This is a genomic window from Microbispora sp. CL1-1, assembly GCF_012034195.1.
Classification (GTDB): Bacteria; Actinomycetota; Actinomycetes; order Streptosporangiales; family Streptosporangiaceae; genus Microbispora.
In genome coordinates, this window is record NZ_JAATEK010000046.1 from 1 (window position 1) to 57111 (window position 57111).

53 protein-coding genes (1 of these 53 only partly in view) are annotated in these 57111 nt (G+C 71.3%); 26 read left to right on the forward strand and 27 right to left on the reverse strand.

Features of this window, described 5'->3' with window-relative positions:
* The coding region (locus HCK04_RS34350; protein ID WP_185949088.1) for a non-reducing end alpha-L-arabinofuranosidase family hydrolase at window positions 1-805 on the reverse strand (805 nt) is incomplete at its 3' end.
* Window positions 806-1406: 601 nt separating this feature from the next.
* On the opposite strand from HCK04_RS34350, the gene HCK04_RS34355 reads away from it, so the two are divergent.
* Window positions 1407-2276, forward strand: coding sequence for a class I SAM-dependent methyltransferase (locus HCK04_RS34355; protein WP_142651524.1), 870 nt, complete (start codon window positions 1407-1409; stop codon window positions 2274-2276).
* A 371-nt stretch (window positions 2277-2647) separates the two neighbouring features.
* On the opposite strand, the gene HCK04_RS34360 is transcribed toward HCK04_RS34355, so the two are convergent.
* Window positions 2648-3622, reverse strand: coding sequence for a helix-turn-helix domain-containing protein (locus HCK04_RS34360; RefSeq protein ID WP_142651525.1), 975 nt, complete (start codon window positions 3620-3622; stop codon window positions 2648-2650).
* 144 nt (window positions 3623-3766) lie between these two features.
* Here HCK04_RS34360 and HCK04_RS34365 point away from each other — a divergent pair, with 144 nt between their 5' ends.
* Window positions 3767-4555, forward strand: a complete 789-nt coding sequence (locus tag HCK04_RS34365) for an MBL fold metallo-hydrolase (RefSeq protein WP_142651526.1) — start codon at window positions 3767-3769, stop codon at window positions 4553-4555.
* 161 nt (window positions 4556-4716) lie between these two features.
* Here HCK04_RS34365 and HCK04_RS34370 read toward each other — a convergent pair whose 3' ends face one another.
* Window positions 4717-5361, reverse strand: a complete 645-nt coding sequence (locus tag HCK04_RS34370; RefSeq protein WP_142651527.1) for a response regulator transcription factor — start codon at window positions 5359-5361, stop codon at window positions 4717-4719.
* A 438-nt stretch (window positions 5362-5799) separates the two neighbouring features.
* On the opposite strand from HCK04_RS34370, the gene HCK04_RS34375 reads away from it, so the two are divergent.
* The gene (locus HCK04_RS34375) at window positions 5800-6885 is read left to right on the forward strand and encodes a hypothetical protein (RefSeq protein WP_142651528.1); all 1086 of its coding nucleotides are present in this window, start codon (window positions 5800-5802) and stop codon (window positions 6883-6885) included.
* Window positions 6886-7057: 172 nt separating this feature from the next.
* Window positions 7058-8416, forward strand: coding sequence for an MATE family efflux transporter (locus HCK04_RS34380; protein ID WP_185949089.1), 1359 nt, complete (start codon window positions 7058-7060; stop codon window positions 8414-8416).
* Window positions 8417-8648: 232 nt separating this feature from the next.
* On the opposite strand, the gene HCK04_RS34385 is transcribed toward HCK04_RS34380, so the two are convergent.
* The 6 genes from HCK04_RS34385 to HCK04_RS34410 form a co-directional block, all read right to left on the reverse strand.
* Window positions 8649-8966: a hypothetical protein gene (locus HCK04_RS34385; protein ID WP_142651529.1), complete on the reverse strand. Its 318-nt coding sequence runs from the start codon at window positions 8964-8966 to the stop codon at window positions 8649-8651.
* 203 nt (window positions 8967-9169) lie between these two features.
* A complete protein-coding gene (locus tag HCK04_RS34390) occupies window positions 9170-10687 on the reverse strand; it encodes an extracellular solute-binding protein (RefSeq protein ID WP_142651530.1) in 1518 nt (505 codons plus the stop codon).
* On the reverse strand, window positions 10687-12672 hold the full coding sequence (locus tag HCK04_RS34395) for a hypothetical protein (protein WP_142651531.1): 1986 nt from the start codon (window positions 12670-12672) through the stop codon (window positions 10687-10689). The genes HCK04_RS34390 and HCK04_RS34395 overlap by 1 nt, the downstream gene beginning before the upstream one ends.
* A 268-nt stretch (window positions 12673-12940) precedes the next feature.
* The gene (locus HCK04_RS34400) at window positions 12941-13855 is read right to left on the reverse strand and encodes a TIGR03619 family F420-dependent LLM class oxidoreductase (protein ID WP_142651532.1); all 915 of its coding nucleotides are present in this window, start codon (window positions 13853-13855) and stop codon (window positions 12941-12943) included.
* 506 nt (window positions 13856-14361) lie between these two features.
* Entirely contained in the window at window positions 14362-14820 is a 459-nt protein-coding gene (locus HCK04_RS34405) for an Lsr2 family protein (RefSeq protein ID WP_142651533.1), read from the reverse strand.
* Window positions 14821-15229: 409 nt separating this feature from the next.
* On the reverse strand, window positions 15230-15718 hold the full coding sequence (locus HCK04_RS34410) for a nucleoside deaminase (RefSeq protein ID WP_142651534.1): 489 nt from the start codon (window positions 15716-15718) through the stop codon (window positions 15230-15232).
* Window positions 15719-15822: 104 nt separating this feature from the next.
* Here HCK04_RS34410 and HCK04_RS34415 point away from each other — a divergent pair, with 104 nt between their 5' ends.
* Window positions 15823-16161, forward strand: a complete 339-nt coding sequence (locus HCK04_RS34415) for a hypothetical protein (RefSeq protein WP_185949090.1) — start codon at window positions 15823-15825, stop codon at window positions 16159-16161.
* A 38-nt stretch (window positions 16162-16199) separates the two neighbouring features.
* The gene (locus HCK04_RS34420; protein WP_205831076.1) at window positions 16200-17267 is read left to right on the forward strand and encodes a spore photoproduct lyase family protein; all 1068 of its coding nucleotides are present in this window, start codon (window positions 16200-16202) and stop codon (window positions 17265-17267) included.
* Window positions 17268-17287: 20 nt separating this feature from the next.
* On the opposite strand, the gene HCK04_RS34425 is transcribed toward HCK04_RS34420, so the two are convergent.
* On the reverse strand, window positions 17288-18088 hold the full coding sequence (locus HCK04_RS34425; RefSeq protein ID WP_142651536.1) for a class I SAM-dependent methyltransferase: 801 nt from the start codon (window positions 18086-18088) through the stop codon (window positions 17288-17290).
* Window positions 18089-18163: 75 nt separating this feature from the next.
* On the opposite strand from HCK04_RS34425, the gene HCK04_RS34430 reads away from it, so the two are divergent.
* Together HCK04_RS34430 and HCK04_RS34435 are read left to right on the forward strand one after the other, a co-directional pair.
* Window positions 18164-18769 (forward strand): TetR/AcrR family transcriptional regulator, encoded by a 606-nt coding sequence (locus HCK04_RS34430; RefSeq protein WP_142651537.1) that lies wholly within the window; start codon window positions 18164-18166, stop codon window positions 18767-18769.
* A gap of 224 nt (window positions 18770-18993) precedes the next feature.
* Window positions 18994-19668, forward strand: a complete 675-nt coding sequence (locus tag HCK04_RS34435) for an HAD hydrolase-like protein (protein ID WP_142651538.1) — start codon at window positions 18994-18996, stop codon at window positions 19666-19668.
* A 221-nt stretch (window positions 19669-19889) separates the two neighbouring features.
* On the opposite strand, the gene HCK04_RS34440 is transcribed toward HCK04_RS34435, so the two are convergent.
* Window positions 19890-20507, reverse strand: a complete 618-nt coding sequence (locus tag HCK04_RS34440) for an HAD-IA family hydrolase (RefSeq protein ID WP_260617509.1) — start codon at window positions 20505-20507, stop codon at window positions 19890-19892.
* A gap of 50 nt (window positions 20508-20557) precedes the next feature.
* Between HCK04_RS34440 and HCK04_RS34445 the strand changes: the two genes are divergently transcribed.
* Window positions 20558-21844: a hypothetical protein gene (locus tag HCK04_RS34445; protein WP_142651539.1), complete on the forward strand. Its 1287-nt coding sequence runs from the start codon at window positions 20558-20560 to the stop codon at window positions 21842-21844.
* 155 nt (window positions 21845-21999) lie between these two features.
* Here HCK04_RS34445 and HCK04_RS34450 read toward each other — a convergent pair whose 3' ends face one another.
* Entirely contained in the window at window positions 22000-22953 is a 954-nt protein-coding gene (locus HCK04_RS34450; RefSeq protein WP_168066507.1) for a Gfo/Idh/MocA family oxidoreductase, read from the reverse strand.
* Window positions 22954-23133: 180 nt separating this feature from the next.
* Between HCK04_RS34450 and HCK04_RS34455 the strand changes: the two genes are divergently transcribed.
* Window positions 23134-23715 (forward strand): Ohr family peroxiredoxin, encoded by a 582-nt coding sequence (locus HCK04_RS34455; RefSeq protein WP_205831077.1) that lies wholly within the window; start codon window positions 23134-23136, stop codon window positions 23713-23715.
* A gap of 66 nt (window positions 23716-23781) precedes the next feature.
* On the opposite strand, the gene HCK04_RS44460 is transcribed toward HCK04_RS34455, so the two are convergent.
* Window positions 23782-24540 carry a lytic polysaccharide monooxygenase gene (locus HCK04_RS44460; protein WP_142651541.1) on the reverse strand — a complete coding sequence of 253 codons (759 nt, stop codon included), beginning with the start codon at window positions 24538-24540 and terminating at the stop codon, window positions 23782-23784.
* An 803-nt stretch (window positions 24541-25343) separates the two neighbouring features.
* Between HCK04_RS44460 and HCK04_RS34465 the strand changes: the two genes are divergently transcribed.
* The 9 genes from HCK04_RS34465 to HCK04_RS34500 all read left to right on the forward strand — a co-directional run bounded on the left by HCK04_RS34465 (window position 25344) and on the right by HCK04_RS34500 (window position 33804).
* The gene (locus tag HCK04_RS34465) at window positions 25344-26300 is read left to right on the forward strand and encodes a HAMP domain-containing sensor histidine kinase (RefSeq protein ID WP_168066509.1); all 957 of its coding nucleotides are present in this window, start codon (window positions 25344-25346) and stop codon (window positions 26298-26300) included.
* A 231-nt stretch (window positions 26301-26531) separates the two neighbouring features.
* Window positions 26532-26939, forward strand: coding sequence for a metalloregulator ArsR/SmtB family transcription factor (locus tag HCK04_RS34470; RefSeq protein ID WP_260617510.1), 408 nt, complete (start codon window positions 26532-26534; stop codon window positions 26937-26939).
* Window positions 26940-27007: 68 nt separating this feature from the next.
* Window positions 27008-27145: a hypothetical protein gene (locus tag HCK04_RS43070; protein WP_185949094.1), complete on the forward strand. Its 138-nt coding sequence runs from the start codon at window positions 27008-27010 to the stop codon at window positions 27143-27145.
* Window positions 27139-28131 carry a cation diffusion facilitator family transporter gene (locus tag HCK04_RS34475; protein ID WP_185949093.1) on the forward strand — a complete coding sequence of 331 codons (993 nt, stop codon included), beginning with the start codon at window positions 27139-27141 and terminating at the stop codon, window positions 28129-28131. Before HCK04_RS43070 ends, HCK04_RS34475 begins: the two co-directional genes overlap by 7 nt.
* A 528-nt stretch (window positions 28132-28659) precedes the next feature.
* Complete coding sequence (locus HCK04_RS34480) at window positions 28660-29721, forward strand: glycosyltransferase family 9 protein (protein ID WP_142651545.1); 1062 nt, start codon at window positions 28660-28662, stop codon at window positions 29719-29721.
* 154 nt (window positions 29722-29875) lie between these two features.
* Window positions 29876-30067, forward strand: coding sequence for a hypothetical protein (locus tag HCK04_RS34485; RefSeq protein WP_142651546.1), 192 nt, complete (start codon window positions 29876-29878; stop codon window positions 30065-30067).
* A 254-nt stretch (window positions 30068-30321) separates the two neighbouring features.
* Window positions 30322-30777 carry a DUF6220 domain-containing protein gene (locus HCK04_RS34490; protein ID WP_185949091.1) on the forward strand — a complete coding sequence of 152 codons (456 nt, stop codon included), beginning with the start codon at window positions 30322-30324 and terminating at the stop codon, window positions 30775-30777.
* On the forward strand, window positions 30774-32933 hold the full coding sequence (locus HCK04_RS34495) for a multicopper oxidase family protein (protein WP_142651547.1): 2160 nt from the start codon (window positions 30774-30776) through the stop codon (window positions 32931-32933). Before HCK04_RS34490 ends, HCK04_RS34495 begins: the two co-directional genes overlap by 4 nt.
* Before the next feature lie 157 nt (window positions 32934-33090).
* Window positions 33091-33804 (forward strand): SH3 domain-containing protein, encoded by a 714-nt coding sequence (locus HCK04_RS34500; RefSeq protein WP_142651548.1) that lies wholly within the window; start codon window positions 33091-33093, stop codon window positions 33802-33804.
* Window positions 33805-34155: 351 nt separating this feature from the next.
* Here the strand turns inward: HCK04_RS34500 and HCK04_RS34505 are convergent, their stop codons facing one another.
* The 11 genes from HCK04_RS34505 to HCK04_RS34555 form a co-directional block, all read right to left on the reverse strand.
* Entirely contained in the window at window positions 34156-35256 is a 1101-nt protein-coding gene (locus HCK04_RS34505; RefSeq protein ID WP_142651549.1) for a GNAT family N-acetyltransferase, read from the reverse strand.
* A gap of 98 nt (window positions 35257-35354) precedes the next feature.
* Window positions 35355-36212 carry a carbohydrate ABC transporter permease gene (locus HCK04_RS34510; protein ID WP_142651550.1) on the reverse strand — a complete coding sequence of 286 codons (858 nt, stop codon included), beginning with the start codon at window positions 36210-36212 and terminating at the stop codon, window positions 35355-35357.
* The gene (locus tag HCK04_RS34515) at window positions 36209-37135 is read right to left on the reverse strand and encodes a sugar ABC transporter permease (RefSeq protein WP_142651551.1); all 927 of its coding nucleotides are present in this window, start codon (window positions 37133-37135) and stop codon (window positions 36209-36211) included. The genes HCK04_RS34510 and HCK04_RS34515 overlap by 4 nt, the downstream gene beginning before the upstream one ends.
* Window positions 37136-37142: 7 nt before the next feature.
* Entirely contained in the window at window positions 37143-38432 is a 1290-nt protein-coding gene (locus tag HCK04_RS34520; protein WP_142651552.1) for an extracellular solute-binding protein, read from the reverse strand.
* A 361-nt stretch (window positions 38433-38793) separates the two neighbouring features.
* Window positions 38794-39393, reverse strand: a complete 600-nt coding sequence (locus HCK04_RS34525; protein ID WP_142651553.1) for an ATP/GTP-binding protein — start codon at window positions 39391-39393, stop codon at window positions 38794-38796.
* Complete coding sequence (locus HCK04_RS34530; protein WP_142651554.1) at window positions 39374-39748, reverse strand: DUF742 domain-containing protein; 375 nt, start codon at window positions 39746-39748, stop codon at window positions 39374-39376. Before HCK04_RS34530 ends, HCK04_RS34525 begins: the two co-directional genes overlap by 20 nt.
* Window positions 39745-40179, reverse strand: a complete 435-nt coding sequence (locus HCK04_RS34535; RefSeq protein ID WP_142651555.1) for a roadblock/LC7 domain-containing protein — start codon at window positions 40177-40179, stop codon at window positions 39745-39747. Before HCK04_RS34535 ends, HCK04_RS34530 begins: the two co-directional genes overlap by 4 nt.
* The gene (locus HCK04_RS34540) at window positions 40176-42464 is read right to left on the reverse strand and encodes a sensor histidine kinase (RefSeq protein ID WP_260617511.1); all 2289 of its coding nucleotides are present in this window, start codon (window positions 42462-42464) and stop codon (window positions 40176-40178) included. Before HCK04_RS34540 ends, HCK04_RS34535 begins: the two co-directional genes overlap by 4 nt.
* Before the next feature lie 242 nt (window positions 42465-42706).
* On the reverse strand, window positions 42707-44293 hold the full coding sequence (locus tag HCK04_RS34545; RefSeq protein WP_260617512.1) for a prenyltransferase/squalene oxidase repeat-containing protein: 1587 nt from the start codon (window positions 44291-44293) through the stop codon (window positions 42707-42709).
* The gene (locus HCK04_RS34550; RefSeq protein WP_142651557.1) at window positions 44290-45183 is read right to left on the reverse strand and encodes a terpene synthase; all 894 of its coding nucleotides are present in this window, start codon (window positions 45181-45183) and stop codon (window positions 44290-44292) included. The genes HCK04_RS34545 and HCK04_RS34550 overlap by 4 nt, the downstream gene beginning before the upstream one ends.
* 14 nt (window positions 45184-45197) lie before the next feature.
* Window positions 45198-46568 (reverse strand): cytochrome P450, encoded by a 1371-nt coding sequence (locus tag HCK04_RS34555; protein ID WP_142651558.1) that lies wholly within the window; start codon window positions 46566-46568, stop codon window positions 45198-45200.
* Window positions 46569-47167: 599 nt separating this feature from the next.
* On the opposite strand from HCK04_RS34555, the gene HCK04_RS34560 reads away from it, so the two are divergent.
* A complete protein-coding gene (locus HCK04_RS34560) occupies window positions 47168-48337 on the forward strand; it encodes a cellulose binding domain-containing protein (RefSeq protein WP_142651559.1) in 1170 nt (389 codons plus the stop codon).
* A gap of 454 nt (window positions 48338-48791) precedes the next feature.
* Here the strand turns inward: HCK04_RS34560 and HCK04_RS34565 are convergent, their stop codons facing one another.
* Window positions 48792-49706: an SDR family oxidoreductase gene (locus HCK04_RS34565; protein ID WP_142651560.1), complete on the reverse strand. Its 915-nt coding sequence runs from the start codon at window positions 49704-49706 to the stop codon at window positions 48792-48794.
* A gap of 8 nt (window positions 49707-49714) precedes the next feature.
* Here HCK04_RS34565 and HCK04_RS34570 point away from each other — a divergent pair, with 8 nt between their 5' ends.
* Both HCK04_RS34570 and HCK04_RS34575 read left to right on the forward strand, forming a co-directional pair.
* Window positions 49715-50035, forward strand: coding sequence for an EF-hand domain-containing protein (locus HCK04_RS34570; RefSeq protein ID WP_312845788.1), 321 nt, complete (start codon window positions 49715-49717; stop codon window positions 50033-50035).
* Window positions 50036-50191: 156 nt separating this feature from the next.
* Window positions 50192-51349, forward strand: coding sequence for a PucR family transcriptional regulator (locus HCK04_RS34575; protein ID WP_260617513.1), 1158 nt, complete (start codon window positions 50192-50194; stop codon window positions 51347-51349).
* 159 nt (window positions 51350-51508) lie between these two features.
* Here HCK04_RS34575 and HCK04_RS34580 read toward each other — a convergent pair whose 3' ends face one another.
* A complete protein-coding gene (locus HCK04_RS34580) occupies window positions 51509-52633 on the reverse strand; it encodes an FAD-dependent oxidoreductase (RefSeq protein ID WP_142651561.1) in 1125 nt (374 codons plus the stop codon).
* Window positions 52634-52733: 100 nt separating this feature from the next.
* Here HCK04_RS34580 and HCK04_RS34585 point away from each other — a divergent pair, with 100 nt between their 5' ends.
* Window positions 52734-53387, forward strand: a complete 654-nt coding sequence (locus HCK04_RS34585; RefSeq protein WP_240972088.1) for a helix-turn-helix domain-containing protein — start codon at window positions 52734-52736, stop codon at window positions 53385-53387.
* 112 nt (window positions 53388-53499) lie between these two features.
* Here the strand turns inward: HCK04_RS34585 and HCK04_RS34590 are convergent, their stop codons facing one another.
* A complete protein-coding gene (locus HCK04_RS34590; protein ID WP_142651562.1) occupies window positions 53500-54222 on the reverse strand; it encodes a uridine kinase in 723 nt (240 codons plus the stop codon).
* A 92-nt stretch (window positions 54223-54314) separates the two neighbouring features.
* Between HCK04_RS34590 and HCK04_RS43075 the strand changes: the two genes are divergently transcribed.
* The 3 genes in view from HCK04_RS43075 to HCK04_RS34605 are tightly spaced (at most 38 nt apart) and all read left to right on the forward strand, a layout consistent with a single transcriptional unit that may run on beyond the window.
* On the forward strand, window positions 54315-55481 hold the full coding sequence (locus HCK04_RS43075) for a homogentisate 1,2-dioxygenase domain-containing protein (protein ID WP_142651572.1): 1167 nt from the start codon (window positions 54315-54317) through the stop codon (window positions 55479-55481).
* The gene (fahA, locus tag HCK04_RS34600) at window positions 55463-56569 is read left to right on the forward strand and encodes a fumarylacetoacetase (protein ID WP_260617514.1); all 1107 of its coding nucleotides are present in this window, start codon (window positions 55463-55465) and stop codon (window positions 56567-56569) included. The genes HCK04_RS43075 and fahA overlap by 19 nt, the downstream gene beginning before the upstream one ends.
* A 38-nt stretch (window positions 56570-56607) precedes the next feature.
* A protein-coding gene (locus HCK04_RS34605; protein WP_260617515.1) for an Ig-like domain-containing protein crosses the window boundary here: on the forward strand, window positions 56608-57111 show its start. It continues 672 nt past the right edge of the window; the window shows 504 of its 1176 coding nt (coding positions 1-504); the start codon lies at window positions 56608-56610; its stop codon lies off the right edge, out of view.

Below are 57111 nucleotides of genomic sequence, written 5' to 3' on the forward strand. Positions count from 1 at the left end.
CCGAGAAGTTCATCGAGTTCTGGCTGGCCGAGGCCATGTCGGACCAGTTCGTGAACAGGCCGAAGTTCATCGACCCCCAGCTCGATCCGTTGTCGTGCGTCGTCGCGTAGACGAGGTGCTTGCCGTTGTAGACGACGTTGGTGAAGTCCTTCAGCGAGACCCACCCGGACCTCGGCGTCGCCAGCGCACCGGTCGAGCTCCAGCGGTACGTCGACGGGAGATCACAGGTGCCGCCGGGCGGGGGCGTCGGGGAGGCCGTCGGGGAGGGCGTCGAGCCGCCGCCGTGGACGGTCCACTTCTGGTTGGCGCCGCCCCAGCAGCTGTAGAGCTGGATCTGACTGCCGTTGGAGGTGCCGGCGCCGACGACGTCGAGGCACAGCCCCGACTGGACGCCCACGATGGAGCCGTCGGAGTTCTGGCGCCACTTCTGGTTGGTCTGGCCGTTGCAGGACCAGATCACGACCTTGGTGCCGTTGGTGGTGCCCATGTTGTAGGCGTCCACGCACCGGGTGCCGTTGAACGTCCGCAGCTCACCGGAGGAGGTGAACTCGAATGCCTGGTTCGCCTGCCCGTTGCAGTCCCAGATCTGCAGAGCGGTGCCGAGCGCGTCGGTGTTGCCCGACACGTCCAGGCACCGCCCGGACGCCGCGCTCACCAGCGGCGCCGCCGCCGCCGACGCAGGCGCCGACCACGTCACGACGGACGCCAGCACGGTCGTCAGCACTGTGGCCAGGACCGCCACGAGGCGCGTGCGGGCCGGCGAACGACGCCGGCCGCTCGTCACTCGGATGGGGGGTGAATCCATTGTTTCGTTCTCCTTGGGGTGAAGGCGTGGCGGGCCACGCCGGGAAAGCGGAGCCGGGCACGGCCGGGCGGCCCATCGGCTGCACCGCGGTGCCCTCGCGCGCCGTTAGCGCTAACATTCAGCGACTGGTTCGGCTCCTCTCCCTCGATGGCGTGGAGTAGTGGTGCACGTATGACCCGGGCGTGAGCCCGTTAAGAATGCGCTCCTTGTCGGCGCCGGCCACGCCCGGGACGCTCCGGGGTGGCGCGCGGCGGCGGACCGTCTCCGATGATGGAGATCCCTCCTTCCCGAGCCGGGGCGTGTTAGCGCTCACATTTCTTGCCGTACGGGAGGTCGCTCCCGCAGGTGTCGATTCCGGTGGCAATCGCGGAGCAAACCCGCATTCACCGGGTCGCGTCAAGAGGGCGACCGATAGCCCGGGTCCGCAGAGAGCTTCCGTAACGCGTCCACCTGGCGACATCGCCCGCGCCCGCACCGTCGGCAGAGTGCGCGCGATGAAACATTCACGACATCTGGGGAGCGGCGATGGCGGCGGTCGCCCGGCCGAGGGCGAGCGATTCGTTCAAGACCGGGGCGGTCTCGTGGTGCGAGCCTGCCGGACATGACCCGACAGGCGTTCACCCCCGCGCTGGGACGCTTCGCGCCCACGCGTTTCTACGATCCCGTCGTCATGCTGACCAGGGAACGGCTGTGGCGGGCGCTGACCGTCATGCATGCCGCTCCGCGTCCGTACGAGGTCATCGTCGACGTGGGGTGCGGCACCGGGTCCACGGCGCTGCTGCTGCACCGCATCGAGCCACGTGCCCGGGTCGTGGCGGTGGACCCGGACCGGGAGGTGCTGGCGATCGCCCGGCGCAAGGCCGAGGCCGCCGGCGCGACGGTGCGGTGGGAGACCGGCATGGGCGACGCGCTGCCCGAGATCGTGGGCCCCGGCGCGGCGGACACGGTGGTGTCCACCCTGGTGTTGCACCAATGCCCGGTGGCGACGAAGCGGGCCGTCCTCTCCTCGATGCACGCGGTGCTGCGGCCGGGCGGCAGGCTCGTCATCGCCGACTACGGGCTACAGCGCACGCGGCTGATGCGGCTGGGCTTCCGGCTGGTGCAGTTCGCCGACGGCGTCGAGGACACCCGCCCGAACGCCGAGGGCCTGCTGCCCGCGCTGATGACCGAAGCTGGTCGGCGAAGCCGCTCACGGCCGCCGCCTCTGCCGGCGTCCGTCCCGCCCGCAGCTCCTCCACCGTACGGCGAAGCCGGCCCCAGACCCGCCAGCGCGTCAGCGGCATCCCCCAGCTGGTCGCGGGCCAGGCCGCGCAGCCGTTGCGGGGATATGCCCACCCGCGCGGCCAGATCCCGCATCGAGATCGGCCCGGCGGTCAGCGCGTCCATCGCGGCGAGCAGCCGGGGGTCGAGCTCGCCGGACGGTCGCGCACCCGCGAGGCGGACGTCGTCCTCGGCGAGCTCGCGCAGGTGAGGAGCCGCGTTGATCCCGGGCCCGCAGCGCTCACGCAGCCGGTCGGCGAAGGCGCACTGCGGTTCCACGAAGAAGACCCGCAGATCCGTCGTCACCGACATCCGATGCCGCACCATGGGCGGCACCACGAGCGCCACGGCGCGGTGCCGGACCCCGGCCGCGTCCACCAGGGCGGTCTCTCCTTCGAGGGCGACGACGATCTGGAACGCCGCATGACGGTGAAAGCCGCTGTCCCACGACGGTCCCTGATAGAGCGCATAGCCATGGCCGACCTCGAAACGCGGCGTCGCCGCCCGGGCGGAGGCGTCGGCGGCGTTCACGAGGCCGCCCTCTCGTCGTCCGCCTGCGAGCACGGGTCGTACGTCTCCTCGTCAGGCGGTGCGGGCATGGAAGGTGTCGCGGTAGGTCTGCGGGGCCACCCCGAGGATGCGCCGGAAGTGCGGGCGGAGTGCGACGCCGTTGCTGAAGCCGACCCTGCGGGCGATGGCGTCCACGCTGAGGTCGGTGGTCTCCAGCAGCCGCTGGGCCTGCATGATCCGCTGGGCCAGCAGCCATTGGAGCGGGGAGGTGCCGGTGAGCCGGCGGAATCGGCGGTCGAAGCTCCGGCGGCTCATCAGGGCGTGCCTGGCAAGGGCGTCCACGTCCAGGCCGGGGTCGTCGAGGTGGCGGATGGCGTGGCTGAGGATCTCGCCGAGCGGGTCGTCGGTGCCCGGGTCGGGCAAGGGGTGCTCGATGTACTGCGCCTGGCCACCGCTGCGTTGCGGAGGCACGACCATGCGGCGGGCGATGGTGTTGGCGACCTGGGCGCCGAACCTGCACCGCACCAGATGCAGGCAGGCGTCGATGCCGGCGGCGGTTCCGGCCGAGGTGATCAGGTCGCCGTCGTCCACGAACAGCACCGAGGCGTCCACCCGTACGTCGGGGTAGGCGGCGGCGAGGGCGGGCGCGAAGAGCCAGTGGGTGGCCGCGCGGCGGCCGTCCAGCAGCCCGGCGGCGGCCAGCACGAACGCGCCGAGACACAGCCCGACGACGGTCGCTCCGTCGGCGTGCGCGGCGCGCAGGGCGTCGAGCACCGGTTCCGGAGGGCGCTGGGCCGGGCTGCGCCAGCTCGGCACGACGACGACGGCGGCGTCGGCCAGCGCGTCCAGCCCGTACGGCGCGTCCAGCCGGATCCCGCCGGTGGTGGTGAGCGGGCCGGGGTCGCCGCCGACCGCACGCAGGTCGAAACGGGGGACGCCCGTGTCGCTGCGGTCCCCGCCGAACACGCTGATCGGGACGCTGGTCTCGAACAGCGGCGCCCGGTCGAACATCACCACCGCGACGGTCAGCGGGTCACGTCGGCTCATCGGTCCCCCTTCGGCTGGCTTGAACCTATCGGAGGACGGCTTTCACGCCACTCCCTCTCCGAGGGCCGTACGGCCGACGATCGTGCGGAGGCGGTCCGCACCGGAACGGCCGCCGGCACCAACACTCCGCACACGAGGACTGTCATGACCAACGCATCGCAGATCAGCGTCCACGCCCTCGGCGGGCCGACCGCGATCCTGGAGATCGGCGGGCTGCGCCTGCTCACCGACCCGACCTTCGACGCTCCCCGCGAATACGTGGCGGGCCCGGGACGGGTCCTGGTCAAGACCGCGCCCACCGCGCTGACGTCCGCGGAGATCGGCCCCGTCGACGCCGTGCTGCTCTCCCACGACCAGCACGTGGACAACCTCGACATCGGTGGTCGCGCCTACCTCGGCCAGGTGCCGCTCGTGCTCACCACCGCGAGCGCGGCGGGCCGGCTGGGCGGCGCCACCCGCGCCGTGCCCGTCTGGGAGCACGTGGACCTGCCCCGGCCGGACGGCTCGGCGCTGCGCGTCACCCGAGTGCCCGCTCTGCACGGCCCCGAAGGCAGCGAACCCCTCGTCGGGGAGGTCGCCGGATTCGTGCTGTCCGGCCCAGAGGCACCGACCGTGTACGTCAGCGGCGACAACGCCTCCCTCGACCTCGTCGCCCGGATCGCCGAGCGGTTCGCCGTCGACGTCGCCGTCCTGTTCGCCGGAGCGGCGAGGACCCCTCTCGTCGGCGACGCCTACCTGACCCTCACCAGCGCGCAGGCGGCCGAAGCCGCCCGGATCCTCGGCGCGTCGCACGTCGTCCCGCTGCACTTCGACAGCTGGGGCCACTTCACCGAAGGGGCCGACGCGCTCACGAAGGCGTTCGCGCAGGCCGGGCTCACCGACCGGCTCACCCTCCTGCACCCGGGCGAGCGCGCCGCGCTCACGACCACCTGAACGGCAGCGGCGGACCGCGACGGCTCGGGACGGCTCAGGGACGACTCAGGGACGGTTCGGGACGACTCAGGGACGACTCAGGGACGGTTCGGGACGACTCAGGGACGGTTGGGCACGGCCCGGGACGGTTCGGGACGGCTCAGGGACGGTTCGAGGACGCTTCAGGAGCCGAGGCAGCGCAGGATGGCCGGCACCCGGCGGCTGTAGCCGGTCGTGTGCGACAGCGCGAGCTTGTCGAACAGGGCGTTGACGTGCTTTTCCACCGCGCTCTGCGACACGTGCAGCGACTGGGCGATCGAGGCGTTGGTCAGGCCCTGGGCCATGAGTTCGAGCACCTGGCGCTCGCGGGCGGTGAGCCGGGCCAGCGGGTCGGCATGGCTGGTGCGCGCGAGCGGCCGGCGCACCACCTCCGGGTCGAACGCCGTCCCGCCCTCGCCCACCCGCTCCAGCGCGTCCAGTAAGTCGCCGACCTGGGCCACCCGGTCCTTGAGCAGGTAGCCGACCCCGTCGATGCTGCCGCTCATCAGCTCGGTGGCGTACTTCTTCTCGACGTGCTGCGACAGCACCAGCACCTTGACCTCGGGGCGGCGCCGCCGGATCTCCAGCGCGGCGCGCAGGCCCTCGTCGGTGTGGGTGGGCGGCATCCGCACGTCGACCACCACCGCGTCGGGGCTCACGCCGTCCACCGCCTCAAGGAGCGCGTCGGCGTCGCCCACCGCGGCCAGGACGCCGTGGCCCTCCTCCTTGAGCAGCCGCACCAGGCCCTCGCGCAGCAGCGCCGAGTCTTCGGCCAGCATCACGCGCACGGCGACCCCGCCTCGATCACGGCCGGTCCTCTCCTGGCGACATCGCCGTCCTTCACTCGCACGATGCCCACGCTGCCTCCCCGGCGTGCCTGTACGCGTGGCAGCGGCAGATGATGTCCGAATCTCAAATCGATTCGTCCCCTGTGACCTGCTGAAAGCGACCGGGCCATCGTGTGGCCCCGGATTCGCCCGCATGGATTCCCCATATAGGGGGAAGGTCTCCCCAATCCCACGAAAGAGGCACGGTTTGGCAACGAAATCGCCGGTCGCTTCGCGTGGGTGCCGGGGCACCCCGCTCCGGCACGACCGCCGCACCGTTCGGCGGAGACCATCGGATCGAAACGATACGGAGGAACGGTGATGCCGACCAACCCCCACCGCCTGAAAAAGGGACCGATGTCCACACCAGGCGGGCAACGCCGGCGTATCTCCCCACCCATGATCCTCGCGACCACGCTCGTACTGACGGCGTCCGGCGGCATCGGAGCGACGGCCGCGGCCGCCTCCTCCGCTCCCGTCAGCCCGCCCGGCGAGACCGCCGATCCCGTCGTGACGGCCACGGTGACGATCACGCCGCCGGCCGACCAGGCCGAGCCCCCTGCCGACGCTTCCACGGACGCCCCTACGACGGCGCCCACTCCCGAGGTGCCCATGGTGGGCCCGTTCCTCGGCGCGCTGCACGGCGAGGTCGTCGTGCCGACCAAGGACGGGTGCGGCACCGTCACGGTGTTCACCCAGACCGGGCAGGCCGTCGCCGTGACGGACGACTCGATCACTGTCAGGAGCCAGGACGGCTTCGAGCGGTCGTACGCGATCGGCGACTCCACTCGGGTGCTCACCGCCCGCAGGGGTGGCGAGATCCGTCAGGACGCCTGGATCTCGGTGATCGCGACCGTCCAGCCCGGCACGCCGACGCCCACCCCACCGGTCCCGACGCCGGTGCCGTCCGCCCCGCCGTCGGCGCCCGAAGCCACACCACCCGAGGCGACACCACCCGAGGCGACACCGACGGCACCGGAGACCACACCCTCGGCTCCTCAGGACACACCGACGCCTCCCGAGGCCTCGCCGACGCCCCCAGAGGAAGGCACGCCGCCGTCCTCCGAGAGCACGCCGACGCCTGCGGAAAGCACCCCCGCCCCTCCGGCCGAGACCACGACGGCTCCCCCCGGCGAGGCGAGCTCCACTCCCCCGCAAACCGAGGAGACGACACCCGCCGCCCCTCAGGGGGAGACGGCGGCGGCCGCCTACGTCTTCGACCTCTCGCGGCCGAGCAAGCGGCTGTGGTATCTCGGCAAGAGTTCCCCGTACTCGCTGAAGTGGCACTCGGGGAAGCCCACCTGGCGCGCGCCCAAGCCGTGCCCGACGCCGACGTTCGTCCCCACAGAGCCGCCGGCCACGACGCCCACGGAAACCCCCACGGAGACCCCGGCTCCCACCGAAAGCGCGGTCCCCACGGAGAGCGCGACGCCCTCCACCGAGCCCACGCTCACGGACACGCCGGCCCCGGCTCCCAACTCCTGACCACTTCCGACTCCTGACAGTGCGGCCGGCCCCAGCCTCCCGGCGAGGGCCGGCCTCTCACTGCTCGAACCGCGCGTCAGGGAACCGCCGCACGAGGCGAGCGCCGACGGCTTATTGCAAATAATTCGCAATAGCAAGAGGATTGCGTTCCATCCGAAGTCGTGGCGAGCCGATGCCGCTCGCCACGGCGTACGGCCGGTCGGTCTTCCCGGAGGAACGCATGGACGAGCACGCGGGCGCGGCCCCGCTGCGCCGGATACTCGCGCTCGCCGCGCCCGCGCTCGGAGTCCTGGCCGCCGAGCCGCTCTATCTGCTCGTCAACACGGCGATGGTGGGCCATCTCGGCGCGGTGCCGCTCGCGGCACTGTCGGTCGGCGGCATCGTGCTGGCGCAGATCTCCTCGCAGATGACGTTCCTGTCCTTCGGCACGACCGCCCGCGCCGCCCGGCTGCACGGCGCGGGCCGCCGGGCCGACGCCGTGGCCGAGGGGGTGCAGGCGACCTGGCTCGCGGCGGTCGCCGGGCTGGTGATCACCGTGGCGGGACAACTGCTCGCCACGCCGGTCGCCCATCTCCTCACGGGTGACGGCCGGGTCGCCGACGCCGCGGCGAGCTGGCTCAGGATCGCCCTGCTCGGTGCCCCGCTGATCCTGATCACGATGGCCGGGAACGGCTGGATGCGCGGCGTGCAGGACATGCGGCGCCCGCTGCGCTACGTGCTCGTGGGCAACGCGATCTCCACGGCGCTGTGCCCGGCGCTGGTCTATGGGCTCGGCTGGGGCATCGACGGCTCGGCGGTCGCCAACGTGGCCGGGCAGGCTGTCTCCGCGATCCTGTTCGTGCGGGCGCTGCGGACCGAGGGCGTGCCGCTCGCTCCGGCGCCGGCCGCGATGCGGGCCCAGCTCGGTCTGGCACGCGACCTGGTGCTGCTCGGCCTGGCATTCCAGGCGTGCTGGGTGTCGGCGACGGCGGTCGCCGCGCACACCTCCGCCGCGGCGGCCGGTGCGCACCAGGTGGTGTTCCAACTGTGGATGTTCCTGGCCTTCGTCCTCGACGCGCTGGCCATCGCCGCGCAGGCGCTGGTCGGGGCCGCGCTCGGCGCGAACGACGCGGAACGGGCGCGCCGCCTGGCCTGGCAGGTGACCGGCTGCGGGCTGGTCTTCGGCACCCTGCTCGGCGTGGTGTTCGCGGCGCTGGCCGGTCTCCTCCCCCGCGTGTTCACCGGCGACCCGACGGTGCTGGCCGAGATGCCCGGCGCCTGGTGGTTCTTCGTCGCGCTGCAGCCGGTCGGCGGTGTCGTGTTCACGTTGGACGGGGTGCTGCTCGGCGCCGGGGACGCGGCATATCTCCGCACGGCGACGGCGAGCGGGGCGGTGCTGGGGTTCCTGCCGGTGGTGTGGGCCTCGCTGCGATTCGGCTGGGGACTCGTGGGGATCTGGTCGGGGTTGTCGGCCTTCCTGCTGATTCGAATGATCACCGTGCTGGCCAGGCTGCGCTCCGGCCGCTGGGCGGTGCTCGGCGCCGTACGGTGATCCACCCGCCCCGGCGGACGCGGTCTCGGGGGACGCAGGCTCGGCAGACACAGTCCCGGTGGGCACAGGCTCGGCAGACACAGTCTCGGCAACACTGGCTCGACGGACGCGGTTTCGGCGGATACGGGCCGCGGCCCGGGGACGGCCTACGCGCCCCTCCACGCACACCGCGTACGCGCCGTCGTGGAGGGGCAGGTCGTTCCGCAGGCCGTCAGACCGTCTTCTCGCCGACTCAGCCGAACGATGCGGGGAAGGCGCCGCCACAGTGGCCCGCGACGCAGACGTCCCAGAGGATGTCGTCGAGGTCCGCGCTGGAGCAGCCCCGGGAGCAGCCGCTTCCGAAGGAGTCGGTCAGGAAGGGCGCCGTGTGGAAAGCGGAGTTTTCGAAGGTGTTGTTGAACCCGGCGTCGAATTCGTTGGACGGGTTGCTCCAGCCCCAGCCGGTCGGGGTGGTCGAGGCGCTCGCGGCCGTGGCGCCCACGGCGAGGGCACCACCACCGAGCGCGGTGGAAAGGGCGAGTCCGGCGATGACCTTCTTGAGCTTGGGCATTCAGTCCCCCTCTAAAGGATCAACTGCCTAATATATGCGCCATTCCTGAATTAATAGGAATAGCGCTTAATGACCGTTAAGCGGTCATTGCCCCACGGCGTCATTGTTTCCGGACAGAACGGGCGACAAACGGCGATCTACGGTATTTAATGCCTATTGTCCCATTCAGGGCCTTCATGGCGCGCTCATGCCGCATTTGTCCCTTAATGTCCGATTTTGTGAGCAGCCTCCGCCGGAGGATGGCAGGCGTCGTCCGATCGCAGCCTGCCGTTCAGCGCGTCCCTGAGCGCGTCGGAGAAGTAGCGGAAGTCGGGCGCCGCGCCCGACGTGGTCGTCGCCACCGGGAGCAGGCAGGATCGGAACACCTGGCTGAACGTCGCGTAGTAGGCGGACATGGGACGCGGCCTCGCGTGCTCCACCGCCTGGCGGACCTCACCGGCGAACCTCGCGAGTTGACCACCCGTGATCTCGGTGTCCCGCTCGGCCTGGCGGGCCGCGCCGTCACCGCCGTCGGCCGTGAGCTGCCCGCAGGTCCGCGCGGTCCCCGAGCTCTCGTATCGCTCGTACAGCGCCGTGACCACCGGCGGATAGCCGGCGCAGGCGAACAGCCTCTCCTGGACCTCCTCGGAGATCAGGTAGTAGATGAGCTCCCTGGCCTCCTCCTTGTGCGGCGAGTCCTTGGCGATGGCGAGGTCGACGCCGCCCAGCACGCCGGTGCCCGGGAACGAGAGCACCTGGAACTTCAGCGACCCGTCGTCGTCGCGCATCAGCGGGTCGGTGGCCAGCCGGTTGAAGGCGAACGGCCAGTTGCGCATGTAGCCCACGAGGCCCGTACGGAACGCCTGCAGGCTGCTCTCCTCCCGTAAGACGCTCTCGTTGCTCGGCGTCCGCGCACCGTCGCCGGCCGTGAACAGCGCCTCGCGCCAGGCGCGGAGCGCGTCCATCACCTTCTCGCCGTTGCCGTCCTGGTCGAGGACGACGTTTCCCTTGTCGTCGAAGACGACGTCGTCCCGCGACGCCTTCCCGCTCCGGGCCGAGAAGATCGCTTCGAGCAGGTTGACGGTGCCGCCCTCGTAATCGTCGAACTGCGCCGCATAGCCGTGCGCCTTGGCCAGTTCGAGGAACCTCTTCGTGTCCTGCGGCGGCGCCGGCACGTCGGTGCGCCGATAGAGCAGCGGAGCGTCGGCGGCGAACGGCACCGCGAACTGCTCTCCGTCGACCCGGCCGGTCTCCAGCGACTCGCGCAGGAAGTAGCGCTCCGGGAGGGCGCCCAGCTTGCCGGGATCCAGCTCGAACTTCTCGAGATAGCCGTTCCTGGCGAACTCGGTGATGTAGGCGACATCCAGGAGGAGCACGTCATAGGCGCAGCGCTTCGACTGCGCCGCCGCGGCCAGCTCGGAACGCTGCTCGTCGGACGACTCGGAGATCTCGACCAGCGTCGCCTTCAGCGGCTTCGTCTTGAGCTTGCGCTGCTCGTCGTTCCACGCCTTGATCACGTCGTGGCGTACGCCGCCGGCACCGATCTCCGCCCCCGTCCCGATGATCAGGTCGTCGGGGCGCCCGGGGCAGGCGCCCTGCGCGGACGGCGCCCCGGAGTGCTGGCTCACCACGATCACGAACACCGCGCCCGCCAGGAAGCAGGCCGCGGCGAGCCTGAGATGGAACCTCGTGAAGCGTTCGTACCAGCGGCTCCAGAACGACCCGGCGGGACCCGCCGCCATCACGACCACTCCCTGAACTGGAAGATCATCCGTCCGAGCGCTCCCGCGACGTCCGTACCGGCCGTGTCGTCGCACACGACGTGTTTCACGACTGGTTCGGACGGCCCGGAGGTGTCGTTGGACGGCCGCATGGAGCGAGGGGTCTCCAGTCCGTCCGGGCACCTCCCGCCGAACGTGAGGATGTAGAGGTTCGACACGTCCGCGGCCTTCTCCAGTGCGCGCCTGATGGACCGTGCCGCGTTCCCCGGGCCGGGCTCGTCGTTGAACGGGCCGCCGTCGGTGATGACGGCGAGCGAGTTCGCCGGACGGCTCAGCCCGCCGATCAGCGCGGAGATGGGCTCGTCGAAGCCCGACTGCCTGTCGTCCGCGATCCACCGGAGGACCTCGCCGTAGCCCCCCGGGCCCTCCCCGCCGCCGCCGTCGCCCTCCCCCGCCATGGGCGCCTTCGAGGTCCCCTTGTCGTCCGCGAAGAACTTGCCCGCCGAGACCTGGTCGGTGTCCGTCAGGATCTGCCTGACCTCCGCCAGGGCGTCGTGCAGGGCGGAGGCGGACGCCGTGGGAGAGCGGGCCATCGATCCCGATCCGTCGATCATGATCTGGAGATCCACCCGGTGACCCGGCCGGGCGGCGTCCGCGGATATCCGGGCCGGGTACGACGGCTGCGGTCCCTCTCCCGAGGGCTCGAACAGCTTGTTGTGCGCGAGCCACGTGACGAAGGCGTCCAGCGCCGCCCGCCGGGCCGGGTCGTCCGACCAGTTGATCTCCACGAACGGATAGTCGAGCGTGGGCAGGTCCACTGAGGAGACCGCCGTCAGCGCCGCCCGGCCCGCGAGCGGGTTGTGTGCGCATCCCTCGATGCCCATGTCGCCGCCCCGGTTGTATTCGTCGGCGGTGTGCGACGGGACCAGCGCCACCAGCTTCGCCCAGTCGCCGGCCTCCTCCTGGCCGGCCTTCAGATGGCACAGCAGGGCGTTGGCGCTGTTGTCGAACGTCGCGCGCAGTCCGGTGCCGCCGGGCTCGGGTCCGGCCCGGCTCAGCGTCGTGGCCACGATCGCGCCCGAGGTGGAGAACGCGGGCTGCGGATAGACGAGCGACATGCCCTTGCTCCGGGCCCGCTGCACGATCTCGGCGAGCGGATAACCGGCGCTCTCCAGCTCGCCGGTGAGAAGGTCGTTCTTCGCGGCGCCGAAAACGGCGATCGCCATGTGGTCCGTCCCCACCTGCTCGTCCCTCTTGTGCAGGAGAGAACGCAGGCTGCTCGTTTTCCCTGGTACACCGCCGTTTTTCGTCGTTTCCTCGACCGACACGTCCTGGACGACGAGGTCGAACTCCGCGGAACTGGTGGGAATCCACGCGTCCGGAGTCAGGCCGAGCATCCGGCGATAGGGTTCGTCATTCTGCAGCGAATCGTCTCGTAGCCATTCATTGCGAAAGCCGTACCGCATTTCCTCGATCGTGGGCGCGGCGCCGACCGCGATCCGGACCGGTGCGCACCCGTCCGTCCGCTGCTCCTTCGTGTACGCCTCGGCCCTTTCCCGCAGCGCCGTCACGTTCTCCGGAGCGGTGATGACGCGCAGCTCTCGCGGAGGCTCGCACGCGCCGGACGGCGTCACCACCTTGACGACCACCAGCCCCACCAGACCGGTGAACGCGCCCAGGCACGCGGCGATGTAGCCGACCGCGAGGGGCACCAGCAGCCGGCCCGCCCAGCTACGCAGCCCCTGGGGCCACTGGATCCGGTGGAAGGGCCACAGGGCCACCGCGGCGACGGCCGCCGCCCACCGGCCCGGTGTCCTGACCCTGCCCCGCCACAGCGGATAGCAGCAGATGATCACGATCGCCCCGACGGACGCGGGAACGGTGATGAGCGGAGACACCGGCGCCTGCTCGATGAACCTCTGCAGGCTGTTGGAGAAGGGCGCCGCCGCCGTCGCCACCAGCGTCGCCACGGAGGTGACCGCCGCGGTCAGCGCCGTGGTGACCAATCCGGATCGACTGTTGGAGTGCCGATCCTGCTTGTTCCGCTTTTCTTCGTCTATATCCGGACTTTCTCCAGAGGATCGATCCGGAGTTTCTCCTGATGGGGGCACGGGGGCGGACATGAGGACGAGCCTGTTCGACGGGCTGGACGATCCGGCCCGGGCCGGATCACGAAAGATCGACCCCTATTGTGCGCGGCGCTGTCAGGAAATGTAACCCCTTCCTTACAAACAGCCACCGCATCGCTGCTCAGCGTTGTGCGGATCGAGGTCTTCAGCCCGCGCGCAGGAGGGTGACGAGCTCCTGCGCGACATCGAGGAACCGCTGCCGCGAAGAGGTCGTCGTCTGCACGTCGACGAACGCCTCATGGGCCCCGGCCTCGGCCAGGGTGAGCAGATAGTCGGCGACCTGCCGTACGGTGCCCACACGCGGCACCTCGTCGGCGGGCGCCGGGGAGTCGGTGATCTGCGGGTTGACCCGCACCACCATGCGCAGCGCGGACAGGTCGCGGCCCGCGCCGGACGCGGCCCGCAGCGCGATGTCCCACAAGGCGGTCAGGTACGGCATGGGCATGGCCGTGCCCAGCCAGCCGTCGGCCCGGCGGCCGACCCGGTCCAGCGCCGGAGGCGTGAAACCGGCGAGCAGGACCGGCGGACGCGGCCGCTGGCAGGGCTTGAGGTCGATCCGCGACGGCGGCACCGTCCACAGCGCGCCCTTGTGCTCGACCACCTCACCGGTCCAGACGGCCTCCAGCACGTCGAGCGTCTCCTCCAGCCGGGCTCCCCTCCCCCGCCAGGGCACCCCGGCCGCGGCGTACTCGTCACGAAGCCAGCCGAGACCGATGCCGACATCCAGCCGTCCGTGGCTGAGCAGGTCGAGCGAGGTCAGCGTACGGGCGAGCAGGACGGGCGGCTGCCACAGCGCGTTGAGCGTGCTGGTCCCCAGCCGGATCTCGCGCGTGCCGACCGCGGCCAGGGTCAGTGCGGTGAGCGGGTCGAAGAACGTCCCGAACGCCTCGGGGATCGTCCCTCCTCCCGGGTACGGGTCGCTGGGCGCCAGCGGAAGCAGGATGCGGTCGCCCGCCCACAGGCTGTCGTAGCCCATCACTTCGAGTGCCGTGCTCGTCTGCCGGATGAAATCCGGATCGGCGAACGCGCCGTACTGGGGGACCGCGTATCCGAGTCGCATGAGCGCATCCTTCGCATCGCGCCGGTTGAGGTTCGCCCTCGTCGGGCGTCGGCGGAGACGCCGGGAAAGCCCGCCTGCGGAAAACCGGGCAAGACCGGCTTGTGCCCACGAGCGCCCCACGACTGGGGGTTACCTGTGGCCCGTTGCCGAAACCGGCGGGGTGCAGGTTCCTGCCCGCCGCTCCGCGTACCGCTCCGTGGGCCGCTCTGTGCGCCGCTCCGCAGGCCGCTCTGTGGGCCGCCGCGCGTGTCAGTCGTCGACTGTCGCAGCGGTCGGGGCGGCGGGCGTACGCCCGGCCCGGCGGCCTGTCGCGAAAGCCGACCGGGCCGGAGCGAGGCTCGATCTTGAAATATCGCAATAAAACGTCGTGAGCGTTCGCCGGGGCATCCGGCGAGCACGCCGACGGCGGCCTGGAAGACCCATGGCCACGCCGGTCCGCGCTCCAGACGCTCCGGCGAACGCTCCGGATGCTCCGGCGAACGCTTCGTGTGCGCGGCGTGTGCGGCTCAGACGCCGGCGGTCGCCTCCGCGCGCGGGGCGGCCTGCTCCGCGACCTTCTCCGCGGCTTCCGCCACGGCCGCCTCGGCGGCGGCGTCCTCGGCAGCATCCTCGGTGGAGGCATCAGGGTGCGCCGCGATGAACTGCTCGATGACCTCGTCGGCCATCTTCCCCCGCGCGGGCACGTCGAGCCCCTGCTCGCGGGCCCATTCGCGTACGTCCGTCAGGGTGTAGCCGCGCAGCCGCGGGGAGGTGTCGGCGGCCTTCTTGGACCGCGACGCCTGCTTCACCTCACGGGCGTTCTCCAGCACTTCCTCGATGAACGCGAGAGCCTCGCTCAGCCGCTGGTGGTTCGCGTCGGACAGGTCGATGGCGAAGGTCCGGTTCAGCAGCGGGAACTCCCGTCTCGCCACATCGTCGCCCTCGGAGTGGTCGAGGTCGTCAACCAGTATTACCTTCTGCGCCACGTGCAGCCCTTCCAGGGTGGATCTCCGTCTATCTGGACCGTGGCATCCTACTGGTGCTCGCGTCACCGGCCCGCGTTTCCGGCCGCCTCGGCCCCAGCACGAGCGCCACAGCGGCGATGCCATACGCGACGTCGCGAGCACTGCCAAGGGCAGCCATGCGGTCGAGGTCATGGGCGTTCCACTCGGCCACCCAGGTCTCGGCGAAGGCGTGCGCCCGGTCAAGATCCATGACCTGATCCAAGCACATGCCGACGCCTCAGCGTCTGCGCCTCCGCCCGCCCGTGCGGCCCCCGGGCACCGGGTCGCCCTCGGCCACGCGGCGGAGGGTATCCGTAGCTGCGCGAACCGCACGAGGAAAGGCCAAGGCTGTGGATAACCGGCCGAGGAGACGGCGTTCAGGCGACAGCGCTCAGGAGCCGGTATGCAGGCGGCGGTGCAGTGCGCGGACCTCGTCCACCAGCGCGGGCACGGGCCCGGCGACCCGCACGCCGGGCGCGACCTCGTTGACCGGGAGCGTCCGCACCGGCGGGGGCGGCACGTCCCACTCGGCCAGCCATCGGGCGAGCTGCGCCGACGACGCCACGTAGGCGATCCGCCCCAGCCCCACCCACGCGTGCGCCGCCGCGCACATCGGGCAGTGCTCGCCGGAGGTGTAGACGGTGGCCTTCGCGCGTTCCTCCGGCGTCATGTTCGCGGCGGCCCAGCGTGCCAGCTCGAACTCGGGGTGCCGCGTGTGGTCGCCGCCCGCCACCCGGTTGCGGTCTTCGGCCAGCGCCTTCCCGTCCCCGGAGACCAGGACCGAGCCGAACGGCTCGTCGCCGGCCTCCAGCGCCTCCTTCGCCAGCTCGACACAGCGGCGCAGGTGCCGCAGTGCCTCAGAAGTCGGCTCGTACGTCATGATCGAAACGGTAGCTCCGGGCGGAGCGGGTAGGCGAAAGGCATGCCGGAGGGGCATCTGGTCCACCGCTACGCGGACGAGCGCACGAGGCGCTCGCCGGGCGCGTGGTCAGGGCCACGAGCCCGCAGGGCGGGTTCGACGCACGGCCGTACGACGGCAGGGTCGTGGAGGGCGTCGAGGCGCTGCTCTTCCTCACCGGCCTCGATCCCGGCGCCCGCGACATCGGCGCCGAGGCCGCCGGGCGGCTGTGGGACACCGCGGTGCGCCACCTCGCGCTCGGCCGGGACGCGGGGCAGGTGGTCAGCGACCCCGGCGCGCCGGACGAGCGGTGGGTCTACAAACGGGAGCGCTGCCGCCGCTGCGGGGCCGCCGTACGGACCTGGACGCTGGCGTCGAGAACGGCGTACGCGTGCCCGGCCGACCAGCACCTGCATGCCATCTGACCTGGGAAGTCATGCGTTCGACAGGGTGTTATATCCAGGTGAACGAAGGCCGGAGACTGCTGGACATCCGCCGCATCTACGTCGAGCCCGCCGCGGCCGAGCTGCCGCGCGGCAAGGAGATCCTGGAGCGGTTCCCCGAGGCCGAGCGGATCGAGATCGAGGCCCACCACCGCATCCCCGAGCTGTACGGGGACGAGGCGAACGTGGCACGCTGGGTCAGGATCAAGACCGAGGCGCTGGTCCTGGGGGTCAAGAAGTCGCTCACCGCGCGGCCGAACGGCCGGTCGAGCGACTTCATCGCGCCCTCGACGGCCAACGGCTGCGCGATGGCCTGCGCGTACTGCTATGTGCCGCGCCGCAAGGGCTACAGCAACCCGATCACGGTGTTCGCCAACATCGAGCAGATCACGGGCTATCTCGCGCGGCACGCCCGGCGGCAGGGGGTCAAGCCCGAGCCCGACCAGGTGGACCCGCACGCCTGGGTCTACGACATCGGCGAGAACTCCGACTGCTCGGTGGACGCGACCGTCTCCGACAACGTGCGCGATCTCGTCGATCTCTTCCGCGAGCTGCCGAACGCCAAGGCGAGCTTCGCCACCAAATACGTCAACCGCGATCTGCTCGGCTGGGATCCGCGAGGCCGTACGCGTGTCAGGTTCAGCCTGATGCCCGCCGCCGACGCCAGGCTGCTGGACATCCGCACCTCGCCGGTCGCCGACCGCATCGCGGCGGTCGGCGACTTCGTCGAGGCGGGATATGAGGTGCACGTCAACTTCAGCCCGGTGGTCGTCCGCGACGGCTGGCTGGAGGACTGGGCCGAGCTGCTCGGGCAGCTCGACGACGCGCTGAGCCCGGCCGCCCGTGCCCAGCTCGCCGCCGAGGTCATCTTCCTCACGCACAACGACCGGCTGCACGAGGTCAACCTCGGCTGGCATCCCAAGGCCGAGGAGGTGCTGTGGCGTCCCGACCTCCAGCAGCCGAAGCGCTCGCAGACGGGCGGCTGGAACGTCCGCTACAAGACCGGCCACAAGGGCCGCTACGTCACCACGCTCACCAGCCTGATCGCCGAGAAGATCCCGTACTGCCGGGTCCGCTACGCCTTCTGAGCGCGGCCGTCATCCGGGGGTCACCGTCGCGTCGCGGTCAGCACCACCGTGACGTACGACATCGTGAAGCCGCCTCCCATCGCGTCGATCGCGGCCCCGACACCGGCGAGCACCTCGGGCAGCGCGTCGGGCGGAAGCCGCGTGAGGGCGCCGGACGTCGGCATCTGGTCCAGCCACTCGTCACGCGTGTAGTAGCGCTGCCAGTCGTAGCGCCACTCCTCGACGTCGCCGAACGCGCCCGCGTCCCCGATCCCGTCGGCGGCCTTGGTGAACAGCGGCCGGTAGCCGTCGAGGGCCGACTTCACCGGCCGGTCCTGCGACGGGAAGCCGGACATCACCCGCCTGAAGACCTCGGCGTTCGCCTCCGCCACGACCGCCGGGGGCTCGAACACGTGCCAGAACAGCGCCAGCCGGCCGCCGGGACGCAGCACCTCGGCCGCCTTGGCCGCACCGGCGACCGGATCGATCCAGTGCCAGGCCGTCGCGGCGACGACCGCGTCGAACGTACGGGCGGCGGGCTCCCATGCCTCGAAGGTCGCCACCTCGACGTCGAGCCCCCTGCGGCGGGCGAAGTCGGCCATCCGCGCGTCGGGTTCGACGCCGAGCACCGTGCAGCCCGCCGCCTGGAACTGCCGGGCCGCGATGCCGGTGCCGCAGCCGACGTCGAGCACGTCGGGTCCGGGGCTCTCGGCGACGATCCGTTCGATCATCGTGTCGGGATAGGGCGGCCGGGTCCGGTCGTAGCGCTCGGCGTCCACGCCGAACGACTCCGCCATGTCTCTGGCCTTGTGTGATTCGTTCTCGGAAGCTGAAGTGGGCATGCGCCCACTATGAGTGGGCAAGTGCCCACTCGTCAATTCGGATAATCTCGACGCACGGACAGGAGGGATGGAACGGTGCCGACAGGGGTTGCCCTCCGCGACGCGCGGGAGCAGTTGTTCGAGGCCGCGGAGCGCGTCCTGCTCCGCGACGGGGTGAGCGGGCTGACCAGCAGAGCGGTCACCACCGAGGCTGGCTGCGCCAAGGGGGTCCTGCACCGGCACTTCGCCGACTTCGACGCCTTCCTCGCCGAGCTCGTGCTCGACCGCATCGCCAGGCTCGACGCCGAGGCCGACGCCCTTCGCCGCGCCGCCGGGACAGGCACCGTGATCGGCAACCTCACGACCGTGCTGACCGACCTGTTCGGGTCGGTCGCCATGGCGGTCGTCGGCCTGATCATCTCCCGCGACGCCCTGCGCGCCCGGCTGCGTCAGGCCAGGCCGGGCCCCGGCCTCCCGCTCCTGACGGAGGCCGCGGCCATGCTGGCCTCCTACCTCGCCGCCGAGCGCGACCTCGGCCGCATCGCGGCGGACGCCGACGTCGACACGCTCGCCCCCACGCTGCTCGGCGCCTCACACCTGCTGTTCGCCGACCGGGACGGCGGCCCGCCGCAGGCCGACGCCGTACACAAGATGGTCACCACGGTCGTCGCCGGCGTCGTACGGACCGGGTCTCGGGCGTAGGAAGCCACCCCCTTCCCCGACAAGGTCACCGCGAACCGGGCTCGAACTCCCCGGCCCTGACGCCGCCGAGCAACGCGGCCCACCCGGCCGGAGCAGCGGCAACGCCTCCACGCGGACAGCGTCGAACACTTCCGCGGCGGCAACGTCCTCCCGGATCGCTCGTGGTCAGCCCCCCGTACGGCCGTCTCCACGTACGCCGCCTCGGGCGGGTAGCGTGATCAGACGTGACGAGGCTGGCGCTCTTCGATCTGGACAACACACTGGTCGACCACGACGAGGCATTCCGCCGGTGGGCCGAGGAGTTCGCGGACGACCACGGCCTGGACGCCGAGGCGGTCGAGCGGCTCGTCGCCCTCAACGGGCACGGCTACCTGCCACGCGAAGCGCTCTTCGCGCAGGTGAAGGAGGATTTCGGGATCGACGGCCAGGTCGAGGACCTTTACGCCGCGTACCGGCGCCGGATGCCGCGCCTCGCCCGCTGCCCGCAGCAGGTGCGCGACGGCCTGACCCGCCTGCGTACGGCGGGCTGGCGGGTGGCCATCGTGACCAACGGGCGCGCGGACAACCAGCTCGGCAAGATCCGGAGCACCGGCCTCGACGAGGTGGTCGACGCGTGGGCCGTCTCCGGGGCGGAAGGCGTCCGCAAGCCCGAGCGGGGGCTGTTCGAGATCGCCGCGACCCGTGCGGGCGCGAGCCTCGGCGCGGGCGGATGGGTGATCGGTGACCACCCGGTGATGGACGTGGCGGGGGGGCGGGCCATCGGGTTCGCCACGATCTGGATCGACCGGGGCACCTGGGCGGGCCAGGAGCCCGCACCGGACCACACCGTCACCGACGTGACCGAGGCGATCGGCATCCTGCTGTCCGGCGTGGAACACCCGATAGCAGAACGCCGATAGCAGAAGCTCGGCCCTCTGTGACCGGACGCGGCCCCGGCTCTCGGGATCGCCCGGCCTCACCCGGCCAAAGGTCAGCCCAGCAGCGACGCACGCGTGTAACCGGATAAGAGCCCGGCTCCCGGGATCGCCCGGCCTCGCCCGGCCGAGGGCCGGCCCAGCAGCAGGCGCGCGCCGCTTCCTGCGGCCGGACAACGGCCCGGCTGCCGGAATCCGGCTCTGGGTCAGCCCAGCAGCGGTGCGAGGGCCGTCTCCAGGTCGGGCAGGCCGGTGAACAGGACGGCCGTCATGCCGAGCGCCCTGGCCGCTTCGACGTTCTCCGCACGGTCGTCCACGAACAGGCATCGCCCGAGCGGCACACCCGCACGCTCGGCGGCGATCTCGTAGATGCGGGGGTCGGGCTTGACCACGCCGACCCGGGCGCTGCTGACCACCTCGTCGGCGAAGTGGCTCAGGCCCAGCCAGGCGAGATCGTCCTCCAGGTCCAGCGTCGCGTTGGTGACCAGCACGACCGGCACGTGCGCCTGGGCCCGGCGCAGCAGGTCGAGCACGTCCTCGTCCGCCCGGGCGGGCGCCTTGATGAACGCCGTGACCAGCGCGCGGGCCTGTTCCCGCGGCACCTGGAGGGCAAGGGCGGCCTCGGCCGCCTCCGTCCACTGCTCGACGGTGATCTGTCCCAGCAGCGCGGGCCGGTCCACCTCGGGCGCGAAGACGACCTTCGCGGTGGTGCCTTCGGCCAGGCCCATGGCCCGTTCCAGCTCGGTCAGCTCCGACTGGTCGTGGAAGCGGATGACACCGTCGAAGTCACACAGCACCGCGTCGTACGGCCGGGGGTTCGTCACCGCCCATCCATACCACGCGTGGGCCGAACCCCGAATGACATGATCGATGGGTGACGGTCAGACGGCTGCCCCTCCTCGTCCTGTGCGCGGTGCTGTGCGGAGTCCTGTGCACGGCGCTGTCGGCCTGCGGCCTCGTCCACGCCGGCGCGGGCGGCGAGGGCATGCTGGGCGCGGCGGACCTGTACGGCGCGTGGCCCTCCGAGGTGTCCGGCGCGCACCCGCCGCTCGTGCCCGCGCCCTGCCCGGACGAACCGCTCCGCAGCGACGACGACCGCCTGGACACGCGGGCGATCACCGCGAGCATGGCTCCCGGGGGCGGCGACCGCCGCTTCCAGATCTACGAGTACGTGGCCGCCTACCGCCCCGGCGGCGCGCAGACGTACCTCGACGAGCTGGGCGAACGGCTCGGACGCTGCCAGGACGAGGAGGATCATTACTCCCTCGTCGCCAGGGACATCGGCGTGCCCGGCACGATGCTGGTGCAGCACGACCACCTCAATGACGGCACGGAGACGACGGGCGTCTACCTGGTCGGCCGGGCCGGCGACCAGATCGTCTCCGTCCTGGAGAGCACGGGCGGGGACGCCACGCTGGTGAACGAGCTCGGCGTACGGGCGCTGCGCCGCGCTGGCGCGACCGGGGAGGCCACCCCCTCGATCGTCACGCACGAGGACACCACCCGCTGGGTCACCTACGCCGTGTCCACGGTCAACGAGGTACGCGTCTCGCGCGACGGCAGGGTGCTGACGCTCGACGCCCGGGTGCCCGACGGTCCCGACGGCTGCCTGCGGGGGCCGACCGGCAGGCTGGACGGCTTCGAGCCGAAACTGGTCCGCGTCGACATCCGCTTCGAGTCCCGGCTCCTGATGGCCGGGAACGGCTGCCCCGGCGAGCGTACGGTGCCGGTGGAGGTGCCGCTGCCCAAGCCGCTCGGCGAGCGCGACGTGGTCGTCAACCTCGACCAGCTCTACACCCTCGACCGGCCGGGCCTGCTGCGCCGCTGCGGCGAGCCGGGCTGTCACCCGGCGCCGACGGGCTGCACCTCCGACTCCTACTACCGGGCGGCCAGGGACGCGGACGCGCCGGAGCACAGCTATCACCATGAGCGGGGATGCGACGGGAAGTGGCTCGTCATGGACATCTCGATCAGCGGCGGGCCGGTGTGCGAGAGGCCGGGCGAGTGTGCGGGCGCGTCCCGGGCGACCCGGTACTTCTACCGCGCGACGCCCACCGGCCGGCGGGTGATCGCGGGCACGACCAAGCCCGGGTGCGGCGACGTGCTCACCGCGGAGCCGCGCTTCCCGCGCGAGCTCTGCGCGGCGCTCACCGCACCGTGACCTCGGCCGACCCGGGCAGCCCCGGCCTGAGCACCCATGGACCCGGACGCTCCGACCTGGCCATCCTTGACGACCACACGACCACCCCGGCCGCCTCGACCGTCTCGACCACGAGGCCCCGGAGGCCCCCGTAGGCGGCCGGAGGGCAGGCTCCGTCAGCGCAGCATGTCGAGGGACCGGGCGGTGCCGAGGGAGTCATCGGCCGCCGTGTGCCGGGGCTCGGCCTCTCCGCGCAGCACCTCGTGGATGTGGCGGATGCCCCAGGAGAACGCGGTGCCCTCGCCCGGCTCGTGCCGGGCGACCAGACGCCCGTCACGCCACACTTCGAGCCCGTCGTGCGGCCCGGGGTGGAACGGGTTGGTCACCCGGATCTCTCCGCCGGTGCCGACCAGGCGGGTGTACGTCGTGAACGGCAGGGCGAAGCTGCAGCTCATCATCAGCCGGCCGGAGTCGAACTCCAGGACCCCGGCGGTCTCGATGTCCACCCCCGCCTCGCCCTTGACCGAGACGGCGTGCCCGGCCACGGCGTCGCCGCCGAACAGCAGGTGCGCGAGCCGTACGGGATAGCAGCCCACGTCATAGAGCGCACCGCCGCCGAGGGCGGGGTCGAGCCGGATGTCCTCGGTGCCCTCCATCGTGAAGGTGAACGACGACCAGATCTCCCGCAGTTCGCCGATCGCGCCGTCGGCGAGCAGGCCGCGCAGCCGGGCCGTCTGCGGGTGGAACGGGAAGACGAACGCCTCCCAGAGCGGCCGGGCCGAACGGCGCGCCACCTCGATGACGTTCCCGGCCTCTTCGGCCGTGAGGCACAGCGGCTTCTCGCACAGGACCGCCTTGCCCGCTTCCAGGGCGGCGATGGTCCACTGCGCGTGCAGGGCGTTCGGCAGCGGGATGTACACCGCGTCGATCGACGGGTCCTCGATGACGGCCTCGTAGCCGCGTACGGCCCGGGTCACGCCGTTCCGCGCGGCGAACTCCTCGGCCCTGGACAGATCACGGCCCGCCACCACAGCGGCCGTGCCCCCGCCGGCCTCACGCAACGCGGGCAGGAACGCCCGCGCGGCGATGCCCGCCGTCCCGAGGACGCCCCACCGGACAGCCCCACTCATACCGCACCCACTCCTTGCCGCCGTTGCCGACATTTCGCCATTCACCGGGGAATGCCTGCCGGGACCGTAGCACAGCGGTATTGATGGGAACTTTTGCCTCCAAAGTCCGATATCGGGAAGCCTGCCGGGTACGTGACCCGCCGACCGGGACGCCGGCGAGCGGATGAGGGACGCACGAAAATGAGCGAGGAAACACGGCGATTCGCCCATCTGCCAACTGATCGGGCGCCCGGACCCGACTACTCGGGGCCCGGAGTCGAGGCGGAGCTCACCGGCCGGATGCCCGAGGGCCGACCCGCCGAGCGACCCCAGCGGCCAGAACGGCCCGAGCACTTCGAACGGCGCGGCGGATCGTATGACGACCTCTACACGGCCCGGGCCTCGTCCGCGCACGGCACGGTGACGTCGGACGACGGCATGCTCGACGTCCACGTCAAGGCGCCGGGCGAGCTGGGCGGCCCCGGCGGGGCGACCAATCCCGAGCAACTGCTCGCCGCGGCGTACGCCTCCTGTTTCCACAACTCGCTCACGCTGGTCGCCGGGAGGCAGGGCGTCAACACCTCCGGCGCCACCGTGGACACCGCCGTCACGTTGCGCAAGCGCGGCACCGCCGACGACTACACGATCGCCACCGACCTGGCCGTACGCCTGCCGGGGGTCGAGCCCGAGACGGCCCGCAGGCTGGTGGAGCAGGCCCATGACGAGTGCCCGTATTCGCGGGCCTTCACGCAGGGCGCCGAGGTGCACGTCCACCTCGCTTGACCACCCGCTACCCGTCCCGGCCGCGGCCGGGACGGGTGCGGAGAGCGGAACGCGCCGCCCTCTGTCTCAGATCCTCTGCCACAGGGCGGGGACGTTCGGCGGCTCCCAGCCCGCGAGCGCCGTGTGGGCCTGGATGCACCGGTACGTCGCACCGCCGTAGGTGACCTGGTCACCCACCTTGTACGCCGTACCGGCGGCCCAGGCGCCCTTGGGAACGGTCGGCGTGGGCGTGGGCGTGCGCGTCGGCGTGGGAGACGGGGTCGGAGTGCGCGTCGGAGTCGGGCTCGGAGTGGGCGTCGGGCTGGGCGTCCCGCCCCCGCCGACCTGGAGGTCGACACAGGCGTAGAACGCGTTGGCGGTGTCGGCGACGTTCCAGATCGCCAGCACCTTCTGCCGGCCCGTCCGTCCGCCCAGGTTCACGGAGTGGCTGACGGTGGCCGGGGGCTGCGCCCCGTGGTCGTCGAAGACGGCGATCCGGGTGCCTCCGATGTAGTACTCCCACGTGCTGGTCGAGTGGCGGGCGGTCAGCGACCACGTGAAGGTGACGGTGTTGCCGACACTGGTGGCCGGCCAGGGCTTGCTCTCGTCGTCGAGCTGGGCGAAGCGGGCGTTGCCGCCGCTGCAACTGCGCAGCCCCTTCGGTCCTTCCACGCTCTGGGGCTCGTAGATGATGTCGCCGCAATTGGGCACGCGGCCCTGGGCGCACATCGCCTGGCGGCTCGCGGGCGACGAGATGTATCCGTGCGCCTGGGCCGGTGAGGCGATGAACACCGTGGCGCCGATACCGATCGTCGCCGTCGCGAGGAAGGTCAGCGTCCTTCGCATGTGTGCTCCTCACTGCTGGGGGGTGGCGCAAATATAAAAGAAAGTTTCCTAACAGTGAAGGCCCAATGACAACGGGAGTCAGGAAGCGGAGGCGGGCCGGCCCAGCATGACGAGGCGACTTGGCAGGGCCCCGAGCGGCTTCCCGCATGCCCTCGTGGTGCACTGAGTTCAGGGGGATGTGCGCCATGTTCAGGGGGATGTGCGCCATGTTCAGGGGGATGTGCGCCATGTTCAGGGGGATGTGCGCCATGTTCAGGGGGATGTGCGCCATGTTCAGGGGGATGTGCGCCATGCCGCGACGTTCGAGCACGGCCCTGCCGGCACCGGTCAACGGTGTCGCCGCCATGCCGCCGTGTCCGGCGGCGACGTCGATGTGGCTGTTCGCGGATCACCCACTGGCCACCGGCCCGCCCCCGCACAACGACCACACGCCGTGTCCACCCCCACACAAGAGCCGAGCCCCGCACGACGGCCCGCCCCCGCACAAAGGCCGGGCTACGCACAAGCGCCAGGCGCTGTGCCCACCCCCGTACAAGAGCCGAGCCCCGCACAAGCGCCAGGCGCTGTGCCCACCCCCGTACAAGAGCCGAGCCCCGCACGACGGCCCGGCCCCGCACGACGGCCGGGCTACGCACGAGCGCCAGGCGCTGTGTCGGGCCCTGCACAAGGGCTGGGCGCTGTGCAGGACGCCGCACAAGGGGCGGGCGCTGTGCCGGACGCCGTGTCAGCCACCGTGCCTGCCACCGTCTCGTCCACCGCGTCAGACGCTCTGCCGGACGCTGTGTGCGCTCCAACTTGTGCCGGTGCTCCCGGCGTACGGGGACCCGGTGGTGCTCCTGGCGCTGATCTGCGGGGTGCTCCTGCTGGCCGGGACGGTCGCGTATCTCGGCCTCCGCCTGACCGGCCGAATGATCTCGCCGTCACCGGCGCCCCGGACCGAGCCGGACGAGGGTGAGGAGGAGGGCTCGCAGCGGCCGGCCCCGGTGCCCGACGAGGCCGACTGCCTTGCACCCGGCATGAACCGTACGCTCGGGCAACTGGAGGAGGCACTGGAACGGCAGCGCCGTTTCAGCTCCGACGCCTCCCATGAGCTACGCACCCCGATGACCGCCATGCGTACGCAGATCGAGGACGCGCTTCAGGCACCGCAGGAGACCGACGTGACCACCCTGGCCATGGCGCTGCTGCCGAGCCTCGACCGGCTGCAGCGGATCGCGACCGACCTGCTGGCGCTCTCGCAGTTGGAAAGCGACGCGCTGCCCGTCCGGCGGCAGCGGGTGGATCTCGGCAAGCTCGCCGAAGGCGAGCTACAGATGCTGCCCATCACGAAGCGGCTGGTCCCCCTGCTCGACCCGGACGTCGTCGTGCTGGGAGACCCCCACTCGCTCGGCAGCCTCATCAGCAACCTCATCGGCAACGCGCAGCGGCACGCCGCCAGCACGGTCACGGTCACCGTGTGGCGCGAACCACGAGAACCGCGCGAACCCGGGGGATCACCGGACAGATCGCCGGATGCATCACTGAACGGAACGGCCGTGCTCGAAGTGGCCGACGATGGCCCCGGGATCCCCAGCGAGCAGCGGGAGAAGGTCTTCCAGCGGTTCACGCGGCTCGACGCGGCCCGCAGCAGGGACGCGGGAGGAGCCGGGCTGGGGCTGGCCATCGCCCGCCAGGTCGCCCAGAACCACGGCGGCCGGCTGACCATCGAAGACAGCGCCGAGGGGGCGCGCTTCGTGCTGCGGCTGCCGCTCGCCCCCTGAACCCCCGAACCCCCGTATCCCCGCACCCGCCGAACCCCGGAGCCCCAGCACCCGGAATCCCCGAACCGCCGACTTCCGACCCCCGCACCCCATACCCCCGTATTCCCGCACCGCGGAACCCCGGAGCCCCCGAAGCCCCGAACCGCAGAGCTCCGAAGCTCCGTGGCGGGTTCGGCAGAGAACGACCGGGAACGCGTTGACATGACGCGTCCGCGACCTACACTCAAACGAGTGAACGATCGTTCAAGTGTTGTGGATCTCGCGACGGCCGACTCCTGCGCGCTCCCGGTGGTGGACGCCCACCGGGTGGAGACGGTCAGGAGGGCCATGCCGTCCCATGGGACGGTGGAGGACCTGGCACAGGTCTTCGGCCTCCTCGCAGATCCCGGGCGACTGCGGCTGATCGCGGCGCTACTCGAGGGCGGCGAGATGTGCGTCTGCGATCTCGCCGCGGCGACCGGCCACAGCATGTCCGCAGCGTCGCACGCCCTGCGCCTGCTCCGAGTCCACAACGTGGTGAAGGTGCGGCGCGCGGGAAGGATGGCCTATTACCGCCTCGCGGACTCGCACGTGCGGCTGCTGTTCGACCTGGCGATCACGCACATCGGACATGAGGAGAAGGACCGCGACGATGGGTGAAGCCGGTAGGGAGCACGGGCACCACACCGGGACGGGCGACGACCGCGAGCACGGGCACGCGCGCGACCATGACGACGCGCACGGCCGCGGCCGCGGTCGAGACCATGCGCGCGGTGGCGCTCGCGGTGGCGCTCGCGGTCGCGGTCATGGTCATGGACACGGTCACGGGCACGCGGTCAGCGCCGAGGCCGACCGGCGGCTGCTGACCGGCGCGCTGGCGCTCATCCTCGGTTTCATGGCGGTCGAGGTCGTCATCGGCGTCATCGCGCACTCCCTGGCCCTGGTCTCCGACGCCGGGCACATGCTCACCGACGCCATCGCCATCGCCTTCGCGATCATCGCGATGCGGATCGCCGCCCGCCCGCCGCAGGGCGGCTTCACCTACGGCCTGAAACGCGCCGAGATCATCAGTGCCCAGATCAACGGCATCACGCTGCTGCTGCTCAGCGTCTACTTCGTCTATGAGGCCGTATGCAGGCTGATCGAGCCGCCCGAGGTCCACGGCGCGTACGTCGTCGCGACCGGCATCGCCGGAATCGTCGTGAACCTGGCCGCGACCTGGCTGCTGAGCAGAGCCAACCGCGGCAGCCTGAACGTCGAGGGCGCCTTCCAGCACATCCTCAACGACCTGTTCGCCTTCATCGCCACGACCATCGCCGGCGCGGTGATCTGGCTGACCGGCTGGGGCCGGGCCGACGCCCTGGCCGCCCTGGTCGTGGCCGCCCTGATGCTGAAGGCCGGGTGGGATTTGGTGCGCGAGTCCGGCCGGGTCTTCATGGAGGCCGCCCCCGCCGGGATGAACCCCGCGGAGATCGGCCGCAAGGCCGCCGCACTGGAACACGTGGTGGAGGTGCACGACCTGCACATCTGGGAGGTCACCAGCGGCTACCCCGCCATGTCGGCGCACATCCTGGTCGCGCCCGGCGCCGACTGCCACGCCGTACGGCAGGCCGCGCAGCGGATGGTCCACGACGAGTACGGCATCGCACACACCACGCTGCAGGTCGACCACGCCCCGCCCGAGCTTCTCGCGATCGGCGAGACGGCGGCCGGGGCGGCCGAGCCCCACTGTGCGGACGCGCACGGCCCCGCGCACGTCAACGGGCAGACGGCGGCCGGGGAGGGCCGTCCTTCGCAGAGCTGCGCCGCCCGCCGCTACATCAGGTTCCCCAGCGCGAGACGCCTCTCCTGACCCCGGCCCCTCAAGGCTGCCCACCGCCCCGCCGATATATCAGGGTTCCCGAACGCCGGACGCCTCTCCTGACCCCGGCCCCTCAAGGCTGCCCACCGCCCCGCCGATATATCGGGGTTCCCGAACGCCGGACGCCTCTCCTGACGGACCCCCGGCCTCTCCCAGGGCCGCACCGCCGCCACATCAGGTCTCCCAGCGCTGGATGCCTCTCCTGACCGTCGCCCCTTCCGTCCTCGGCGGGTGTGGTGCTCTAGCCAACTGGGGCGAGGGACATGGCGGAATCCGGACGGCAGGCGGAGGCACGGGGAACGGGAGCGCGGACGGTGCGGCCGATTCCCGGACGGCCCTCATCGGGGGGCTGCGCGCGGGCTTCGGCTGACGGGCTCCGTTTGCCAACCGACCTCAGGGGTATCAGGCGCGCATGTTCGCCCCGTCCGACCCGGACGTTCTCGTGCCCACCAGGGGCCTCCCGGGCGCGCCGGCCGTCACGTCGGCCGCCCTCGCGGCGCAGACCGTGTCAGAGACGGCATGGGCGCGCTGATCGAGGGCGTACGCCGCGTCGCGGTGCTGCGGGCCAACGCCCTGGGCGACCTGGTGCTCGCGATGCCCGCCCTGGAGTCGCTCCGCCGGGCCTACCCGGGGGCCCGGCTGACCCTCCTCGGCACCCCCTGGCACGCCCGGTTCCTGGACGGCAGGCCGGGGCCGGTCGACGACGTCATCGCCCTGCCCCCGATCTCCGGGGTGTCGACGACGGACGGCGGCTACCCGGCTCCGGAGACGCTGTTCAAGGAACTGCGCGAGCACCGGTTCGACCTGGCCGTACAGATCCACGACGGCGGGCGCCACTCCAACCCCTTCGTCAAGGCGATCGGCGCCCGCGTCACGGCCGGTCTGTGCACGCCGGACGCCGTACGGCTCGACCGGTGGGTGCCGTACGTCCACTACCAGCACGAGACGCTGCGCTACCTGGAGGTGGCCGCGCTGGTCGGCGGGACGGCCGAGGCGTACGAGCCGAGCATCGCGGTGACCGACGCCGACCACGCCGAGCTCGCCCGCGTGTACGGCGAGCCGCCTCCCGGCCTGGTGGCGCTGCATCCGGGGGCGAGCGACCCCCGGCGGCGCTGGCCGGCGCGGGCCTTCGCGGAGGCGGCCGACCGGCTCGGCCGCCCGGTCGTGATCACGGGCGTCGAGAGCGAGCGGGAGGTGGTCGAGGAGGTCACGGCGGCGATGCGGCGGCCCGCCGTCACGGCGGTCGGCACGCTCGGCATCGGCGGCCTCGCCGCCCTGTACGAGCGCTGCGACCTGGTCATCTCCAACGACACCGGCCCCCGCCACCTCGCCGCGGCGGTCGGCACGCCCACAGTCGGCATCTTCTGGTGCGGCGATCTCATCAACTCCGGGCCCTTCGGCCGGGCTCTCCACCGGCCGCTGGTCTCCTGGACGGAGCGGTGCCCGGTCTGCGGCGTGAACGGCCACGATGCGCGGCCGCCGCGGTGCCCGCACGACGAGTCGTGGGTGGCCGACGTCCCGGTCGACGACGTGGTCGAGCAGGCGGAGGACCTGCTCCGCCACCAGAGCCGGACACCCTGACGACCAGACGACCAGCGGACGCCTCCGCGACCGGCAGGACGCCTCGAATCAGCGGGACCGCCCCGGCAATTCAGCAGGACGCCTCGGGTCAGCGGGACGCCGTGACGACCAGCGGGGCTGCCCCGACAACCAGCGGGACACCGGAGGCTCCCCGGTGGCGAAGACGACCCGCGCCGCGAGGAAGCCGATCCGGCTGTCGTCGGACGGCCGGATCACGCCGGTGGACGTCAATGTCTGCGTGTACGACCGGCCGCACCGCATAACCCTGAATCGGCCGCGCCGTACGACCCTGAACTGTCACGCCGACGCCATCACCCCGGCCATCATCGCCGGCCGGCCGCGGTGACCGTACTCCCCCGGTCGTAGCGGCGTACGCCCCTGATGCGACGGCGGTAGCACCGGGAGCCTCCCGGCGTGCGACGACGCCGAGGCCCGCCGGCGGCACGATCGAGACACCGCCCGGGGGACGGACGGTGCCCGGGTCCCCGTACTCCCCCGGCGGTAGCCGACGTGTCTCTCGACGAGGGACGACACCGCCGGCCGCGTGGGACACGATCCCCGTGACTCCGGAATTCCCCCGCGACCGAAGGGAGCAAAAACATGCGAAAGGTATACACGGCATTAGCGGGGCTGCTACTCGCCGCCGCCGTCCTCCAGATGTACCTCGCGGCCGTCGGCGCGTTCGACAAGCCGCAGGACGACTCCTCGTTCAGCCTGCACAGCATGAACGGCATGATGGTCATCCCGATCCTGTCACTGGTGGCCACCGCCGCCGCGGCGGCCGCCAAGGCGCCGGGACGCCAGATCGGGCTGACCATCCTGCCCGTCGGCCTCGTCATCGTGCAGTCGCTGATCATCGCGCTGGGCGGCCTGTTCGACGACAGCACCGGCAACACGACGCCGGTCTCCCTGGCGATCCTCGGTCTGCACGCCATCAACGGCATGGCCATCCTCGGCGTCTGCGGCATGGTGTTCCGTAACGCACGGCGGCTCATGTCGGCCGGGCCCGCCTCGTCGGAAGCCGCCGCGGAGGGCCGTCCGGCTCGCGCATCATGACGACCGACCTGCTCATGGCGCTCGACCTGCTCGTCTCGGTGCTGACCGCGGCGACGTGGGTGGGCGCGGGCGTGACCGCCGCGGCCCGTCGTCCGAGGACGGCCACGGCCCTGTTCGCGGTCGCTCTTGTCGCGTCCCTGGCCCGGGTCTGGTCCGTCCTCGCCCTGGCCGGGGCCGGCTGGTGGTTCGTGCAGGAGAAGATCACCCTCGCGCTGCCACTTCTCGTCGCGGCGAGTCTCGTGGCCACCGCGCTCGCCGGGCCGCGCCTGCTTCGGGCGGCCCGGCGGGCGGACACGGCGTCGCGCGACGCCGTCAAAGCGCCCGTGGTCGTGGTGCCGCTGCTCGGCGCGGGGTACGCCGCGGCGGCCGGGATCGTGCAGACCTTCCTGATCGGATATCCGGCGGATCCGGGCACCGCTCTCCTTCTCCTGGCCGTAGTCGCGGGGGCCGTCCTGGGGACCTGGAGAGCGATGAGCGCGCGCGTGCCCGGGCTGCGGTCCGCGACGGCGGCAACCGTCGTGGCCGCCGTGCTCGGCGCCGCTCTCGTGTTCCTTCCTTCCGCGCCGGCCACGGCGGAGGGCTCCGCCCCGGAAGGCGGCGCCGCCATGGGTGCGATGGACATGGGGGCCACGGACCTGGGTGCCATGGACATGGGGGCCACGGACCTGGGGGCGCAGCCCGTCTCCCACGGCCACTCCGCCTCGGCAGGATCCGCCACGGGTGGGACGCCTCGTCCGGTGACCGACCTGCGCGGCCCGGCCACGCCTCCACCGGGCGGTGCCGTACGCCACTTCGACCTGACGGCCCGCATGGCGACCGTCACGCTGTCTCCGGGACGGAAGGTGTCGGCGTGGACCTTCAACGGCCAGGTCCCCGGGCCGTCGCTCACCGCCGAGCAGGGCGACCTCATCGAGGTGCGGCTGCGCAACGCGGACATCACGTCCGGCGTGACGCTCCACTGGCACGGCTATGACGTGCCCTCGGGCGAGGACGGCGTGCCCGGCCTCACCCAGGACGCCGTGCCGCCCGGCGGGGAGTTCGTCTACCGCTTCGTCGCCGAGCAGGTGGGGACGTACTGGTATCACACCCATGAGGTCTCCGACATCGGCGTCCGCATGGGGCTCTACGGCACGCTCGTCGTCACGCCGAAGGGAGCCGCGCCCACAGGACTGGACCTCACGCTGCCCGTGCACACGCTCGGGGGCGTGCTGGTGACGGGCGATCGCGACCAGTCCCTGGTCAAGCAGGCCGCGCCCGGCACGCCCGTACGGCTGCGCCTGATCAACACCGACAACACGCCGCATCGGTTCACGCTGGCGGGCACGCCCTACCGGCTGGTGGCGGTGGACGGTACGGACCTGAACGGGCCGGGCACGCTCGCCAAGGTCGGCCTGCGACTCGCGGCGGGCGGCCGGTATGACCTCGCGTTCACGATGCCGCCGGACCCCGTCGTCCTGAAGATCGACGACCGCGCCGACTCCGTACGGCTCGTCCCGGAAGGCACCAGCCCCACAACAGCGCAGGACGCGAGCGCCGCGACGGAGAGCCCGAGCACGACGGCGGCACAGGGCGACAGCCCCACAACAACACAGGGCGACAGCCCCACGACCGCGCTGAGCGCGGCGGCGGGCGCCGGAGCCGTTCCCGCCGCCGACAGTCAGACGGCGGACTGGCCGGAGCTGGACCTCACCCGATATGGCACCCCCGCGCCCACGCCGTACACGTCCCGCAGCCGGTTCGACCGCGACTTCACGCTCGTCCTCGACCGGGGGCTCGCGCTGACGAACGGGAAGCCGGCGTACGCGCACACGGTGAACGGCCTCGCCTTCCCCAACATCCCCACGGAAGTGGTCAGGGATGGCGACCTGGTGCGGCTCACCGTGGTCAACCGCGGCCGGGACACCCACCCCTGGCATCTCCACGGCCATCGGGTGCTCGTGCTCTCGCGGAACGGCCACTCCGTCACCGGCAGTCCCCTGTGGCTCGACACCTTCGACGTACGGCCCGGCGAGGTATGGGAGGTGGCCTTCCGCGCCGACAACCCGGGACTGTGGATGAACCACTGCCACAACCTGAGCCACGCCGACCTGGGCATGATGCTGCACCTGGCCTACCAGGGGGTGACCTCGCCCTTCCACGGCGCGCACGGCGGGTGACTGAATCACCCTTTTTCCCAAGGCGTCGAGTAAAAAATCACAACGGGAATTCCACCGAGGTGTAAACGCACGGTAATCAGATCAGAACTTCGGGTGAGCAGAACAGGCCCGGGTCCCCCCGGCCGGGCGTGGACGATGCCGACCGAAGGGAGAGATCGTGACAGTGGCGAAGAGCATCGTTCCCGCGCTGGTGACGTTGGCCGCCACGGGGTGGCTCGTCGCGGGCCGGCCCGCGCCGGCCCTCGCGGGACCGGCCGGTTCCGACACCGGGGGGCACCTCACACCAAGGATCGCGACCGACCCGGCGTCGGGCGTCCGGGGGCATCCCGGCTCGGGGGCCGCGGCGGTCCGGCCTCCCGGCCCCGGTGATCCCACCGCGTCGGGGCCGTACGGGCAGGTCGTGCACCTGGCCCAGCAGGGGCCCGGTCTCGTGTGCACCTACCGGCTCAGGGGCGTACGCAAGGGAGGCTTCCTCAACGTCCGCGACGGCGCCGGCATCCGCCACACCCCCCTCGCCAAGCTGCGGCCCGGCGACGGAGGATTCTCCGGCGCCTGCACCGCCACCAGCGGCTGGATCGCGGTGAAGACCGCCGACGGGACCTCGGGTTACGCCGCCGCCCGCTACCTCCACCGGCTCGATCTGAGCGGGCGGCCATCGCTCTCGTGCGTCTACCGCCTCCGGCACGTGCGCAAGGGAAGCTTCCTCAACGTCCGCGAGGGTGCCGGCATCCACCATGCCCGTGTCGGCAAACTGCGGCGGGCCGACGGGAACATCCCCGGGGCCTGTGACGCCACCCACGGCTGGGTGGCCGTGGACACCGGCGACGGCATCCCCGGCTGGGCCTCCGCCCGCTACCTCCGCAAGCTGTGACGACAGGGCCGTGAGACCCCGGATGCGCAAATCAGCAGGCCCGAGACGTGCCGCTCGGCACGCCCGGGACGCGCCGCCCGGCAGGCCCGGGATGTCACGGCCAAGCCGACCGACTCAAAATGCGCAGACCGGAAAGCCCGGAACACGCTGACCAGCAAGCCCCGGACGCGCGCCCCGGCAGGCCCGGGATGTCACGGCCAAGCCGACCGACTCGGAATACGCAGTCCGGAAAGCCCGGAACACGCTGACCAGCAAGCCCCGGACGCGCCGGCCGGCACTTGCCGGACGCGGCGAAGCCGCGCTGCCCCCTTCCCCGGTATCCCCCTGGCCGGGGACGGGGGCCGCGGCCTTTCAGCCGAGATCGGGATGCGGGATGTAGCAGTCGAGCCGCATGACGTCCTCGCTGGTCATCAGCGTGTCCATGTCGCCGATGCGCCAGCCGTCCTCCAGCAGCAGGGCGAGCAGCGGATGCGCGCCCGGCACCGCCACGTGGATCGGCATGCGGCCCGGCATGCGGCCCGGCCCGTGGACCGGCCCGTGGACCGGCGCGGGGCCGGGTAGACAGCCCGGCGCATGCACCGGCTCGTGGACCGGCTTGTGGTCCGGCCCATGAACCGGCCCGTGGATCGGTGCGGTGCGGTGGTGGGCGTTCGCCGCCTCCAGCACGATGTCGGCGCAGTCCTGCGGGGTCGCGCCCCCGGCCGGTCCGATGACGACCTGGTCTCCGGCCGTCCTGGCGAACGCGTAACCCGAGTCGCTGACGTGCAGGGTCACCCCGGGCAGCCCGGCGTACCAGGTGAGGGTCGAGGTGCGGTCGCCGCCGGAGACATGGGCGTCCAAGACCGCCGCCGCGTGGACGTCCGCATCTCCCGGCGCCGTCCGCGCATTCGCTACCCCGGGCATCTGAGGGTCCGCATTCCCCGGCACCACCCCGACATCCGCCGCCCCGGGCACCCTAAAGTCCGCACCCCCCGGCGCCACCCCGCCATCCGCCGCCCGCATGTCAGCTACCCCAGACGCCGGAAAGTCTGCATCCTCTGGCGTCTCCTGGTCGCCGGGCGGCCTGCGCGTCAGGTAGAAGAGTGGGCAGCGCGGGCGCATCCCGTGCCTGATGTAGAGGGCGAGCGCCCTCCTGTCGGCCGACGCGAAGGTGACCTTGGGCGTGCCGGCGGGCAGCAGGCGGGACAGGATCGTGCGGCCCAGCCTCGACGACTGGTGGCCGGGCAGGACGAAAAGGTCTCCGAGGTGCGTGACCGTCCCCCGGCGCAGCGTGCCGCCGAACCCCGCGATCGTGCCGTCCACCTCGCCGACGAGCACCTCGCCGAACTCGCGTTCCGCGTCCACGAAGTCCGGCCGCTCCGGCCACAGATCCAGGAGGCCGAAGTGGCCGGCGACGGCACGTACGCCGGCCATGTCGGCTCCGGCGGCGGGGCGGACGATCGGTTCCGCCATCGGTCTCCCCCTGCGGTTTCGCCCTATGTCCCGATCACCATAGGGCGCGTGCAGGGGGATCGCGACGTCCGCCCACCCCGTACGGCTGTCCGCTCGGGTCAGCCCTTGATGGCCCCCGCGGTCAGGCCGCTGACGAGCTGGCGCTCGGCCACGGCGTAGAAGCCGAGGGCGGGCAGCATCGCGACCACGATGTAGGCCATGACCCGTGCGACGTCCGTGGCGTACTGCCCCTGGAACTGCTGGACGCCCAGCGGGATGGTGAACAGGCTGTCGTCGCTGAACACCACGAGCGGCAGCATGAACTGGTTCCAGCTGTTCACGACCGCGAGCACGGAGACCGTGGCGATCGCGGGCCGGGCCATCGGCAGCAGGATCCGCCAGAAGAACCCGAACGGGGAGCACCCGTCGAGGATCGCCGCCTCCTCGATCTCTCCCGGGATGGCCCGGAAGAAGCCGCGCAGGATGATGATCGTCATCGGCATGCCGAAGGCGGCCTGCGGGAGGATCACGCCGAGCGGGTTGTCGAGCAGCCCGAACATCCGCAGCAGCACGAACAGCGGCAGGATCGCCACCGCGAACGGGAACATCAGCCCGGCGGCGAACATCGTGAACAGCGCCTCACGCCCCCGGAAGGCGAAGCGCGCGAACACGAAGGCCGCCAGCGCGGACACCGCGACGACCACGAGCGTGGTCAGCACGGCGATGTAGGTGCTGTTCCAGAGCATCTGCCAGAACGACGACGAGGCGAGCACGCTGGTGTAGTTTTCCGGCACCCAGGGGCTGGGCAGACCGATCGGGTTGCTCGACAACTGGGCGGTGGTCTTGAACCCGCCGAGCACGCCGTACACCAGCGGGATGCCGACGAACAGCGCCGTGATCACGACGATGGTGTGCAGGGACAGGCTGCGCAGCAGACCGCCCGACGTCGGCGACTGCTTGTGACGGTTGGCGCTCATCGCTGGTCCCTCAGCACGGTGCTCGCTCCTTCGAGGTCGCGGCGCATGACGTATCTCTGGTAGAACACCGCGAACACGAGGCTGATGAGGAACATCACCACGCTGATCGCGCTCGCGTAGCCGACCTGGAAGCGTTTGAAGCCGAACTGGAACATCGTGACGGCCATGGTCTCGGAGGAGTGCGAGGGGCCTCCGCCGGTGATGATCCAGACCAGGTCGAAGAGCTGGATCGCACCGATGACCGACAGGAACACACTGATGCGGATCGTGGGCCCGAGCAGCGGCAGCGTGACGTAGCGGAAGACCTTCCACCCCGTCGCGCCGTCGATCTGCGCGGCCTCGGTGAGCTCCCTCGGGATGCCCTGACGGCCGGCGATGTACAAGATCATGTGGAAGCCGAAGTACTTCCAGGTCATGACGATGAACACCGACATCATGACCGACGACGGGTCGGCGAACCAGTCGAGGGGGTCGATGCCGAACCAGCCGAGGATGTAGTTGGCCAGGCCCTCGGTGGGCGACAGGATCATCATGAAGAGGACCGCGGTGATCGCCTCGGACAGCACGTACGGGGCGAAGAACAGCAGGCGGAAGAACGCCCGGCCGCGGATCCTCTGGTTGAGCAGCATGGCGGTGCCCAGCGAGAGGGGAAGCTGGATCACCAGCGACAGGATGATCAGCAGGAGCCCGCGCCACAGGTCCCCGAGGAAGACCTCGTCGGCCAGCAGCTTGGTGAAGTTCGCCAGGCCGATGAAGTCCGTCGGCAGCCCGCGCATGCCGTTCCACTTGAACACGCTCGCGTAGAAGGCGAGCAGGATCGGGGCCACGACGAGCCCGAAGAAGAGCACAAGCGCGGGAAGCAGGAACAGAAGGACAGTGGTGAACCCCCGGAGCCTGAGGCTCCGGGGTCTCGTCGTCTTCACGCGACAGTTACTCCGACTTCGCCGTTTCCGTGATGGCCTGCGCCACCTGCTCCGGCGTCTTGGTGCCGGCGATCAGCTCGGCCACGGAGTCGTTGACCTCCTGGCCGACGGCCGGCGGGAACGCCTGGTCGAGGTAGAGCTGGAAGCCGGTGGCGGTGGCGAGGTTCTTGGCGACCACGCTGAGGTTCGGGTCGGTGACCGCGTCCTCCTCGCCCTTCAGCACCGGGAGCAAGCCGCCGGTCGCGACGGCCTTGCGGTGCTCGGTGCTCTCGGTGAGGAACTTCAGGAACTCGACCGCCTCCGCCGGAGCGTCGGCACCGATCGCGAAGCCGCCGCCGCCGCCGAACGCGTCGGTGACCGCGCCCTGGCCGCCCTCGACCGCCGGGAAGGGGAAGAAGCCGAGGTCGTCGCCCAGGCCCTTGCCGGCGTCGTTCTGGACCGCGGGCGCCCACTGGCCCATCAGCTCCATCGCGGCCTTGCCGTCGCCCATGGTCGCGGCCTGACCGCCCGGGTCGCCGTACGTCGCGCCGAGGTAACCCTTCTGGAACGGCTGGAGGTCGGCCAGTTCCTTGAGCTTCTGCCCCGCCTGCACGAACGCCGGACCCGTGAAGTCCTTGCTGTCACCGGCCTGCTTGAGGGCGTCAAGGCCGCCGATCCGCATTGCGAGGTAGGCCCAGTAGTAGTGACCCGGCCACTTGTCCTTGCCGGCGAGCGCGATCGGGGTGATCCCGGCCGACTTCAGCTTCTTGACGTCCTCGAGGAGCTGCGACCAGGTCGCCGGAGGCTCGGCGATCCCGGCCTTCTTGAAGAGCGCCTTGTTGTACCAGAAGCCCACCATGCCGATGTCGTCGGGGATGGCGTAGGTCTTGCCCTCGACCTGGTAGGCCGACAGCGCGGCGTCCGTGAAGGTGCCGAGCCAGTCACCTGCCTCGGTGCTCAGGTCCCTCACCAGGCCCGCGTCGACCTGCTGGGCGAGCACGCCGCCACCCCAGGTCTGGAAGATGTCCGGCGCCTTGCCCGACTGCGTGAGCGTCGTCAGCTTCGCCTTGAACGCCTCGTTCTCGTAGGGAACGCTCTTGATGGTGATGTTCGGGTGCGAGGCCTGGAAGTCCTTGATCGCCTGAGCGCCGTAGCTCTTCAGGGGATCCGTGGTCCAGATGTTCCAAAACTCGACGGTCACCTTGCCGCCGGCCGAGCTCTTGCCCTCTCCGGCGGCGTCATCCCCCGAACTACCACATCCCCCGAGGACCAGTGCCGACGCCGCCAGGAGCGCCGCACCTCGCCGACTCAACTTCACGGTGGTTTCCCTTCTGGATTCCGACCGAAACTTTCGGCAGTCGCCCGATAGTTTCTGCGATGGGGCAGACGTTACAGCGGGGTTAGGTACATATCAACGGCTGTTGTGCACCTGTTACGCACGGTCGGGGGCGAACGAAAGTACGGCCGATCGACGCAGCCCAAAAGGGATGAATAGGGATCAACCAGGCGGCATTTACGGACAGCCGGAACCCGTCGACCGTCCTGCTCGTACGCGGGACGCGTGAGAACCGTGGTAGGGAAACGTCACCATGCCACGAAACGTAAATCGCATGCAAGGGGTCGAACGCCGCGCATGCCGAAGAACCCGGACGTCCCCGGGTGAGGAGCCGGCGAAAGCGTCAGCGGGCGGCGGCGGTCGGCCGCTTGCCGTACGCGTGCTTGACGAGCTCGATCAGGACTTCCTTGCCCGATTCCCGCTTGCGCGCGTCGCACAGCATGATCGGCACGTCCTGGCTGAGGTTGAGCGCGAGCTTGACCTCGTCCAGCTCGAAGACCGGAGCGCCCTCGAAACAGTTGACCGCGACGACGAACGGCGTGCCGCGGCGCTCGAAGTAGTCCACTGAGGGGAAGCAGTCGGCGAGCCTGCGGGTGTCGGCCAGCACGACCGCGCCGAGCGCCCCCCGGGCGAGCTCGTCCCAGACGAACCAGAACCGCTCCTGGCCGGGGGTGCCGAAGAGATAGAGGACGAAGTCCTGCCCGATGCTGATGCGGCCGAAGTCCATGGCGACCGTCGTGGTCGCCTTCGCCTCGACCCCGGACAGGTCGTCCACGCCGACGCTGCGGTCGGTCAGCGTCTCCTCCGTGCGCAGCGGCCGGATCTCCGACACCGCGCCGACCATCGTGGTCTTGCCCACCCCGAAGCCGCCGGCGATCAGCAGTTTGATCGCCGTGGGCATCTTCGGCGGGGTCGTCCCGGAATCAGAGCGCGCGAAGGCCATCGAGCACCGCCTTGTACATCCGCTCGTCGAGCACGTCCATCTCCGGTTGGGGTTGCTGCACGGCCACGTAGCCCCGGTCGAACAGGTCGCCGAGGAGGACCCGGACGATCCCGGCCGGCAGGTCGAGATGGGCCGCGATCTCCGCGACCGACAGCGGCCTGCGGCACAGCCGCACGATCGCCTGGTGCTCGGGGTCCAGCCCGATCTCGGTCCCCGTGGTGGGACGGACCGTCACGGCGAGCGAGATGAGGTCGAAGCGGTCCTGCGCCTCCGTACGGCCCCGCGCGATCACGTACGGCCGGATGGTCGGCGCGTCGAGTAAACGGTCCTCGTCCGGGCTCCACTCGGAGTTCACAGGCGGACCTCTCTCCCCGTCGTCCGGTCGATCGTCGTCCGCGCGGGCGAGGTGAGGTACTGCCCGACGCGCGCGACGAGCATCGCCATCTCGTACGCGACCAGGCCGACGTCGGCGTCACCCGAGCAGAGCACGGCCAGGCAGGCGCCCTGGCCCGCCACGGTCACGAGCAGGTAGGCCGACTTCATCTCGACGATGGTCTGCCGTACGGATCCGCCCTGGAAGCGCTCGCCGACGCCGCGCGCCAGGCTCTGCAGCCCGGAGGCGACGGCCGACAGGTGCTCGGCGTCCTCCGTGCGAAGCCCCTGCGAGCCGGCCAGCAGCAGCCCGTCGGTGGACAGCACGATGCCGTGCTCGACCTCGCGGACCCGTGCTACAAGATCGTCCAGCAGCCACGCGAGGTCCGCGGAGGCCCCGGTCTTCTGCGTCACAGGTTGTCCTCCTCGTCACCCAGCAGCTTCGCGGCCTCGGATCTGCCGCGCCTCGTTCCCGACTGGAACGAGCCCATGATCTTACGGATGTCCTCCGGCGAGCGATCTTCCTCGTCGTCCGCCTCGTCGCCGTTCCTCGACTCCTCGGCGAGCGCGGGGGCGAGGTTGGCCTGCGGCACCCGGAAGGGCAGGCCCGATGGGGTGAACCCGGCCGAGGGCGCGGGCCTGTCGGGATCCGGATCGGCGTCGCCGGGCGGTGGTGGGACGCTCTGCAGAGGCCTGGGCGGCTCGGGAGCCCTCGGCACGGGAACCACCTCCTGAACTGGTGCGGAGACCGCCTCGGGCGCGCCGACAAGCGCGATCTTCCGGGAGCCGGTCCCGCGGCGCGGGAGGCCGGACTCGGTCTCCTCCTCGGGCAGGTCCTCCCCGCCCTCGATGACGAGGTCCCGCGGCAGCAGCACGACCGCGGTCGTGCCGCCGTAAGGCGACGCCTTGAGCGAGACCTTGATCCCGTGCCGCTCGGCCAGGCGGCTGACGACGTACAGGCCGAGCCGGGCGGTGCTCGAGAGGTTGAACTCGGGCGGGTCGGCGATCCGCTGGTTGGTCGCTTCGAGGTCCTCGGCGCTCATCCCGAGGCCGCGGTCCTCGATCTCGATCGCGTAGCCGCTTGCCACCACCTGGCCGCCCACCTGCACCATCGTGTACGGCGGGGAGAACGACACGGCGTTCTCGATCAGCTCGGCGAGCAGGTGGATGACGTCGCCGACCGCGCGTCCGAGGAGCGCGGTCTCTCCCATCGGCATCACGGTGACGCGGGTGTAGTCCTCGACCTCGGCCAGCGCGCCGCGTACGACGTCGACCATAGGCACCGAGCGCCGCCAGGCGCGGGCGGGAGACGCCCCGGACAGGACGATGAGGTTCTCCGCGTTGCGCCGCATGCGGGTGGCGAGGTGGTCGATGCGGAACAGGTCCTTCAGCTCGGCCGGGTCCGACTCGCGCCGCTCCATCACGTCGAGCAGGGTGAGCTGGCGGTGCACCAGCGACTGCGTACGACGGGCGAGGCTGAGCAGGATGTCGCGGATGCTCTGCCGGAGCTGGGCCTCCTCGACGGCGGTGCGGATGGCCGTCTCCTGCACCGTGTTGAACGCCGCGCCCACCTGGCCGATGACGTCGGGCCCGAATTCGAGCGGCGGCGCCTCGGCCTTGACGTCGACCTTCTCGCCCTGGGCGAGGCGGGCGACCACTCCGGGCAGCCGTTCGTTGGCCAGTTCGAGCGCGGCCTCGCGCAGCTTCTCGAGCTGGCGCACCAGGGCGCGGGCCGTGGTGATGGACAGGATGATCGACGCGATGACCGCCACGAGGCCGAGCACACCGGCCAGCACCAGCCGGGTGATGACGCCGACGGCGACGGGCGTCGCCCGATCGACCATCGTCTCGCCCGCGCCGCTGACGACGTCGTGCAACTGGTTCAGGGCGGCCGAGGACGCGGACTGCCACTGCTCCCCGCCGACGGGCGCGCGCAGACCGGGCCGGCCCTGCTGCGCGACCAGATCCTCCAGGCTGTGGAGCTGGCTGAGCGCGGCGCTCTTCTGCAGACGCTGGTAGACGTCGGGAAGCGGCTCCTCCAGGTCGGACTTCGCCAGGTCCATCACGTTGCGCTCGGCGCCGACGAGCTGGGTGAACTGGGCGACCTCCGCCTGGCCGAACCTGCCCGCCGCGATGACGCCGGTCAAAAGTGCATCTTCGCGCGATATAAGTTCTCGTGCCCAGTTCAGGCTGATAAGTGTCCGCGTGTCTTTCGCGAGCTGGTCGTCGTCCAGCGTGGCGAGCGAATAGTAGGTCTGGAAAAGAGAGTCGATGGGGCCGTTGTAGGCGCTGATGGCCTTGCCGCGGTCCACCTGGCGCGCGTCCACCGCGTGCCGCACCGAACGGAGCTGGTCGAGCTGCCGGAACGTGCGGTCGATCCTTTTCCGCAGCTCGTCGGTCGCCGCGAACCGGAGGGTGTCGCTGCTCGCCAGCCTGCGGAACTCACCGGCCGCGGCGTCCGTACGGGAGCGCTGGGCGGAGAGGTCGGCGGACGAGACCAGCACCGGGCTCACCAGGCGGGACACCGTCAGGCGCCGCTCCTTCTGCAGCTCCACCAGCAGCGACTCGCTCGGCTGAGCGACGTTGCTGTTGTAGACCGCCACCCACGCGAGGTTGAGACCGTCCCGCACGGTCACCCAGGCGGCGAAGATCCACAGTGCCGCAAGCGACACGAGCAGGGCCGTGACTTTGGTCCGCACGCGCGAGTTGCGGAAGCGCATAACACCCACCAAGCGACATATGAAAAGCCGTCATAGCGCGTTTCCCGGCGATTAACCAGAAGCTCATCGCTAGGGCGGCGGACATCGCCCAACATTTATAGCCGCGCCACGCCCCGCCACCTTAGCAATGGACAGAAAATCGCTCAAGGCCGCATTATGTACGCCATTTGGGGCAAATGTACGAATGTATGCCTATATAGCGTGATCAAGCGACCCGATGATCATACTTGACGGTGCCTGTCCACAACAAGTCCACTGGACTGTGCGAGGTGCAGGGCCGCGAGGATCGCGGCTCTGACCACCGCCGCCGGCAGGTAGAGATCCTTATCGTGCCACAACGGCGGGTCGTCGGCCTCGCCCGCCCGGAGCAGGTAGTCGTATCCCCTGGCGGCCGCCTCCGCGACGAGCTCATCCTCCCCCGTGAGCAGCAGCAGTTGCATCGCGTAGGCCGTCTCTTCCCTGGTGCCGCCCCAGCGACCCCAGGATCCGTCGGCCCGCTGGGTCTCCAGCACCCATCGCACGGCCCGCCGTACGGAGGGCGCGCAGCCGGCGCCGCCGAAGGCGTCCAGCGCCAGCGCGCAGGACACGGTCGCGTAGTAGGGCGAGGCGTGCCATCGGTCGTCCCACCACCCCTCCGGCTGCTGGCGCTCGCAGAGCCAGGCCCCGATCGCGTCCATGTCGGGCCGGTAGCGCCCGGCGGCCTCCGGCCGTACCTTCGCGTACTCTCCGAGGGCGTCGAGCACGTGAGCGTTCACACTGACCGACGCCCCCTCCTCCCCCTGCCAGGTGCAGAAATGGGTGTCGGTGCGGAAGGCCCACAGGCTGCCCGGCTCGAACGGCATGCCGAGGAGCGCGAGGGCGTACAGCGCGACCGACGTGGTGTCGGCGTCCGGCGGCAGACCGGCTCCGGCGGGCGTGCCGACCGGCTGGATCGCGGCCCGCAGGTCCGCCAGCATCTCCGGCGGCACGTCGAAGGGGATCCCCGCACGGGCGAGCCAGCTCAGCACCCAGCCGCGCTCGAAGACCGTGATCGGCAGGCCCACGGGGACCGGCCCGCCGTACCGCCGGGCGACCGCCTCCAGGTGCCGCCGGGCCGCGGTGCCGTGATCCGGCAGCGCACGGCCGCCGAGCCAGGCGGCGGTGGCGGCCGGAGATGCGCCGACGGTGCCGATCGAGGTCGGCTGGACGCCCGGGGCCCCATGGGCGGCGGCACCGGCCACCTCCAGCGCGTGCATGAGCTTCTGTGGCAGTTCCGCGCCGGAGCCGACCCTTGACCTGACCGCGGCGAGCACGCGGTCGTTCATGCCCGCGGGCAGCCGCAGCCTCGGACGCCCGGCGAGCCGCGGCACGTCCCGTTCGGCCAGCGTGTCGAGGTGCGCGTTGACCAGCTCGACCAGCGCGGGCACGATCAGCTCGATCGCCGGCATGTCGGGGAACATCGGCGCGGTGCCCTGCGGCGGCCAGCCGAGCAGATAGTCCAGCCCTCGGCCGGCGGCCGTCGCGAGCTTCTCGTCATCGGGCTCTCCCCGCGTCAGCGCGCACAGGAGCGCTTCGGTCGCGCTCAGCGTCGGGACGAGGGAGTATCCCTCCGGCCCGCCCCAGGATCCGTCGGGCCGCTGGCAGTCCACCAGGAACCGCACCCGCTCCGCATGGCCCACCAGCCACGGCGCCAGGCTCACCAGCCGCCCGGTCTCGTACACCGAAGGGGAGACCGTGCCCCATGGCCGGACCATGAGATCGGTTACCAGCTCGGCGGCCGCGGCCGCCACGTCGATCGCCTTGGGATAGGTCAGGCCGCCGACGCTCACAGCCCACCCCAGTAGTCGGTGATCCCGTAGAAGCCCATGCTGTACCCGATCTGCCTTTCCAGATAGACCACCTCGTCCGGGCAGACGTCGCGCAGCGGCTCCAGGAGCTCGCCGCACCCGTCGACCAGGACGCCGACGAGTTCGGCGATCTCCTCCCGGCCCGAGCAGAGCATCCGCGCGTTGAGATCGCCCCAGGCGAGGTCCCGCTCGTACGTGGCGAGGTCGTTGAGCAGGCGGAGAACGCGCTGCACCTGGCCGCTCGCGGCCCTGAGCTCGTCGAGCCGGCCCAGCGCGGCCGGATCCGCGCCCCGGATCCAGTGGGACACGTTGACGAAGGACGAGCCGAAGTTGTCCGCGTTGTCGAGATACTCGTCCAGGGTCGGCAGCGGCGTCCCCTCGCGGGCGGCCGTCTTCCACTCCCACTCCCGGGCCATGGCCGACAGCATCCGCCGCAGTTCCTCCCGCCAGACGGCCTCACGGCCGGCGAACGCGGGCCCCGCCGCGAGCTCGTCCCGGATCTCGGCGAGGAAGCGGCCCAGGGGGAAGTCCTGCGGCGGCGGGGAGCCGTCCGCCACCGCCAGGCAGCCGCGGACGAGAAGGTCCACCTCGTCCCGTGACGTCGCCTTGTAGTCGAGCAGCCAGTCGAGCGCGAAGATCCACAGCGCCGTACGGCTCGCGATGCGCAGCCGGTCGGCGCTCGCCCACGGCGCGCCGAACGCGTTCGCCTGCGCGACCGCGCTGAACAGCGCCGAGTCGAACGGCCGCGCGGGGAAGAGACCGGGGTGGGCGTCCCGGCACTCGCGCAGATCCCGCGTGAGCTCGGCGGACACGGCCGCGGCGGCACCGCACTCCCGTGCCGCCCGGAGCTCGTCTCCTGTCAGCTTCTTCATGTGTGAGGTCCCGATCAGGTGCGAGGAAGGGGGCGCAGGGTGATCTCGACCCGCTGGCGTGGCCGCAGCGAGGCTCCCATCTGGGGCGTGGCCACCTCCGGGGTGCAGGAGAGCAGGTCGAAGCGGCTGAGGATGCCGGCGATGATCAGTTGGGCCTCCAGCATGAAGACGTGCATACCGAGACACTGATGAGGGCCTCCGCCGAACGGGAAGTACGCGTACCTGTGCCGGCCCGATGACCGGCGCCCGGAGAAGCGGCCGGGATCGAACTCCTCCGGCCGCTCCCAGAACGCCTCCATGCGGTGGGTGATGAAGGGGCTGATGACGATCGTCTCGCCCTTCTTGAGCAGCACTCCGCCGAGGACCTCCGGCTCGACGACCATCCGTGGGAACAGCCAGCCCACAGGGAACAACCGCAGCAGTTCCTGCACGACCTGCTTCGTGTACGGCAGGGCCGCCAGGTGGGCGGGCCGTACGGGACCGTCGCCGACCACGTGGCCGATCTCCTGCCGCAAGCTCGCGGCCACCTCGGGATGCGCCTGCAGCAGGGGCCACAGCCAGGTGAGCGCACCCGCCGTGGTCTCGGTGGCGGTGGCCAGCATGGCGACCAGGTTGTCGCGCACCCACCGGGCGGCGTCCGGCCCGCCGCCCGCCGAGCCCGCGGCCCGGCACAGGACGGAGACGATGTCGTCGCCGTCCCCAGGCTTGTCCTTGTGCCGGTCCACGAGCGGGATCACGACGTCGTCGATCGTCCGCACGGCGTTCCCGAAGGCGCGGTCTCCGGGTAGCGGGACGCGATAGGGGACGAACGGCAGCAGGTAGCGGAATATGACGGACGTGCCGACCGCGTCGAACGCCGGGGCGAGCCGCTGGGCGTCCGCCATGCTGATCTTGTCGCCGAAGAAGATCCGCATCACGACCCTGTTGACGATCCGCGCCATCGCCGACGGGACGTCGATCGGCAGGCCCGACCGGGCCGGTGCGGCGAGCTCGTCGATCCCTTCGCCGGCCGCCTCCGCCATGCGGGCGGCGAGCGCCTCGACGTTCTTCGCCGTGAACACGGGCTGCAGAACCCTGCGGCTCTCCTCCCAAGCGGGGCCGTCGGCCATGACGCTCTCCCCGAACAGCCGGTGCAACGGCTTCCAGAGGACGCCGTCACGCCGATAGTTGGCGGAGTTGCCGCGCAGGACGTGCTGCAGGTGATCTGGATGCGTGATCAGGTAAGGCCGGAAGGGGCCGAGGTTCACCCTGACGACGTCGCCGCCGGACTCCCGGCCGATCTGGAGGACAGCGCTCACCGGATCACGGAGGATCGCGGGAAGCACCTGCCGGAGCGGAAGAGTTCTCGGTTGTCGGACCGCGTTCACGTCAACATCGATCGGCATTCCGACTTGCTCCCCACCTGACGATCACACCGCCCGCGAAGTATCACATGATCCACTCCATTTGATCAAGATTGCAGGGGAGTGACACTTTTGTCCTATGGGGCGGGAGATGCGGCGATGGCGCACTTTGCCCCAAAGTGACGTGTGAGAGGTTTTCCGGGGCCTAAATGAGGGAAGGACCGGGCCTTATGGCCCGGCCCTTCTTCAGGACGTGTCGTCAGGCGTGGCTGGTCACCAGCAGCGCGATGCCCACGAGGATGACGATGGGAATCAGCCACACCACGACCTCGCCGAGGAACTCCTTGTACATGGGGACCGAATCCTCTCGGTGACGTGCGAAAAGTAGACCGACGTGCAGCATATTCGGTCGTACGGCGAGGTGGAACCCGGCATCGCCGCAGGCGGTGAAGCCGGGGCGGCTGTGTCTCACGTGCCCGATGGGACCCGGCCGGCCGCCGGGACACGACCGTCTGCGGGCAAGTCATCGGATGAACCGTACATACATAGCCGCTGGTCAGGGCTTTTGCCGCATCTCGCCTCTAGGGCGGGCGACCGAGCGCTTTCTACCATCGCGCCGGACAGGACGAGGGAGAGACGCGATGTCGAAGAGAAATGCGGTGGTGGCGGCCCTGCTCGTGGTGCTCGGGTTGCTCGTCGCCCGGCCCGCCGAGGCGGCGCCGGTGCGGATCATGCCCCTGGGCGACTCGATCACCGGGTCGCCCGGCTGCTGGCGGGCCCTGTTGTGGAACAAGCTGCAGAACGGCGGTTTCACCAACATCGACATGGTCGGGACGCTGCCCGCCCAGGGATGCGGCGTGCCGTACGACGGTGACAACGAGGGCCACGGCGGTGCCCTCGTCACGAACGTCGCCGACCAGAACCAGCTCCCGGGCTGGCTCTCGGCGACCCGTCCCGACATCGTGATGATGCACTTCGGCACGAACGACGTGTGGAGCAACAGGTCCACCGACACGATCCTCGCGGCCTACAGCAAGCTCGTGGACCAGATGCGGGCGAGCAACCCGAACATGAAGATCCTGGTCGCCGAGATCATCCCGATGAACCCGAGCACCTGCCCCGAGTGCGCGCAGCGGACCGTCGCCCTGAACAACGCGATCCCGGGCTGGGCCGCTTCGAAGACCACGGCGGCCTCCCCGATCGTGGTCGTCGACCAGTGGACCGGCTTCAGCACGAGCACGGACACCTATGACGGCGTGCACCCCAACGACAGCGGCAACCAGAAGATGGCGGACACGTGGTATCCGGCGCTGGCGGCACTGCTCAGCGGGGCCACGCCGTCACCCAGCCCCTCGCCGACCCGGTCGCCGTCCCCGTCACCCTCACCGACCCGGTCGCCGTCCCCGTCACCCTCACCGACCCGGTCGCCGTCCCCGTCACCCTCACCGACCCGGTCGCCGTCCCCGTCCCCGTCACCCTCGCCGTCCCCGTCGCCGTCGTCCGGCTCCTCGGGCTGCGGCGCGACCTACAAGATCGTCAACCAGTGGGGCGGCGGTTTCCAGGGTGAGGTCACGGTCAACAACACCGGCGCCTCTTCCGTCAGCGCCTGGACCGTGACCTGGACCTACGCCGACGGGCAGCAGATCACCCAGGCGTGGGGCGGCAAGGCCACCCAGAGCGGGGCGAGCGTGACCGTGAAGAACGAGAGCTGGAACGGCTCGCTCGGCGCAGGCGCGAGCACCACCTTCGGCTTCATCGCCTCCTGGAACTCCGCGAACTCGGCCCCCACGCCCGCCTGCACGACCGCCTGACCCCGATCACCCCGGGCCGCCCTCAAGCCGGCGGCCCGGCCCGGCATTCCGCCCCCGGCGCGAGTGGCCCGCCCGACAGGCCATCCCCAGCGGCGGCAAACCGCCCGCCGGACCATCCTCGGCGTGCCGACCGCCCGGCAGGCCGTCTTCCGGCGCGGCAGCCCGGGCCGGCAGGCACATACATCCGATGTTCTCCGGTGCCCCACTTTCGCGTGCCCGGGGGACACGCATTTTCACCCGGCCGGCCGAGCAGGACCTCGCGTGGACCGGAGGCTCCGGCCGGTGCCGCGCCGCCCGGAAACACCGCGCCGCCCGGAAACACCGCGCCGCCCGGAAACACCGCGCCGCCCGGAAAGCGCGTGGAGCCGCCGGGCCGGACCGCGAGGACGAGCCCGTCCGGAAACCGGCGCCACAGCGACAGCCACCCCGGGCCCCGGAGCCCGCACCGGCTCCGTCATCGGTAGCCGGTGACGTCGGCGGGGCGGCCGGGGTCCTGGACCTCCACCATGTAGCGCCAGCAGTCGGGGCGGCTGCCGTCCACGTCGGTGAAGCCGTACACCTGGGCCAGTTGACCGCTGGACAGCGACTGCCCGTTCCAGCGGCTCACCTCCGGGTCGGCGGCCAGCGCCGCGACCGCGCGTCCCACGAAGGCCGGGGTCTCGGAGATGGCGAAGTGCGGCACCTTGGCCAGCGCGTCCCGCCAGTTGGCCTCGGTCACGCCGAAGTGTTCCAGCATGAGCTCCGAGCGCAGCCAGCCCGGCGTGAGCGACACCGCGGTCGCGCCGTACGGCGCCAGCTCCTTGGCCTGGGCGAACGCCATGCGGTTGACGGACGTCTTCGCGAGGTCGTAGAAGAACGAGACGCGATAGTTGGCGGCGTTGTATTCCGCCGTGCCGTCGGTGACCTCGACCACCAGACCACCCGGCCTGCGGATCAGCAGCGGCAGCGCGTAATGGCTGGTGATGATGTGCGTGTCGATCGCCAGCCGCAGAATGCGCAGGCCGTCGTCGAGCGAGTGCTCCCAGAGCCGGTCGCTCCAGCTGAACAGCAGCTCGCCGCCCCAGATGTCGTTGACCAGCACGTCGAGCCCGCCCTGCTCGGCGTCGATCCGCGCCACGAGGGCCCGCACCTGCTCGCGGTCGAGGTGGTCGACCGGCACGGCGATCCCCCGCCCGCCGGCGGCGGTCACCAGCTCCGCCGTCTCCTCGATCGTCTCCGGCCGGTTCATCTCCGAGCGCCGCTCGCGCGTGCTGCGGCCGGTCACGTAGACCGTCGCACCCGCCGCGCCCAGCTCGACCGCGATGCCGCGTCCCGCGCCCCGGGTCGCCCCGGCCACCAGTGCGACCTTCCCCTCCAGGCTGCTCGTCATGAGACGACATGCTGGCACCCGCCACCGACAAAATCGCGTCCCGCGGCTTGACCGCGATCCCTGGGGGCAGCAGCGTGCTTTCAGCTAGGGTGCTGATCGCGATCCCGGAGGAGGACGGCATGAGCGAATATGCGGCGACTTTTCAACTTATCGACGCCGACGGGGACGGGCGGATCTCCGCCGAGGAGCTCGTACGCCTGATGGAGGTGCTCGGCCGGCCGCTGACGCCGCAGGGGGCGCAGGGCGCGATCGACCGGGTCGACGCCGACCGCGACGGCCTGATCAACCTGGAAGAGTTCGGCGCCTGGCTGAGCAGCCACCAGCGCTGAGCAGCGGTGAAGAGCAGCAAGCGGCGTCGAGCAGCGGTGAAGAGCAGTGAGCTGCGTTGAGCCGGCGTTCGAGCCGGCGTTCGAGCGGGCGTTCGAGCCGACGTTCGAGCGGGCGTTGAGCGGGCGCTGAAAGGCCACGACGAGTTCTGGGGCGCGGTGCCGGCGGGCGTCGCGAGGCTGCTGCGTCCCCACGTCGGCGAGGTCGCGGACCAGGTGATCGCGGAGATCCAGCGACGGGTGCCCGAATACGCCCGCCCGGAGGACGAGGTCTACATCAAGGTCCTGCGGCTGGCCGTCAACCAGGCGCTGCAGGGGTTCCTCGAACGCATCGAGAACCCGCGTGCGCCGTGGGACCCCGAGATCTTCCGGACGATCGGCAGGGGCGAGGCCGCCGAAGGACGCGACCTCGAACCCTTCCAGACCGCCATGCGGCTGGGCGCGCGGGTCGCATGGCGGCGGCTCACCGAGGAGTCCGAGCGGCTCGGCCTCGATCCGCGCACGCTGTACGACCTGGGCGAGGCCATCTTCGTCTACCTCGACCAGCTCGCCGACGCGGCCGCGGCGGGCTTCGCCGAGGCGCGGGCGCACGCGGCGGGCGAGATGGAGCGCCGCCGCCGGCGGCTGCTCGACCTGGTGCTCACCCGTCCGGCGGCCTCGCCGGAGGCCGTCGCCGACCTGGCGAGGGCGGTCGGCTGGCGGCTCCCCCGCACGGTCGCCGGAGTGGCCCTGGAGGAGCGCGACGGCGGTTCTCCCCTGCCGGTGCTGCCGCCCGACGTGCTGACCGGGCTCGACCGCAACGTCCCGTGTCTCGTGGTGCCGGACCCTGGCGGCCCCGGGCAGGTGCAGGCGCTGGAGAAGGCGCTGCGCGGCTGGCGGGCGGCGATCGGCCCCGCCGTGCCGCTCGCCGCCGCCGCGAACTCGCTCGGCTGGGCCAGGGAGGCCCTCGACCTCGGCACCCGCGGCATCCTGCCCAGCCGAGGACTGCTGCGCTGCGCCGACCACATGGCCACGCTGGTCGTCTTCAAGGACGAGGACCTCGTTGCCGCCCTCACGGAGGTGCGCCTCGCGCCCCTCGCCCACCTGCGCCAGACGCAGCAGGACCGCCTGGCCGAGACCCTGCTCGCCTGGCTGCGCCACGGCCGGGGCGTCGCCGAGGTCGCCGCCGCGCTCCACGTCCACCCGCAGACCGTGCGCTATCGCCTGCGCCAGATCGAGCAGTTGTACGGCGACGCGCTCGCCGACCCCGACGTCCGGTTCGAGCTGGAGATCGTCCTGCGCGCCCGCCAGGCCCGCCATAACCCGCCCGGCGCATAGGACCCGGCTTCAGACCCCGGCGTTCAGGACTCGGCGTTCACAACCCGGCATTCAGGACTCGGCGTTCACGACGGCGCCCACGACCCGGCGTTTAGGCCCCAGCATTCGGGACCCGGCCTTCACGACCCGGCGTTCACGACGGCGCCCACGACCCGGCGTTCAGGACAGGGTGCCGCCGCTCGTGCGCAGGCCCCGGGTGGCCTGCCGCTCGTGCAGGCCGAACCGCGCCTCCGGCTCCCGCGTGCCGTCGAGGATCTCCGCGACATATCCGGCCAGGACCGGGGCGTGCTTGAACCCGTGCCCGGAGTCGCCGCCGAGCAGCCAGACGCCGTCGTCGATCTCGGCGATGATCCATTCGGCGTCCCTGGTCAGCGAATACTGGCATACCTGGCTGAACACCACCGGCGCGCCCACCAGCGAGGGGAACCGCCTGGCCAGGTAGGCGCGGGCCTGTTCCTCGGTGTGCCGCAGCACCCGCCTGCCGCCGCTCTCCGGGTCGTACGGCTCGCCCTCGGCGTCGCCGGTGATCTTCATTCCCATGCCGTCCAGGTCGCCGTGCCCGTACGCCGACAGGTCGTAGTCGCAGAACGCGGGCAGCGGCGGCGTGGTCCAGTCCCTGGGCACCCCGAAATGGTAGGTGTCCTGCCGCGTCACCTCGATGTGCCCCACCTCGAGCGGAAACAGCCGCGGCAGCCACGCGCCGCACGCCCACACCACGCGGTCCGCCGTCAGCACCTCGCCGTCCGCCACGACCCCGGCCCCTCGTCCGTACGGCACGGCCCGGGCCCGCACCTGCCGTACGCCGGAGGCGGCGGCCAGGCGCGCGGTGACCTGCGTCGCCCGCCGGGCCCGCAGCACGCCGGCGTTCGGCTCCCACAGCACGAAGGCGAGGTCGTCACCCCGCAGGCCGGGGAACCGCCGCGCCGCCTCGGCGGGGTCGAGCAGCTCGTAGGGGATGTCGAGCCGCTCCAGAACGTGGGCGCTGCGCGTCTCCCAGCCGTCCGGGTCACGGGCGAACCACATCAGCCCCGACTCGACGAACAGCTCCTCGCCGGTCCGCTGCTCCAGCCCGCGCCAGGCGTCGCGGGCCTGCCAGGCCAGTCGGGGATACCAGTCGTCGGAGCCGTGCGCGCAGCGCAGCAGGCGGGTCTCCCCGGCGCTGGCCTGACGAACGTGACCCGGCGCGTACTGCTCGACAAGCGTCACGCGCCAGCCCTCGTCGGCCAGCCGCAGCGCCAACGACGCCCCCCAGATCCCCGCCCCCACGACGATCGCCGACTTCATCCACCGCTCCTTGATCGCGGACCGACACGTGCATCCGACGTAGGCTACGTCGAATGCGGGCTCCGTCTACAGAGGCACCTGTGCGGCGATAATCGGAGACATGATGGCGGCCGAATCGGCGCAGACACTCGAACGAGGTTTACGGCTGTTGCGGCTGCTCGCCGACGCGGACCGGGGCCGCACGCCGACCGAGCTCGCCCAGGAGCTCGGCCTGAGCCGGCCGATCGTCTACCGGCTCCTGACGACCCTGCAGGCCGAGGGTTTCGCCCGGCGGGACGCGCAGGGCCGCGTGCATCTGGGTTTCGGGGTGCTCGTGCTGGCCCAGGCCGTACACCCCCTGCTGCGGGCGACGGCGCTGCCCGCGCTGCGCGCGCTCGCGGAGCAGGCCGGGGCGACCGCCCACCTGACCGTGGCCGAGGGTGACGAGGGCCTGGCGATCGCGGTGGTCGAGCCGTCGTGGACCGACTTCCACGTCGCCTATCGGGAGGGCTCCCGCCATCCGCTGACGCGCGGCGCGGCCGGGCTGGCGCTGCTCGCGCTGCGCGAGGGCCGTACGGAGCCGCCGCTGCACACGAGCAGCGGACATCTCCAGGAGGGAGCGCAGGGCATCGCCGCGCCGATCCCTGGTCTGCCGTGGCTGGAGGCGTCCGTGGGCCTGGTCAGCTTCGCCGACCTCGACGCGGACAAGGTGGGCCCGCTGGTCCTTGAGGCCGCCTATCGCCTCACGTCCGCCCTGTCCGAGCCCTCGCGCTGACCCTCACGCCTCACGACCGCCCCGTCCGTGCCCCCGCGCCGACCCTCACGCCTCACGCCCCGGGCTGACGTTCACCACTCACGCCCGCCCCGTCCGAGCCCTCGCGCGGCGGTCACCACTTCAGCAGCCGCGGTTCGCCGAACAGCGTGTTGTCCACGGCCACGTCGGCGCGCGCCAGCGGATCGGCCTCGGCGATGTAGAGGCGCTCGGCGGGCAGATAGCGGTGCAGGTGCAGCGCCTCCGCCTCCGACCCGGCCCAGTCCTGGTCGCGTTCGGCCCCACGGCGCACCGAGGTCTCCGGAGACACCTCGATCCAGACGCGCAGGTCCCAGTACGCGTCGATCTCCGGGCGGAACGCGAACACCCCGTCGACGATCGTGATCGCGCCGGGCGCGGCGGCCGTACGCACCGACGAGTGGTCCACCTGCGTGAGCGGGTCGATGGAGCACAGCGCCACGTCCCCCGAGCCGTCCGGCCCCGCCGGTTCGAGCAGCAGGGCGATCGCGGCGTCGTAGTCGTAGGCGTTGCGGTAGTACCCCTCGCCCGACTCCCGGTCGTACAGGTGCCGGTCGCGCCACGGCCGTTTGAAGTCGTCGAGGCTCGCCCGCAGCACCTGGCGTCCCGCTCCGGCGAGGTGCTCGGCGAGCTCGTGGCCGAAGCTCGTCTTCCCGGCCGCCGTGAGCCCGTCCACACCGACGCGCAGGCGCCCGTCGCCGAGAGCCAGCACGCGTTCCGCCACCCGCCGGACCAACGCCGTACGCGCGGGGGACACGGGCGCCGGCGTCGGCTGCCGCCAGGTCGAGACGGACAGGTGGATCTCCGCGGTTGCGCTCATGCCCCACAGCTTGACATTCCCGGCGGCATGGCGAATTGTCGTACATATATAGGACACTCGCGTCCGATAAACGGACGAGCATGGGAGGTGTCATGCCGTACTACCGCATGGTCGGGGAGGTGCCGCGCAAGCGCCACGTGCAGTTCCGCGCACCCGACGGCGGGCTGTACAAGGAGGAGCTCATGGGAGAGGAGGGCTTCTCCTCCGACTCCTCGCTGCTCTATCACCGCTATGCGCCGACGGCCATCGTCAAGGCCGAGGCCGTGGACGCGGGAGCGCCGGGGCTCACGCCCAACCTGCCGCTGTCCCCGCGCCATTTCCGCACCCGGGACCTGACGCCCGACGGCGACCTGGTCTCCGGGCGCATGCTGCTCGCGGGCAACTCCGACGTCCGCATCTCGTACGCGGCGACGGACGCGGCCAGCGAGCTGTACCGCGACTCGATGGGCGACGAGTGCGTCTACATCGCGAGCGGCCGGGCCCGGTTCGAGTCGGCGTACGGCGCGCTCGACGTGGCCGAGGGCGACTACGTGGTGATCCCGACCGGGACGATCCACCGCTGGGTGCCCGAGGGCCGGGTGACCGCGCTGGTGGTGGAGGCGTCCGGGCACATCAGGCCGCCGAAGCGCTACCTGTCCCAGTTCGGCCAGTTCCTGGAGCACGCGCCCTACTGCGAGCGCGACCTGCGCGCGCCGGACGAGCCGCTGCTCGTGGACGGCGAGGAGATCCCGGTGCTGGTCAGGACGCGGGGCGGGCTGACCAGGCTGACCTACGCCCATCACCCCTTCGACGTGGTGGGCTGGGACGGCTGCCTCTATCCGTACGCGTTCAACATCCAGGACTTCGAACCGATCGTGAAGCGCACCCACGCGCCGCCGCCGGTGCACCAGACGTTCGAGGGCCCGGGGTTCGTCGTCTGCTCGTTCTGCCCCCGGCCGCTGGACTTCCACCCCGAGGCCGTGCCGATCCCGTACAACCACCACAACGTGGACTCCGACGAGTTCATGTTCTACGTGGGCGGCGACTACACGGCCAGGAAGGGATCCGGCATCGACGTCGGCTCGATCTCGCTGCACCCGGCCGGCTTCACGCACGGCCCGCAGCCGGGCGCGGTGGAGGCCGCCGTCGAGGCCGTACGGCAGGGGCACACCGAGACGACCGAGATGGCCGTCATGATCGACACCTTCCGTCCGCTCGACCTCGGCCAGGCCGCCCTCGCGTGCGAGGACACCGACTACGCGTGGACGTGGGCGCGGTGAGCTTCGGGCTCGACAACCTGCCGTACGGGGTGTTCTCCCGGCCCGGGGAGCCCCGCAGGGTCGGCGTCCGGGTCGGGGACCACGTCCTCGACCTGGCGGCGGCCCTCGGCGGGGACGTCTACGCGGCGCCCAGCCTCAACCCGCTGCTGGCCCTGGGCCGCGCGGCCTGGCGGGAGACGCGGGCGCGGGCACGCGACGCGGCGGCCACGGGCGACCACCTGATCCCGCTGTCGGAGGTGACCCTGCACCTGCCGATAGAGGTGGCCGACTACGTCGACTTCTACGCCTCGCTTGAGCACGCCTCGAACCTCGGGCGGATCTTCCGCCCGGACGACGAGCCGCTGAAGCCCAACTGGCGGCACCTGCCCGTCGGCTACCACGGGCGGGCGGGCACCGTCGTCGTCTCCGGGACGCCGATCAGGCGGCCGTGCGGGCAGCGGCCGTCGTTCGGCCCGTCGCGGAAGCTCGACATCGAGGCGGAGGTCGGCTTCGTCGTGGGGGTGCCGACGCGGCTCGGCGAGCGCGCCGGCGCGTTCGAGGACCACGTCTTCGGGGTGGCGCTCGTCAACGACTGGAGCGCCCGCGACATCCAGGCATGGGAGTACGTGCCGCTCGGGCCGTTCCTGGGCAAGTCGTTCGCCACCTCGATGTCCGCGTGGATCACGCCGCTCGACGCCCTGGAGGAGGCCAGGGTCGAGGGCCGGTCGCAGGAGCCCGAGCCGCCCGCCTATCTGCGCAGGCAGGAGCCCTGGGGGCTCGACCTCACCCTGCGCGTGGAGCTCAACGGCGAGACGATCGCGACGCCGTCGTTCCGCGACATGTACTGGACGCCCGACCAGATGCTCGCCCACATGACGGTGAACGGCGCGAGCCTGCGCACCGGCGACCTGTTCGCGAGCGGAACGGTCTCGTCGGTCGGGCAACCCGGCTCGCTCATCGAGCTGACCTGGAACGGCGCCGACCCGGTCAAACTGCCCGGCGCGACCCGGACCTTCCTGGAGGACGGCGACGTCGTCACGATCACCGCCTGGACCCCGGGCGGGATCAGCCTCGGCGAGGTCTCGGGGAAGGTCCTTCCGGCGACTTAGCGTATTTCTGTCGTCACCCATCGCTATCTTGGGTGCCCGTGAAGCCACGCACCCTGCCTCCCGCCGCCCGCGTCCTGCTCGCGGTGCTGCTCGTGGCCTGTCCCGCGCTCGCCGCGGGCTGTGCCGTACGCGTGCCGCCCGCGCCGCGCATCACGATCAGCCCCGCCGACGGCGCGGTGGCGGTGTCGCCGGACGCGGCGCTGGTCGTCAGGGCGGAGGGCGGCAGGCTGACCAGCGTGCTGGCGTTCGCGGGGCGAGATCAGGTGCCCGGCGCGTTCGATCCGGGCCGCACCGTGTGGCGGTCGTCGTGGACGCTGCGCCCGGGCACGCAGTATGTCGTCAACGCCGTCGCGACCGGGCCCCAGAGCGTCACCGCCCAGATCGCCGGCCGGTTCCGCACGCTCACCCCGCGCCACCAGGTCGCCGTCGCCTCCGTCGTCCCGTCCGACGGGGAGACCGTCGGGATCGGCATGCCGGTCATCCTGACGTTCACCCGGCCGGTCGAGGACCGCGCGGCGGTCGAGCGGGCGCTGGAAGTGCAG

Excerpts from the sequence above, each read along its gene's own strand:
- HCK04_RS34355 (WP_142651524.1), top strand. The coding sequence starts at position 1,407 with ATGACCCGACAGGCGTTCACCCCCGCGCTGGGACGCTTCGCGCCCACG.
- HCK04_RS34360 (WP_142651525.1), bottom strand. The coding sequence starts at position 3,622 with ATGAGCCGACGTGACCCGCTGACCGTCGCGGTGGTGATGTTCGACCGG.
- HCK04_RS34365 (WP_142651526.1), top strand. The coding sequence starts at position 3,767 with ATGACCAACGCATCGCAGATCAGCGTCCACGCCCTCGGCGGGCCGACC.
- HCK04_RS34375 (WP_142651528.1), top strand. The coding sequence starts at position 5,800 with ATGATCCTCGCGACCACGCTCGTACTGACGGCGTCCGGCGGCATCGGA.
- HCK04_RS34380 (WP_185949089.1), top strand. The coding sequence starts at position 7,058 with ATGCCGCTCGCCACGGCGTACGGCCGGTCGGTCTTCCCGGAGGAACGC.
- HCK04_RS34385 (WP_142651529.1), bottom strand. The coding sequence starts at position 8,966 with ATGCCCAAGCTCAAGAAGGTCATCGCCGGACTCGCCCTTTCCACCGCG.
- HCK04_RS34390 (WP_142651530.1), bottom strand. The coding sequence starts at position 10,687 with ATGGCGGCGGGTCCCGCCGGGTCGTTCTGGAGCCGCTGGTACGAACGC.
- HCK04_RS34400 (WP_142651532.1), bottom strand. The coding sequence starts at position 13,855 with ATGCGACTCGGATACGCGGTCCCCCAGTACGGCGCGTTCGCCGATCCG.
- HCK04_RS34410 (WP_142651534.1), bottom strand. The coding sequence starts at position 15,718 with ATGACGTACGAGCCGACTTCTGAGGCACTGCGGCACCTGCGCCGCTGT.
- HCK04_RS34425 (WP_142651536.1), bottom strand. The coding sequence starts at position 18,088 with ATGCCCACTTCAGCTTCCGAGAACGAATCACACAAGGCCAGAGACATG.
- HCK04_RS34450 (WP_168066507.1), bottom strand. The coding sequence starts at position 22,953 with ATGAGTGGGGCTGTCCGGTGGGGCGTCCTCGGGACGGCGGGCATCGCC.
- HCK04_RS34455 (WP_205831077.1), top strand. The coding sequence starts at position 23,134 with ATGAGCGAGGAAACACGGCGATTCGCCCATCTGCCAACTGATCGGGCG.
- HCK04_RS44460 (WP_142651541.1), bottom strand. The coding sequence starts at position 24,540 with ATGCGAAGGACGCTGACCTTCCTCGCGACGGCGACGATCGGTATCGGC.
- HCK04_RS43070 (WP_185949094.1), top strand. The coding sequence starts at position 27,008 with ATGACGACGCGCACGGCCGCGGCCGCGGTCGAGACCATGCGCGCGGTG.
- HCK04_RS34480 (WP_142651545.1), top strand. The coding sequence starts at position 28,660 with ATGGGCGCGCTGATCGAGGGCGTACGCCGCGTCGCGGTGCTGCGGGCC.
- HCK04_RS34490 (WP_185949091.1), top strand. The coding sequence starts at position 30,322 with ATGCGAAAGGTATACACGGCATTAGCGGGGCTGCTACTCGCCGCCGCC.
- HCK04_RS34495 (WP_142651547.1), top strand. The coding sequence starts at position 30,774 with ATGACGACCGACCTGCTCATGGCGCTCGACCTGCTCGTCTCGGTGCTG.
- HCK04_RS34505 (WP_142651549.1), bottom strand. The coding sequence starts at position 35,256 with ATGGCGGAACCGATCGTCCGCCCCGCCGCCGGAGCCGACATGGCCGGC.
- HCK04_RS34510 (WP_142651550.1), bottom strand. The coding sequence starts at position 36,212 with ATGAGCGCCAACCGTCACAAGCAGTCGCCGACGTCGGGCGGTCTGCTG.
- HCK04_RS34525 (WP_142651553.1), bottom strand. The coding sequence starts at position 39,393 with ATGGCCTTCGCGCGCTCTGATTCCGGGACGACCCCGCCGAAGATGCCC.
- HCK04_RS34550 (WP_142651557.1), bottom strand. The coding sequence starts at position 45,183 with ATGAAGAAGCTGACAGGAGACGAGCTCCGGGCGGCACGGGAGTGCGGT.
- HCK04_RS34555 (WP_142651558.1), bottom strand. The coding sequence starts at position 46,568 with ATGCCGATCGATGTTGACGTGAACGCGGTCCGACAACCGAGAACTCTT.
- HCK04_RS34560 (WP_142651559.1), top strand. The coding sequence starts at position 47,168 with ATGTCGAAGAGAAATGCGGTGGTGGCGGCCCTGCTCGTGGTGCTCGGG.
- HCK04_RS34565 (WP_142651560.1), bottom strand. The coding sequence starts at position 49,706 with ATGACGAGCAGCCTGGAGGGGAAGGTCGCACTGGTGGCCGGGGCGACC.
- HCK04_RS34570 (WP_312845788.1), top strand. The coding sequence starts at position 49,715 with ATGCTGGCACCCGCCACCGACAAAATCGCGTCCCGCGGCTTGACCGCG.
- HCK04_RS34580 (WP_142651561.1), bottom strand. The coding sequence starts at position 52,633 with ATGAAGTCGGCGATCGTCGTGGGGGCGGGGATCTGGGGGGCGTCGTTG.
- HCK04_RS34585 (WP_240972088.1), top strand. The coding sequence starts at position 52,734 with ATGATGGCGGCCGAATCGGCGCAGACACTCGAACGAGGTTTACGGCTG.
- HCK04_RS34590 (WP_142651562.1), bottom strand. The coding sequence starts at position 54,222 with ATGAGCGCAACCGCGGAGATCCACCTGTCCGTCTCGACCTGGCGGCAG.
- HCK04_RS43075 (WP_142651572.1), top strand. The coding sequence starts at position 54,315 with ATGCCGTACTACCGCATGGTCGGGGAGGTGCCGCGCAAGCGCCACGTG.